The organism is Pseudomonas sp. PS01300, from assembly GCF_029960155.1.
Lineage (GTDB): Bacteria > Pseudomonadota > Gammaproteobacteria > Pseudomonadales > Pseudomonadaceae > Aquipseudomonas > Aquipseudomonas palmensis.
In genome coordinates this window covers 1-55,407 of the sequence record NZ_JASCPN010000034.1, presented here as the reverse complement: position 1 = coordinate 55,407, position 55,407 = coordinate 1, and the positions used below count along the sequence as shown (strand labels likewise).

At 64.8% G+C, this 55,407-nt stretch carries 43 protein-coding genes and 1 other RNA gene; 29 read left to right on the top strand and 15 right to left on the bottom strand.

Annotated elements, in window-relative coordinates:
• Positions 1-96: 96 nt before the first annotated feature.
• The 4 genes from QMX96_RS16865 (at position 97) to hemN (ending at position 4,919) form a co-directional block, all read left to right on the top strand.
• Positions 97-2,550, top strand: coding sequence for a heavy metal translocating P-type ATPase (locus tag QMX96_RS16865; protein ID WP_054915578.1), 2,454 nt, complete (start codon positions 97-99; stop codon positions 2,548-2,550).
• Positions 2,551-2,562: 12 nt separating this feature from the next.
• The gene (gene ccoS, locus QMX96_RS16860; protein WP_043862380.1) at positions 2,563-2,778 is read left to right on the top strand and encodes a cbb3-type cytochrome oxidase assembly protein CcoS; all 216 of its coding nucleotides are present in this window, start codon (positions 2,563-2,565) and stop codon (positions 2,776-2,778) included.
• Positions 2,771-3,454 carry a sulfite exporter TauE/SafE family protein gene (locus QMX96_RS16855; RefSeq protein WP_043862379.1) on the top strand — a complete coding sequence of 228 codons (684 nt, stop codon included), beginning with the start codon at positions 2,771-2,773 and terminating at the stop codon, positions 3,452-3,454. Before ccoS ends, QMX96_RS16855 begins: the two co-directional genes overlap by 8 nt.
• Before the next feature lie 82 nt (positions 3,455-3,536).
• Positions 3,537-4,919, top strand: a complete 1,383-nt coding sequence (gene hemN, locus QMX96_RS16850; protein ID WP_058542025.1) for an oxygen-independent coproporphyrinogen III oxidase — start codon at positions 3,537-3,539, stop codon at positions 4,917-4,919.
• A gap of 1 nt (position 4,920) precedes the next feature.
• On the opposite strand, the gene QMX96_RS16845 is transcribed toward hemN, so the two are convergent.
• Positions 4,921-5,385, bottom strand: a complete 465-nt coding sequence (locus QMX96_RS16845; RefSeq protein WP_043862377.1) for a hypothetical protein — start codon at positions 5,383-5,385, stop codon at positions 4,921-4,923.
• A gap of 159 nt (positions 5,386-5,544) precedes the next feature.
• Between QMX96_RS16845 and fnrA the strand changes: the two genes are divergently transcribed.
• Positions 5,545-6,279 carry a Crp/Fnr family transcriptional regulator FnrA gene (fnrA, locus tag QMX96_RS16840; RefSeq protein WP_043862376.1) on the top strand — a complete coding sequence of 245 codons (735 nt, stop codon included), beginning with the start codon at positions 5,545-5,547 and terminating at the stop codon, positions 6,277-6,279.
• A 54-nt stretch (positions 6,280-6,333) separates the two neighbouring features.
• Positions 6,334-6,882 carry an adenine phosphoribosyltransferase gene (locus QMX96_RS16835; RefSeq protein WP_054915581.1) on the top strand — a complete coding sequence of 183 codons (549 nt, stop codon included), beginning with the start codon at positions 6,334-6,336 and terminating at the stop codon, positions 6,880-6,882.
• Positions 6,883-6,980: 98 nt separating this feature from the next.
• On the opposite strand, the gene recR is transcribed toward QMX96_RS16835, so the two are convergent.
• The 3 genes from recR to dnaX all read right to left on the bottom strand — a co-directional run bounded on the left by recR (position 6,981) and on the right by dnaX (position 10,137).
• A complete protein-coding gene (gene recR / locus QMX96_RS16830; RefSeq protein ID WP_043862374.1) occupies positions 6,981-7,583 on the bottom strand; it encodes a recombination mediator RecR in 603 nt (200 codons plus the stop codon).
• Between the two features lie 98 nt (positions 7,584-7,681).
• The gene (locus QMX96_RS16825; protein WP_010226011.1) at positions 7,682-8,008 is read right to left on the bottom strand and encodes a YbaB/EbfC family nucleoid-associated protein; all 327 of its coding nucleotides are present in this window, start codon (positions 8,006-8,008) and stop codon (positions 7,682-7,684) included.
• Between the two features lie 65 nt (positions 8,009-8,073).
• Positions 8,074-10,137, bottom strand: coding sequence for a DNA polymerase III subunit gamma/tau (gene dnaX / locus QMX96_RS16820; protein ID WP_196932912.1), 2,064 nt, complete (start codon positions 10,135-10,137; stop codon positions 8,074-8,076).
• A gap of 493 nt (positions 10,138-10,630) precedes the next feature.
• On the opposite strand from dnaX, the gene bcsQ reads away from it, so the two are divergent.
• Genes bcsQ through QMX96_RS16775 form a run of 9 tightly spaced genes read left to right on the top strand, consistent with a single transcriptional unit; the run spans position 10,631 to position 25,545 of the window.
• Entirely contained in the window at positions 10,631-11,845 is a 1,215-nt protein-coding gene (bcsQ, locus tag QMX96_RS16815; RefSeq protein ID WP_196932913.1) for a cellulose biosynthesis protein BcsQ, read from the top strand.
• On the top strand, positions 11,842-14,070 hold the full coding sequence (gene bcsA / locus QMX96_RS16810; protein WP_043862371.1) for a UDP-forming cellulose synthase catalytic subunit: 2,229 nt from the start codon (positions 11,842-11,844) through the stop codon (positions 14,068-14,070). Before bcsQ ends, bcsA begins: the two co-directional genes overlap by 4 nt.
• Positions 14,067-16,400, top strand: coding sequence for a cellulose biosynthesis cyclic di-GMP-binding regulatory protein BcsB (gene bcsB, locus QMX96_RS16805; RefSeq protein WP_282362068.1), 2,334 nt, complete (start codon positions 14,067-14,069; stop codon positions 16,398-16,400). The genes bcsA and bcsB overlap by 4 nt, the downstream gene beginning before the upstream one ends.
• 4 nt (positions 16,401-16,404) lie before the next feature.
• Complete coding sequence (gene bcsZ / locus QMX96_RS16800) at positions 16,405-17,643, top strand: cellulose synthase complex periplasmic endoglucanase BcsZ (RefSeq protein ID WP_282362067.1); 1,239 nt, start codon at positions 16,405-16,407, stop codon at positions 17,641-17,643.
• Entirely contained in the window at positions 17,619-21,602 is a 3,984-nt protein-coding gene (locus QMX96_RS16795; protein ID WP_282362066.1) for a cellulose biosynthesis protein BcsC, read from the top strand. The genes bcsZ and QMX96_RS16795 overlap by 25 nt, the downstream gene beginning before the upstream one ends.
• A gap of 18 nt (positions 21,603-21,620) precedes the next feature.
• Complete coding sequence (locus QMX96_RS16790; RefSeq protein ID WP_043862368.1) at positions 21,621-22,280, top strand: SGNH/GDSL hydrolase family protein; 660 nt, start codon at positions 21,621-21,623, stop codon at positions 22,278-22,280.
• Positions 22,277-22,948 (top strand): alginate O-acetyltransferase AlgF, encoded by a 672-nt coding sequence (locus QMX96_RS16785; protein WP_054915585.1) that lies wholly within the window; start codon positions 22,277-22,279, stop codon positions 22,946-22,948. The genes QMX96_RS16790 and QMX96_RS16785 overlap by 4 nt, the downstream gene beginning before the upstream one ends.
• An 18-nt stretch (positions 22,949-22,966) precedes the next feature.
• Entirely contained in the window at positions 22,967-24,382 is a 1,416-nt protein-coding gene (locus tag QMX96_RS16780) for an MBOAT family O-acyltransferase (protein WP_043862367.1), read from the top strand.
• Positions 24,382-25,545: a cell division protein FtsQ gene (locus QMX96_RS16775; RefSeq protein ID WP_213607230.1), complete on the top strand. Its 1,164-nt coding sequence runs from the start codon at positions 24,382-24,384 to the stop codon at positions 25,543-25,545. The genes QMX96_RS16780 and QMX96_RS16775 overlap by 1 nt, the downstream gene beginning before the upstream one ends.
• A 53-nt stretch (positions 25,546-25,598) precedes the next feature.
• Here QMX96_RS16775 and QMX96_RS16770 read toward each other — a convergent pair whose 3' ends face one another.
• Positions 25,599-25,931, bottom strand: coding sequence for a hypothetical protein (locus QMX96_RS16770; protein ID WP_043862365.1), 333 nt, complete (start codon positions 25,929-25,931; stop codon positions 25,599-25,601).
• Positions 25,932-26,293: 362 nt separating this feature from the next.
• Between QMX96_RS16770 and QMX96_RS16765 the strand changes: the two genes are divergently transcribed.
• Positions 26,294-26,620: a hypothetical protein gene (locus tag QMX96_RS16765; protein WP_043862364.1), complete on the top strand. Its 327-nt coding sequence runs from the start codon at positions 26,294-26,296 to the stop codon at positions 26,618-26,620.
• Positions 26,621-26,776: 156 nt separating this feature from the next.
• Here QMX96_RS16765 and ffs read toward each other — a convergent pair.
• The 6 genes from ffs to QMX96_RS16735 all read right to left on the bottom strand — a co-directional run bounded on the left by ffs (position 26,777) and on the right by QMX96_RS16735 (position 35,986).
• Positions 26,777-26,873, bottom strand: an RNA gene (gene ffs / locus QMX96_RS16760) — signal recognition particle sRNA small type.
• Positions 26,874-26,970: 97 nt separating this feature from the next.
• Positions 26,971-28,128, bottom strand: a complete 1,158-nt coding sequence (locus tag QMX96_RS16755) for a putative zinc-binding metallopeptidase (protein ID WP_100634374.1) — start codon at positions 28,126-28,128, stop codon at positions 26,971-26,973.
• A 159-nt stretch (positions 28,129-28,287) separates the two neighbouring features.
• Entirely contained in the window at positions 28,288-30,642 is a 2,355-nt protein-coding gene (gene ligA / locus QMX96_RS16750; protein WP_282362064.1) for an NAD-dependent DNA ligase LigA, read from the bottom strand.
• Positions 30,643-30,762: 120 nt separating this feature from the next.
• Complete coding sequence (gene zipA / locus QMX96_RS16745) at positions 30,763-31,632, bottom strand: cell division protein ZipA (protein WP_043862361.1); 870 nt, start codon at positions 31,630-31,632, stop codon at positions 30,763-30,765.
• Positions 31,633-31,835: 203 nt separating this feature from the next.
• Positions 31,836-35,324 carry a chromosome segregation protein SMC gene (gene smc / locus QMX96_RS16740; protein ID WP_058542036.1) on the bottom strand — a complete coding sequence of 1,163 codons (3,489 nt, stop codon included), beginning with the start codon at positions 35,322-35,324 and terminating at the stop codon, positions 31,836-31,838.
• Positions 35,325-35,326: 2 nt separating this feature from the next.
• Entirely contained in the window at positions 35,327-35,986 is a 660-nt protein-coding gene (locus tag QMX96_RS16735) for a GntR family transcriptional regulator (RefSeq protein WP_043862359.1), read from the bottom strand.
• 279 nt (positions 35,987-36,265) lie between these two features.
• Here QMX96_RS16735 and xdhA point away from each other — a divergent pair, with 279 nt between their 5' ends.
• From xdhA to guaD, 4 genes are all read left to right on the top strand, one after another.
• Positions 36,266-37,720, top strand: coding sequence for a xanthine dehydrogenase small subunit (gene xdhA, locus QMX96_RS16730; protein ID WP_282362063.1), 1,455 nt, complete (start codon positions 36,266-36,268; stop codon positions 37,718-37,720).
• A complete protein-coding gene (xdhB, locus tag QMX96_RS16725) occupies positions 37,713-40,112 on the top strand; it encodes a xanthine dehydrogenase molybdopterin binding subunit (protein ID WP_282362062.1) in 2,400 nt (799 codons plus the stop codon). Before xdhA ends, xdhB begins: the two co-directional genes overlap by 8 nt.
• A 103-nt stretch (positions 40,113-40,215) precedes the next feature.
• Positions 40,216-41,061 (top strand): xanthine dehydrogenase accessory protein XdhC, encoded by an 846-nt coding sequence (gene xdhC / locus QMX96_RS16720; protein ID WP_116053269.1) that lies wholly within the window; start codon positions 40,216-40,218, stop codon positions 41,059-41,061.
• A gap of 10 nt (positions 41,062-41,071) precedes the next feature.
• Complete coding sequence (gene guaD / locus QMX96_RS16715) at positions 41,072-42,376, top strand: guanine deaminase (protein WP_058542039.1); 1,305 nt, start codon at positions 41,072-41,074, stop codon at positions 42,374-42,376.
• On the opposite strand, the gene aqpZ is transcribed toward guaD, so the two are convergent.
• Positions 42,373-43,071 (bottom strand): aquaporin Z, encoded by a 699-nt coding sequence (gene aqpZ, locus QMX96_RS16710; protein ID WP_054915596.1) that lies wholly within the window; start codon positions 43,069-43,071, stop codon positions 42,373-42,375. The genes guaD and aqpZ overlap by 4 nt on opposite strands.
• Before the next feature lie 204 nt (positions 43,072-43,275).
• Positions 43,276-44,043, bottom strand: coding sequence for a GntR family transcriptional regulator (locus QMX96_RS16705; RefSeq protein ID WP_054915597.1), 768 nt, complete (start codon positions 44,041-44,043; stop codon positions 43,276-43,278).
• Between the two features lie 383 nt (positions 44,044-44,426).
• On the opposite strand from QMX96_RS16705, the gene QMX96_RS16700 reads away from it, so the two are divergent.
• Positions 44,427-45,746 carry an NCS2 family permease gene (locus tag QMX96_RS16700; protein ID WP_213085891.1) on the top strand — a complete coding sequence of 440 codons (1,320 nt, stop codon included), beginning with the start codon at positions 44,427-44,429 and terminating at the stop codon, positions 45,744-45,746.
• A 162-nt stretch (positions 45,747-45,908) separates the two neighbouring features.
• Here QMX96_RS16700 and uraH read toward each other — a convergent pair whose 3' ends face one another.
• Entirely contained in the window at positions 45,909-46,262 is a 354-nt protein-coding gene (uraH, locus tag QMX96_RS16695; RefSeq protein ID WP_043862351.1) for a hydroxyisourate hydrolase, read from the bottom strand.
• Between the two features lie 383 nt (positions 46,263-46,645).
• Between uraH and puuE the strand changes: the two genes are divergently transcribed.
• The 7 genes from puuE (at position 46,646) to QMX96_RS16660 (ending at position 53,573) form a co-directional block, all read left to right on the top strand.
• Complete coding sequence (gene puuE, locus QMX96_RS16690) at positions 46,646-47,575, top strand: allantoinase PuuE (RefSeq protein WP_043862350.1); 930 nt, start codon at positions 46,646-46,648, stop codon at positions 47,573-47,575.
• Positions 47,572-48,087: a 2-oxo-4-hydroxy-4-carboxy-5-ureidoimidazoline decarboxylase gene (gene uraD / locus QMX96_RS16685; RefSeq protein ID WP_043862349.1), complete on the top strand. Its 516-nt coding sequence runs from the start codon at positions 47,572-47,574 to the stop codon at positions 48,085-48,087. The genes puuE and uraD overlap by 4 nt, the downstream gene beginning before the upstream one ends.
• 75 nt (positions 48,088-48,162) lie before the next feature.
• The gene (locus QMX96_RS16680) at positions 48,163-48,666 is read left to right on the top strand and encodes an ureidoglycolate lyase (protein WP_043862348.1); all 504 of its coding nucleotides are present in this window, start codon (positions 48,163-48,165) and stop codon (positions 48,664-48,666) included.
• Positions 48,667-48,713: 47 nt separating this feature from the next.
• Positions 48,714-50,039: a urate hydroxylase PuuD gene (locus tag QMX96_RS16675; protein WP_043862347.1), complete on the top strand. Its 1,326-nt coding sequence runs from the start codon at positions 48,714-48,716 to the stop codon at positions 50,037-50,039.
• A 117-nt stretch (positions 50,040-50,156) separates the two neighbouring features.
• Positions 50,157-51,512 carry a nucleobase:cation symporter-2 family protein gene (locus QMX96_RS16670; RefSeq protein WP_043862346.1) on the top strand — a complete coding sequence of 452 codons (1,356 nt, stop codon included), beginning with the start codon at positions 50,157-50,159 and terminating at the stop codon, positions 51,510-51,512.
• A gap of 136 nt (positions 51,513-51,648) precedes the next feature.
• Positions 51,649-52,434 (top strand): outer membrane protein OmpK, encoded by a 786-nt coding sequence (locus QMX96_RS16665; protein ID WP_043862345.1) that lies wholly within the window; start codon positions 51,649-51,651, stop codon positions 52,432-52,434.
• 353 nt (positions 52,435-52,787) lie between these two features.
• Positions 52,788-53,573 (top strand): outer membrane protein OmpK, encoded by a 786-nt coding sequence (locus QMX96_RS16660; RefSeq protein ID WP_088515618.1) that lies wholly within the window; start codon positions 52,788-52,790, stop codon positions 53,571-53,573.
• 83 nt (positions 53,574-53,656) lie between these two features.
• Here QMX96_RS16660 and QMX96_RS16655 read toward each other — a convergent pair whose 3' ends face one another.
• A complete protein-coding gene (locus QMX96_RS16655; protein WP_116053264.1) occupies positions 53,657-54,565 on the bottom strand; it encodes a DUF808 domain-containing protein in 909 nt (302 codons plus the stop codon).
• A gap of 155 nt (positions 54,566-54,720) precedes the next feature.
• Here QMX96_RS16655 and QMX96_RS16650 point away from each other — a divergent pair, with 155 nt between their 5' ends.
• Complete coding sequence (locus QMX96_RS16650; RefSeq protein WP_043862341.1) at positions 54,721-55,329, top strand: TetR/AcrR family transcriptional regulator; 609 nt, start codon at positions 54,721-54,723, stop codon at positions 55,327-55,329.
• Positions 55,330-55,407: the final 78 nt, after the last annotated feature.

Genomic DNA, 55,407 nt, shown 5'->3' with positions numbered 1-55,407 from the left:
GGTCAAGCCCGCTCCCACAGGTTTTCGGTGCTCAGACACCCTGTGGGAGCGGGCTTGACCCGCGACAAGGTCACCACCCATCTGCGATAGATAACAATGACCAGCCCCACGCCTTGCTACCACTGCGCCCTGCCCGTCCCGGCCGGCAGCCACTTCACCGCCGTGGTACTCGGCGAACCCCGTGCATTCTGCTGCCCCGGCTGCCAGGCCGTGGCCGAAGCCATCGTCGCCGGCAACCTGGAAAGCTACTACCAGCACCGCAGCGAAGCCAGCGCCAACCCCGACGCGCTGCCCGTGCAACTGGTCGACGAACTGGCCCTGTACGATCGCAGCGACGTGCAGAAGCCTTTTGTGCGCCACACCGGCGAACTCGCTGAAACCACCCTGATGATCGAAGGCATCAGCTGCGCCGCCTGCGGCTGGCTGATCGAAAAGCACCTGCGCAACCTGCCGGCGGTGGCCGAGGCGCGACTGAACCTGTCCAACCATCGCCTGCAGGTACAATGGGCCGACAGCCAGCTGCCGCTCTCGCAACTGTTGGGTGAACTGCGCCATATCGGCTACGCCGCCCACCCCTACCAGGCCGACCGCGCCGCCGAGCAGCTGGCCAGCGAGAACCGCACCGCCCTGCGCCAGCTCGGTGTGGCCGGCCTGCTGTGGTTCCAGGCCATGATGGCAACCATGGCCACCTGGCCCGAGTTCAACATCGACCTGAGCCCGGAGCTGCACACCATCCTTCGCTGGGTGGCACTGTTTCTCACCACGCCCATCGTGTTCTACAGCTGCGCGCCGTTCTTCAAGGGCGCCGCCCGCGACCTGCGCACCCGCCACCTGACCATGGACGTCTCGGTGTCGCTGGCCATCGGCCTGGCCTACTTCGCCGGGATCTGGACCGCCATCACCGGCAGCGGCGAGCTGTATTTCGATGCGGTGGGCATGTTCGCGCTGTTCCTGCTGGCCGGGCGCTACCTGGAACGCCGTGCCCGCGAGCGCACCGCCGCAGCCACCGCGCAACTGGTCAACCTGCTGCCGGCCTCGTGCCTGCGCCTGGATGCCGACGGCAACAGCCAGCGCATCCTGCTGCGCGAGCTGCAGACCGGTGACCGGGTCCTGGTACACCCGGGCGCGGTGCTGCCCGCCGACGGGCGCATCATCGACGGCCAGTCGAGCGTCGACGAATCGCTGCTGACCGGCGAGTACCTGCCGCAACCGCGCCAGCGCGGCGATGCGGTGACGGCCGGCACGCTGAACATCGAGAGCGTACTGACCGTGCAGGTGCAGGCCCTGGGCCAGGACACCCGACTCTCGGCCATCGTGCGCCTGCTCGAACGCGCCCAGTCGGAAAAACCTCGCCTGGCCGAGATCGCCGACCGTGCCTCGCAGTGGTTCCTGCTCTTCTCGCTGGTGGCCGCCGCGGCCATCGGCCTGCTGTGGTGGGAACTGGACCCCTCGCGGGCGTTCTGGATCGTGCTGGCCATGCTGGTCGCCACCTGCCCCTGCGCACTCTCGCTGGCCACCCCCACCGCGCTCACCGCGGCCACCGGCACGCTGCACAAGCTCGGCCTGCTGCTCACCCGCGGCCATGTGCTGGAGGGCCTGAACCAGATCGACACGGTGATTTTCGACAAGACCGGCACCCTCACCGAGGGGCGCCTGACATTGCGCGCCATCCGCCCGCTGGGGACGCTGGACGCCGACCAGTGCCTGACCCTCGCCGCCGCCCTCGAAAGCCGCTCCGAGCACCCGATCGCCCGCGCCTTCGGGCGCACCATCACGGTCGCCGACGACGTGCAGAGCACGCCGGGGCTGGGCCTTGAGGGGCAGGTGGAGAACCGCCGCCTGCGCATCGGCCAGGCCGACTTCGTGTGCGCCCTGAGCCACAGCGCAGTGCCGGCGATGCCCGACGAACCCGGGCAGTGGCTGCTGCTGGGCGACAGCCACGGGCCGCTGGCCTGGTTCGTGCTCGACGACCGCCTGCGCCATGACGCCGCCGACCTGCTGGCAGCCTGCCGTGCCCGCGGCTGGCAGACCCTGCTGCTGTCGGGCGACAGCTCGCCGATGGTGGCCAGCGTCGCCGCCGAGCTGCGCATCGACCAGGCCGTCGGCGGCCTGCGCCCGGACGACAAGCTGCAGCGGCTCAAGGCCCTGCAGGCCAAGGGACACAAGGTGCTGATGCTGGGTGACGGGGTCAACGACGTGCCGGTGCTGGCCGCGGCCGACATCAGCATTGCCATGGGCTCGGCCACCGACCTGGCCAAGACCAGCGCCGATGCGGTGCTGTTGTCCAACCGCCTGGAGGCGCTGGTGCAGGCTTTCGGCCTGGCGCGCCGCACGCGCCGGATAATCATCGAGAACCTGCTGTGGGCTGGCCTGTACAATGGCCTCATGCTGCCGTTCGCCGCACTGGGCTGGATCACTCCGATCTGGGCGGCGGTCGGCATGTCGGTCAGTTCGCTGATCGTGGTGCTCAACGCCCTGCGTCTTACGCGCATCCGCGAGCTGCCTGCCACCGCCCCTATCGTCGACGCCGCACACCCCGCGACGGCCTGACCCGGAGACCCCATGCCCGCGCTCTACGTCATGATTCCCGCCGCGCTGCTGATCGTCGCGATTGCCGTGTACATCTTCTTCTGGGCCGTGGACAGCGGCCAGTACGACGACCTCGAAGGCCCGGCCCACAGCATCCTGTTCGACGACCAGGACCCCAAGCACCAGGCCGCCCTGGACCAGGCCGAGCCGCGCAAGCCCGACGACAGCGACGCCCCGCCCCATGCTTGACCTGTTGCCGCTGCTGAGTTCGGCGCTGATCCTCGGCCTGCTGGGGGGCGGCCACTGCCTGGGAATGTGCGGCGGCCTGATGGGCGCACTCACCCTGGCCATTCCCAAGGCGCAGCGCAGCCGGCGCTTTCAGCTGCTGCTGGCGTACAACCTGGGGCGCATCCTCAGCTATGCCGCTGCCGGCCTGCTGCTGGGCCTGGCCGGCTGGGCGGTGGCGGGCGGCCCGCTGGCCACCGGCATGCGCGTGCTCGCGGCGCTGCTGCTGATCAGCATGGGCCTGTACCTGGCCGGCTGGTGGAGCGGCCTGACCCGTATCGAAAGCCTGGGGCGCGGCCTGTGGCGGCACATACAGCCAGTGGCCAATCGCCTGCTGCCGGTGTCTAGCCTGCCGCGCGCGCTGCTGCTGGGCGCGCTGTGGGGCTGGTTGCCGTGCGGGCTGGTCTACAGCACCCTGCTGTGGGCCGCCAGCCAGGGCAACGCCACCCACAGCGCCCTGCTGATGCTGGCCTTCGGCCTGGGCACCTGGCCGGTGCTGCTGGCCACGGGGCTGGCTGCCGAGCGCACCAGCGCCCTGCTGCGCAAGCGCGGGGTTCGCGTGACGGGGGGCCTGCTGGTGATCCTGTTCGGCCTGTGGACCCTGCCGGGGCCGCACCAGCACTGGCTCATGGGGCACTGAACACCCGTTGATACAAATCAACACGCCCTGACACAACGCTCCCTAGACTCCGGACACTGCCGCCATTCCAGGGACTGCCACCATGCTCGACGCCCTCCACTGGGACCCCGACCTTATTCGCCGTTACGATCTGGCGGGCCCGCGCTACACCTCCTACCCGACCGCCGTGCAACTGCACAGCCAGGTCGGCTCGTTCGACCTGTTGCACGCCCTGCGTGATAGCCGCCGCGCCGCGCGCCCGCTGTCGCTGTACGTGCACGTGCCGTTCTGCGCCAACATCTGCTACTACTGCGCCTGCAACAAGGTGATCACCAAGGACCGCGGTCGCGCCCAGCCCTACCTGCAGCGCCTGGAGCAGGAAATCCAGCTGATCGCCTGCCACCTGGACCCGCGCCAGACCGTGGAGCAACTGCACCTGGGCGGCGGTACACCGACTTTTCTCAGCCACGCCGAACTGCGCCAGCTGATGACGCACCTGCGTCAGCACTTCAACCTGCTGGATGATGATTCGGGCGACTACGGCATCGAGATCGACCCGCGCGAGGCCGACTGGTCGACCATGGGGCTGCTGCGCGAACTGGGCTTCAACCGTGTCAGCCTGGGCGTGCAAGACCTCGACCCGGTGGTGCAACGGGCCATCAACCGCCCGCAAAGCCTGGAGCAGACCCGCGCGATCATCGAGGCGGCGCGCACCCTGCAGTTTCGCTCGATCAACCTCGACCTGATCTACGGCCTGCCCAAGCAGAGTACCGAAGGCTTTGCACGCACCGTCGAGGAAGTGATCAAGCTGCAGCCCGACCGCCTCTCGGTGTTCAACTATGCGCACCTGCCCGAGCGTTTCATGCCCCAGCGGCGCATCGACAGCAGCGACCTGCCGGCGCCTGCGCTGAAACTGGAAATGCTGCACAACACCATCGAGCAGCTGACCGAGGCAGGCTATCGCTACATCGGTATGGACCATTTCGCCCTGCCCGACGACGAACTGGCCATTGCCCAGGAAGAGTCGACCCTGCAGCGCAACTTCCAGGGCTACACCACCCACGGCCACTGCGACCTGATCGGCCTTGGCGTGTCGGCCATCAGCCAGATCGGCGACCTGTACTGCCAGAACAGCAGTGATCTGAACGAATACCAGAACACCCTCGGCGCCTCGCAGTTGCCCACCAGTCGCGGCCTGATCTGCAACGAGGACGACCGCATCCGCCGCGCGGTGATCCAGCAGCTGATCTGCCATTTCGAACTGGAGTTCGAGACCATCGAGCGCGCCTTCACCCTCGATTTTCGCGGTTACTTCAACGCGCAGTGGCCTGCCCTGCTGGGCATGGCCAAGGACGGCCTGATCAGCCTGGATGCCAACGGGATCAAGGTGTTGCCGGCGGGGCGCCTGCTGGTACGCTCGGTATGCATGGTGTTCGATGCCTACCTGGACCTGCACAACCGCCAGCGGTTTTCGCGGGTGATTTGAATCAGCCCATCAACTCGAACACCTTCGCGACCTGATCAAGGCTCAGGTTCTCCTGCTTCATGGCCTTGTTCAGGTTGGCGGTGGCGGTGGTGATTGCCCCCGTCAGCGTGGCGATCTCACCCTGCAGCGATGAGACCTTTTGCCGCATCTGCTCGGGGGTCAGGGAGTTGTCTCGCATGACGGCCTGCATCTGCTGCATCTTTTCAGCCAGTTGCTGCTGCAGCTTGCGGATGGTCTTGAGGGTCTGCTGGATGGTCTGGGGCAGACCGCTTTCCTCGATGTCCTTGTTGCCGCCGCTGCTTTTGGACGCCTGCAGGCCCGCCAGGGACAGGTTGACCCTGACCCCCTCCTTGGCAGGAGCCTCGGCCGGTTGGGCGCTCTGGGCACCGTCGACATTGGTCTTGGCGACAGGGGGTTTGAGTTGGGTTGCAGCGCTATTCAGAGGATTTGAATCGATAGAGAGCATGGACAGTCTTTCCTGTTAAGGACACTATTCCAGGTCATCGGCCAAACATCGCCGATCTTGAGCCCAGCACGCACCAAAAGCGCGCACGCTGGCCTGAACCCGGCCGTCTGAGTTACCCTTACGGCTTATGTGTGCTTTCCCCAGAAGGATCGAATGAAAATGTCCGAGCCAGTTAAACTGCGCCCTCACAACCAGGCCCATTGCAAGGATTGCAGCCTGGCGCCCTTGTGCCTGCCTCTTTCGCTGAATCTGGAAGACATGGACGCACTGGACGAAATCGTCAAGCGCGGGCGTCCGTTGAAAAAAGGCGAGTTTCTGTTCCGCCAGGGCGACAACTTCGGCTCGGTTTACGCCGTGCGCTCCGGCGCCCTGAAGACCTTCAGCCTGAGCGACGCGGGCGAGGAGCAGATCACCGGCTTCCACCTGCCCAGCGAGCTGGTCGGGCTGTCGGGCATGGACACCGAGGCCTACCCGGTATCGGCGCAGGCCCAGGAAACCACTTCGGTGTGCGAGATCCCCTTCGAGCGCCTGGACGAGCTGTCGGTGCAACTGCCGCAGCTGCGTCGCCAACTGATGCGGGTGATGAGCCGCGAGATTCGCGACGACCAGCAGATGATGCTGCTGCTGTCCAAGAAGACTGCGGACGAGCGCATCGCCACCTTCCTGGTCAACCTGTCGGCGCGCTTTCGCGCACGCGGCTACTCGGCCAACCAGTTCCGCCTGAGCATGTCGCGCAACGAAATCGGCAACTACCTGGGCCTGGCGGTGGAAACCGTGTCACGGGTGTTCACGCGCTTCCAGCAGAACGGCCTGATCGAAGCCGAAGGCAAGGAAGTACGCATCATCGACCCGATCCAGCTGTGCGCCCTGGCCGGCGGCTCGCTGGACAGCTGACACCTGGCGCAGCAGGTATACTGGCTGGCGTTTGCCCTTCAGGATACCTGCCCCATGCCGACCGATGCGTTCGACCTCAAATCCCTGATCCGCCCGGTAACGGACTTTCCCAAGCCGGGGGTGATCTTTCGCGACATTACCCCGCTGTTCCAGTCCCCTCGGGGCCTGCGCCACGTTGCCGACCAATTCATCGAACGCTATGTCGAGGCTGACTTCAGCCATGTCGGGGCGCTGGATGCGCGCGGCTTCCTGATCGGCTCGATCATTGCCCACCAGCTCAACAAGCCGCTGATCCTGTTTCGCAAGCAGGGCAAGCTGCCGGCCGATGTGCTGGCCGAGGGTTACCAGACCGAATATGGCGAGGCGTTTCTGGAAGTGCATGCCGACAGCCTGTGCGAGGGCGATGCGGTGCTGATCATGGATGACCTGATCGCCACCGGCGGCACCCTGCTGGCAGCGGCCAGCCTGATACGGCGCATGGGGGCGGCCGTGTTCGAGGCGGCGGCGATCATCGACCTGCCGGAGCTGGGCGGCTCGCAGAAGCTGCAGGCGGCAGGGGTGCAGACGTTCTGCCTGACCGAGTTTTCGCTTAGCGAATATTGATGGGGCCGCTGTGCAGCCAATCGCGGGTCAAGCCCGCTCCCACAAGGTGTTACGCAACCCCTGTAGGAGCGGGCTTGACCCGCGATTGGCCGGCACGGTCACAGCGTGATCGGCTTGCGCCCCGCGAACGAATGCGCCAGCGTTCCGCCATCCACCAGTTCCAGCTCCCCGCCCAGCGGCACACCATGGGCGATGCGTGAAGCCACCAGCCCCTTGTCCGCCAGCAGCTGCGCGATGTAATGCGCCGTGGCCTCCCCTTCCACCGTGGGGTTGGTGGCCAGGATCACCTCGGTGAAGCTGCCCTGCTCCGCAATACGCGCCAGCAACTGCGGAATCCCGATGGCCTCCGGCCCCAGGCCGTCCAGTGGCGACAGATGCCCCTTGAGCACGAAGTAGCGGCCGCGATAACCGGTCTGCTCCACCGCGTACACGTCCATCGGCCCCTCCACCACGCACAGCAGGGTGTCGTCACGCCGTGGGTCGGCGCACTGCGGGCACAGCTCCTGCTCGGTCAGGGTGCGGCACTGACGGCAATGCCCCACCCCCTCCATGGCCTGGCTCAACGCCTGGGCCAGGCGCACGCCGCCGCTGCGGTCACGCTCCAGCAGTTGCAGGGCCATGCGCTGGGCGGTTTTCTGACCCACACCCGGCAGCGTGCGCAAGGCGTCGATCAGTTGGCGAATCAAGGGGCTGAAGCTCATGGTAAAAGGCCTGGCAGATCATCGGTTGAACGGAAAAACGACGATGGGAGCGACAACCGACTGGCTGTGCTCCCACCGAGGGTCACGCAGGCAATGCCTCAGAACGGCATCTTGAAGCCCGGCGGCAGTTGCATGCCGGCGGTCATGCCGCCCATCTTTTCCTGGCTGTTGGCCTCGACCTTGCGCACCGCATCGTTCACGGCCGCAGCGATCAGGTCTTCCAGCACTTCCTTGTCTTCCTGCATCAGGCTGTCGTCCAGGCTGATGCGCTTGACGTCATGGCGACCGGTCATCACCACGCTGACCAGGCCGGCGCCCGATTGGCCGGTCACTTCGGCGTTGGCCAGCTCTTCCTGCATCTTGGCCATTTTTTCCTGCATCTGCTGTGCCTGCTTCATCAGGCCGGCCATGCCACCTTTCATCATGGGAATCACCTCGGTATCAAGTTACTTGGCACACCGCGGCAGACCGCGGTGCTGGGGTAAACGGATTAGTCGCCCTGGGCCACCAGGGCGTCGACAGGTTCAATAGTATCGTGACGCACGGTGGCGCCGAACTGCTGGATCATCTGCTGGATGAACGGATCGTTCTCGATCGACGCCTCGGCCTCGCGCTGACGGTCGGCACGCTTGCGCGACGCGGCCTGGGCCGGGGTTTCCTGCTCGGGGCGGATCAGTTCGATGCTCAGGTTCAGGGTACGCCCAAGGTGCTGGTTGAGCGCATCGTTCAGGCGCCGCTGCTGGGTGGCGTTGAACAGGGCGCTGTGCGCCGGGTCCAGGTGCAGCAGCCAGTTGTCGCCGTCCATCGCGATCAGCGTGCAGTTGGCGGCGATGCTGGCGGTCATGCCCGAAATCGGCAGCAGCGGGAACATCTCCAGCCATTGCAACGCCAGGCCGGTGGCCGGTTGCGCGGCAGGCTCTGGCTCGGGCTCCGGTGCAGGCTCCGGCGCGGTCTCGCTGGCCAGCTCGTCCAGGTAGCTGTAGCCCACCGGGTCGATCTCGGCGTCGTAGTAATCTTCGTCCAGCGGTGGCTCGTCGTCGCGCTCCATGCCCGCCGGGCTATAGCTGGCGTGGTCGGCGATCGGTGGCTCGTCGTGATGCGCGATGGCCGGCGCGGGCGCGGCTGGCACGGGCGCAGCAATCGCCTCGGGTTCAGGTTCGGGCTGCGGCTCGGGTTCCGGCTCGGGTTCCGGCGCCGCAGCGAGCTCGGGCGCAGGCGCGGCCGGCTCGTTCCAGGGCAGGTCGACCTCGGGCACGGGCGGCTCGGCAACCTGCGCTTGCAGTACTGGCGCAGCCTGCACCGGCGGCTCGGGTTCGAGCTGCGGGCGGGCAACAGGTTCGGCAACGGGCGTGGGCACGACCGGTGCAGCCACCACCGGCGCGGCGACCGCTGCCACCGCGGGTGGGGAGTCAGCTGTGGCCTGGCTGATCCCCGTCGACTTTAGCGTCGGTGTCGGCGCATCGACGGTGTCGGCCGGGCGGAACGCCAACATGCGCAACAGCACCATCTCGAAGCCGCCACGCGGGTCGGGGGCCAGCGGCAGATCGCGCCGGCCGATCAGGCCCATCTGGTAATAGAACTGCACATCTTCGGCCGGCAGAGCGCCGGCCAGCGCCAGCACGCGGTCACGATCACCCTGGCCGTTGTCCACCGCCTCGGGCAGCGCCTGGGCCACCGCCACGCGGTGCAGCACATTGAGCATTTCAGACAGCACGCCGTTCCAGTCCGGCCCTTGCTCGGCCAGGTGCCGCACGGCTTCGAGCAGGGCCCGTGCGTCCCCTTCGAGCAGGGCCTGGAGCACGCCATAGACCTGGCCGTGATCGAGGGTGCCGAGCATGGCGCGCACATCCGCCGCCAGCACCTTGCCTTCGCCAAAGGCGATGGCCTGGTCGGTGAGGCTCATGGCATCGCGCATCGAACCGTCGGCGGCGCGGCCCAGCAACCACAGGGCGTCGTCTTCGAACGGCACGTTCTCGACCCCGAGCACATGGCTCAGGTGCTCGACCACCCGCTCGGGGGTCATGTTCTTGAGCGAGAACTGCAGGCAGCGCGACAGGATGGTGGCGGGCAGCTTCTGCGGGTCGGTGGTGGCAAGAATGAACTTGACGTAGGGCGGCGGCTCTTCAAGCGTCTTGAGCAAGGCGTTGAACGAGTGGCTGGAGAGCATGTGCACTTCGTCGATCAGGTAGACCTTGAAGCGCCCGCGGCTTGGCGCGTACTGCACGTTGTCGAGCAGCTCGCGGGTATCCTCGACCTTGGTGCGGCTGGCGGCGTCGATCTCGATCAGGTCGACGAAGCGCCCCTCGTCGATCTCGCGGCACACCGAACAGGTGCCGCACGGTGTCGAGGTAATGCCGGTTTCACAGTTGACGCATTTGGCGATGATGCGCGCGATGGTGGTCTTGCCCACCCCGCGGGTGCCGGTGAACAGGTAGGCGTGGTGCAGCCGCTGGTTGTCCAGCGCGTTGATCAGGGCCTTGAGCACATGGGTCTGGCCGACCATTTCGCGGAACGAGCGCGGACGCCATTTACGTGCAAGAACCTGATAACTCATCGAAAACCGTCGGATAGATAGACCAAAGACCGCTAATCCTAGCGGAGCAGGGGCAAAAATGCATCCGCCGTGCATGGGCACGCCGGCCAGTCACCGTTGATCGGACAACGGCCCGGGCTGGCCGGTTGCCTGTCCTCTGGCTGAACACGCGCCAGGCAAAGCTTGGTAACCTATGTGCCAATCGTGAAACAAACTGATATATGTCAGCACGACTTATCAGTCATTTCCTACAAGCTAGGCTAAGCTTTATGCCGTTCGTGCCAACCTTGTTCAAGAACGGCATCCATCGTGCAGATGCGCTGCACAGGCAGCGACAAAACAGTCAAACTTATGGCGGTATTTTTTTAACTCGGCGAAAATGCGAAAAACCAGCCCAGAAGTGAACAAAATATTGACACTATCAGTTTGATATCACACATTAGCATCCTAGCAGTGTGACAGACCTTATCTGCCCCAGCAGTTGATCAGATAGCCGTAGGCCGGGATTACACATATGAGTCATGCAGACGACATTGGAAATCTGTTCACCAGGTTTGGGGCAAGTGCGGACAGCTATAAAGAAATCGACACCGAGTTCGAATACCTCGAACCCGCGCTGACGGTGGCTGAACCGATCACACCTGCTGCCGCGCCCGAGCCGGTTGCCCCGGTGGCCGCGACCCTGGCGGCCCTGAAGCTGCCGCCGACCCTGGCATCGGTGCCTGCGCCGGTACAGGCACCAGCTCCTGCGCCGGCAGTCGTTGCGGTGCCCGCGCCCGTGAAGCGTATATCGCCCGCTCCCGAACCGGCTGCACAGCCCGCCGGCGCCCCCCTGTCGCTGCGTGAACAACTCGAAGCGGCGGCTCGCCTGCGCCATGCCACGGCCCAGGGGCTGAATCAGGGTGCACTGGAGCATGCCATGCACAAACCGGCACCGACACGCCCCCAGGCCAGCATCATCGCTGTGGTTTCGGCCAAGGGTGGTGTGGGCAAGACCACCTTTGCCGCCGCGCTGGCCAAGCTGCTGGAGCGCCCGCACGGTCGCGTGGTGGCACTGGACCTGGACCCGCAGAACAGCCTCGCCAGCCAACTGATGCTGCCGCGTACCGCCCCCGGTCTGAGCCAGGCCACCGACAGCGACGAACCCTGGAGCATCCACTGCCACCCAGTGCCCGACTCGACCGCCGAATGCCTGCCATTCGGGCACGCCGACGCCACCCAGTTGCGCAGCCTGGAGCAGCGCCTGGCCAACCAGCCTGGCTGGCTGCTGCAGCAATTGGCAACGCTGGCACTGACACCCGCTGACGTACTGATCATCGACCTGCCCACCGGCGCCACCCCATGGCTTGCGCCAGTGCTGGAGATGGCCGACCAGGTGGTGGCCCTGACCCTGCCGACTCCAGCCGCCTACCGCGTGCTGGATGAACTGCAGGCCTGGCTTGCGCCCCTGCACCAGCGCAGCCCCGCGCCGCGCTGCGGCTACCTGATCAACAAGGTCGACCCCACCCGCGCGCTGGACCTGGACATGTGCCAGGTACTGCGCCAGCGCATCGGTCGCGAGCTGCTGGGCATGGTCCGTCTCGACCACAGCCTGGACGAAGCCCAGGCCTTCGAATTCGATCCGTTCGTCAAGGTGCCCGACAGCCCTGCCTGCCAGGACCTGCGCGACGTGGCGCATGCCCTTGGCGCCCACCTCGCCCATCACCACCAACAGTCCGGTACCCCATGACCGCCCCCTTAGACCAGGCGTCTGCAGTGCAGGCGCCCAACACGGTTGCGCGCTTGAATGTCTGGCTCGAACGCTTCGGGCAATGGCCCGCCCCGGTGCTGCGCGCGCTGAAGATCGGTGCCGGCCTGATCGGCGCCCTGCTGCTGGTGGCCGTGGTCACCGCCCCCCTGGAGCTGGAGCGCCAGTTCGCCTTCGCCGCCCTGTGCTTCGCCGGCCTGCTGATACTGCGCAAGCTGCCCGGGCGCCTGCCGGTGCTGGCCATGGTGGTGTTGTCGCTGGTGGCCACCCTGCGTTATGTGTACTGGCGCGTCACCGACACGCTGGGCTTCGACAGCTGGCTGGACATCGTGTTCGGCTACGGCCTGGTGGCAGCAGAGTTCTATGCCCTGGTGGTGCTGGCGTTCGGCTACATGCAGACCGCCTGGCCCTTGCAGCGCAAGCCCAAGATTCTTACCCAGGACCCCAAGGACTGGCCCACGGTGGATGTGTTCATCCCCACCTACAACGAAGCGCTGAGCATCGTGAAGCTGACGATCTTCGCCGCCCAGGCCATCGACTGGCCGCGCGACAAGCTGCGCGTGCACGTGTTGGATGATGGCCGCCGCGACGATTTTCGCGAGTTCTGCCGGCAGATCGGGGTCAACTACATCGTGCGCGCCGACAACGTCCACGCCAAGGCCGGCAACCTCAACGAGGCCCTGAAAGTCACCGACGGCGAGTACATCGCCATTTTCGACGCTGACCACGTGCCCACGCGCTCCTTCCTGCAGGTGGCGATGGGCTGGTTCCTCAAGGACCCGAAACTGGCCCTGCTGCAGACCCCGCACTTCTTCTTTTCGCCCGACCCGTTCGAGAAGAACCTCGACACGTTCCGCTCGGTGCCCAACGAGGGCGAGCTGTTCTACGGCCTGGTGCAGGACGGCAACGACCTGTGGAACGCCACCTTCTTCTGCGGCTCGTGTGCAGTGATCCGCCGCAGCCACCTGCTGGAAGTGGGCGGCGTGGCCATCGAGACGGTGACCGAAGATGCGCACACCGCGCTCAAGCTCAACCGCAAGGGCTACAACACCGCGTACCTGGCGATCCCCCAGGCTGCGGGCCTGGCCACCGAGAGCCTGTCGCGGCACATCAGCCAGCGCATCCGCTGGGCACGCGGCATGGCGCAGATCTTCCGTACCGACAACCCGTTCATCGGCAAGGGCCTGAGCTTCGGCCAACGCGTGTGCTACGTGAACGCCATGCTGCACTTCTTCTACGGCCTGCCGCGCCTGGTCTTCCTGACCGCGCCGCTGGCGTACCTGATCTTCGGCGCGCAGATCTTCCACGCCTCGGCGCTGATGATCACCGCCTACGTACTGCCGCACATCTTCCACGCCAGCCTGACCAACTCGCGTATCCAGGGGCGCTTTCGCCATTCGTTCTGGAACGAGGTCTACGAGTCGGTGCTGGCCTGGTACATCATGCGCCCGGTACTGGTGGCGCTGATCAACCCCAAGCTTGGCGGCTTCAACGTGACCGACAAGGGCGGCATCATCGACAAGGAATACTTCGACTGGGAGCTGGCGCGCCCCTACATCATCCTGCTGACCCTGAACCTGATCGGCATGGTGTTCGGTGTGGTGCAACTGATCTGGGGCGACCCGGCCGCAGCCATCACCATCATCATCAACCTGGCCTGGACGATCTACAACGTGATCATCACCAGCGCTGCCGTTGCGGTTGCCAGTGAAACCCGCCAGGTGCGTTCCGAGCCGCGCGTGCGCGCTGAGCTGCCGATTCAGGTGCAGACCGCCGACGGCACCACCATCGACTGCACCACCGTGGACTTCTCGCAAAAGGGCGTGGGCTTCAAGCTTCCCGAGGGCCAGAGCCTGCACAAGGGCCAGGACATCCAGGTGATCCTGATGCGCAAGCAGCAGGCCTGCGTACTGCCGGCCACCGTGGTGTTCAGCCGTGGCGCCATGGTCGGGGTGCAGTTCAAGCCGCTGACCTTGCGCCAGCAGAGCGACTTCGTGCGCCTGACCTTCTCGCGGGCCGACACCTGGGCCGCAACCTGGGGTGGCAGCAAGCCCGACACCCCGTTGAGCGCCCTGCACGATGTGAGCCGCATCGGCGTGCGCGGCATCATGGACCTGGCCCAGGCGACCCTCAGCGCCTTGCGCCATCGTCGCTACAAGCGCAAGCAAGCCCCCACCCACCTCGAACCTTCGTTGGACTCGCAATGACCGTCATGCTTCATACCGACCAACAAGTGAACCTGTCGCGCCGTTCTCGCCGTCTGCTCGCCGGCTCGCTGCTGTGCCTGGGCAGCCTGCTGCAACCTGCCCAGGCCGATGAGGTCGCGGCCAGCGCAGCGGCGCCCGCCACGGAGCCCGCCGCCAGCGAAACGGCGCCGGCGGCACCGGATGCGGCTGGCGAAAAGTACCAGCTCAGCCTCAAGCAGCTGGGCAAGAACTACACCATGAGCCTGCGTGGCGTGGAGTCGACCGACACGGTCAACTTCGACGTGCGGGCCGACGAGGTGGTGACCGGCGCGCAACTGACCCTGCAATACACCTATTCGCCAGCGCTGCTCAGCGACCTCTCGCAGATCAACATCATGGTCAACGACGAAGTGGCCGCCAGCCTGCCGTTGCCCAAGGAAAACGCCGGCGTCCTGCAAAAGCAGGTGATCGACATTCCGCCGTACCTGATCACCGAGTTCAACCGGCTCGGCGTGCAGTTGATCGGCCACTACACCATGCAGTGCGAAGACCCGCTGCATTCGAGCCTGTGGGCCAAGATCAGCAACGAAAGCCAGTTGAGCCTGCAGGTCAAGCCGGTGGTGCTGCCCAACGACCTGGCCCTGCTGCCGCTGCCGCTGTTCGATCGTCGCGACCCACGCGCCCTGAGCCTGCCGTTCGTGTTTGCCGTGGCCCCCGACAACACCACCCTCGAAGCGGCGGGCGCGGTGTCGTCGTGGATCGGTGCACTGGCCAGCTACCGTGGCGCAAACTTCCCCACCAACCTGCACAGCCTGCCCGCCAGCGGCAACGCGGTGGTGCTGGTCAACACCGCCGAGGCCAACCAGGTCGAGGGCCTGACGCTGCCCGACCTCAAGGGCCCGACCCTGTCGCTGGTGAGCAACCCCAACGACCCGCACGGCAAGCTGCTGGTCATCGCCGGACGCGACAGCGCCGAACTCAAGCGCGCCGCCACCGCCCTGGTGATCGGCTACCGCAGCTTCTCCGGCCCCAGCGTGCAGATCGACACCGTCAATGCGCTGCAGCCACGCCAGCCGTATGACGCGCCCAACTGGCTGCCGACCGATCGCCCGGTGCGCCTTGGCGAGCTGATCGACCCGCGTCAGCTCAATGTGTCGGGCTACAACCCCGGCATGATCACCGTGCCGGTGCGCCTGCCACCCGACCTGTTCAACTGGCGCGAACAGGGCGCCCGGCTGGACCTCAAGTACCGCTACACCCCACAGCAGACCTCGTCCAACTCTTCGCTGCTGGTGAGCTTCAACGACACTTTCATCAAGTCGATGAACCTGCCCTCGATCGAGCGCCTGGGCGGCGGCGACAGCCTGCTGGCAGCCCTGAAGAAAGACGACAGCATCGCCCGCGAGGCGAGCATGCTGCTGCCGCTGGACTCGGTCGCCCTGCAGTCGCGCCTGCAGTTCCGCTTCATGTACGACTACATCAAGCAGGGTGAATGCCGCGACATCATCATCGACAACATGCGCGGCGCCATCGACCCGGACTCCACCCTGGACCTGAACGGCTACGACCACTTCATCGCCATGCCCAACCTGGGCGTGTTCAAGGACAGCGGCTTCCCGTTCACGCGCCTGGCCGACCTGTCCGACTCGGCGGTGATCCTGCCGGACAACGCCGGCAGCGCCGACTGGAGCGCCTACCTCACCGTACTCGGACGCTTTGGCGACTCCACCGGCTACCCGGCCACCGCCGTCACCGTGGCCCAGGCCGGCCAGGTCGATGCCCTGGCCGACAAGGACCTGCTGGTGCTGGCTTCCGGCGACAACCAGCCACTGCTCAAGACCTGGGCCGACTACCTGCCCAGCAGGACCCAGGACGCCAGGCATTACGTGGAGTTCTCCGACCTGCCGATGCGCCTGCGCGAATGGATCAGCCCCGATCCCAAGGCCAACCTGCGCGCCGCGCGCGGTGCGCTCACCTTCACCGGCGAGAACCGCAGCTCGTACGTCACCGGGTTCGAGTCGCCGCTCAAGAGCGGGCGCAGCGTGGTGGTGCTGTCCAGCCCGCAGCCGCAGAACCTGGTGGAGGTCACCGACGCCCTGATCGGCGGCGAACAGTACACCCAGGCACTGCAAGGCAGCCTTGTGGTGATCAACGGCAGGAATGTCGAATCGCTGGTGGCCGAGCAGGCTTACTACGTGGGGCACCTGGGGCCGTTCCGTTACATCCAGTGGCTGCTGTCCCAGCATGTACCGGCGCTGCTGCTGTTGACCCTGCTGGGGGTTGCCCTGGTCAGCCTGGTGGCGTTCTTCTCGCTGCGCGCCCAGGCCAAACGTCGCCTCAACATCGAGTAATCGCATGCCTCTGCCAACCGGACACACCGCACCGTTGCCCGCCAGGCGTTCGCGCTCGCTGCTGCGCCGCCTGCTGGGCGCCAGCGCCCTTACCCTGCTGCTGCCCGGCGTGAGCCAGGCCAACAGCTGCCAGGCCGACCCCTGGCCGTTGTGGCAGGTGTTTCGCCAGCACTTCGTGCAACCCGACGGGCGCGTGCTCGATGCCAGCACGCCGCAGCAGCACAGCTCCTCCGAAGGCCAGTCCTACGCGATGTTCTTTGCCCTGGTGGCCAACGACCAGGCCAGCTTCGACAAGCTCTGGCTGTGGGCCAGCAACAACCTTGCCGGTGGCGACATCAAGCAGAACCTGCCGGGGTGGATCTGGGGCCTGGACGACAAGGGCCAGTGGCGCCTGCTGGACCACAACTCGGCCTCGGACGCCGACCTGTGGTTCGCCTACGCGCTGAGCGAGGCCGCGCGGCTGTGGAACACCCCGGCCTACAACGCCCAGGCTGCCCAGCTGCTGGCCAATATCAAGGCCCGCGAAGTGGCCGAGCTGCCGGGCCTGGGCATGATGCTGCTGCCCGGCGGGGAGGGCTTTGCCAAGCCCGATCACTTCTGGCAGCTCAACCCCAGCTACCTGCCGGTGCCGGTGCTGCGACGCCTGGCGGTGGTCGACCCCAAGGGGCCGTGGAGCCAGATCGCCCGCAGCACCGCCAGCCTGATCAAGGGCGTGAGCCACAACGGCTATGTGGCCGACTGGGTGGGCTACCGTGGCACCGGCCCGGACAAGGGCCTGTTCGTGATCGACCCGGTCAAGGGCGAAACCGGCAGCTACGACGCCATCCGCACCTACCTGTGGGCCGGCATGACCCCGGCCAAGGACCCACTGGCCAAGCCGATCCTCGACAGCCTCGACGGCATGGCGCGCAGTGTCGCGACCCACGGCGTACCGCCAGAGAAAGTGCAGGTGCAGGCCAACACCAGCAGCGGCGATGGCCCGTTCGGCTTTTCTGCCGCCCTGCTGCCGTATTTCAAGGCGCGCCAGCAACCCTGGCTGCAGGAACAGCAGCGTGCCCGTGTCGACCAGCTGATGAGCAAAAGCCTGAGCCCCGAAGCGCTGCAGGCCAGACAACCCCCTTACTACGACTTCGTGCTGAGCCTGTTCGCCCTCGGCTTCATGGATGATCGTTACCACTTCCTCGACGACGGGAAGCTGCAACCACTCTGGGAGACTTCATGCCCTCGCGCCGCCAAACCCTAGCCATTGGGGTGCTTGCCGCCCTGATCCACAACAGCAGCTTTGCCGAGCTCAGCGAGAACGGCAAGGTCCTGCTGGAACAGGGTCAATACTGGCAGGCCCGCAAAGACATCACCCGCGCCACCGAGGCATGGCGCAAGCTGCTGCTGATCGATCCGCAGCAGGCCGACGCGTTGTACGGCCTTGGCCTGCTGGAGCTTGATGGCAATCGCCCGCAGGGCGCCAAGCGCTACCTCGACCAGCTCAGGCAGGCGCACCCCGGCGAGCGTCAGACCCTGTTGCTGCAACAGGAGATCGCCCTGCACAGCGCCGATAACACCGCGCAACTGGAGCAGGCCCGCCAACTCGCCGAATCGGGCGAGCTGGATCAGGCTGTGGCGGCATACCGCACGCTGTTCAGTGGCAGTGCACCCCAGGGCGAACTGGGCCTGGAGTTCTACAGCTACCTGGGCTACACCGCCACCGGCTGGCAGGAAGCGCGCCAGGGCCTGGAGCGCCTGCAGGGCCAGTCGCCGGACAACCCCAAGATCAAGCTCAACCTGGCCAAGCTGCTGCTGCGCAACGAAAGCACGCGGGTGGAGGGCATTCGCCGGCTGGCGTCCTATGCCAACGACCCGGTGATCGGCAGTGAATCGATCGAGGGCTGGCGCCAGGGCCTGTCCTGGCTGGGTGCGCCGCGCCCGGCCGAGGTGCCGTTGTTCGATGCCTACCTCAAGGCCTATCCGGACGACGAAGAGATCCGCAACCAGCTCAAGAGCGGTGCCCGTGCCAGCCAGGCCAGCGCCGTCCAACGCCAGAACAGCCACCTGGTGCGCGGCTTCAAGGCGCTGGACGCCAACGACCTGCCCCAGGCCGAGCAGTCGTTCCAGGCCCGTTTGCGCGAGCAGGCGCAGGATGCCGACGCCCTCGGCGGGCTGGGCATCGTGCGCCAGCGCCAGGGCCGCCTGGGCGACGCCGATGCACTGTTCAAGCAGGCCATCAGCCGTGGCAACAGCAGCCGCTGGCAAAGCGCCCTGCAAGGCAACCGCTACTGGGTGCTGCTGGACCAGGCCAATGCCGCCCGCGACGCCGGCAATCCGCAAGACGCCCGCGAGCTGCTGCAACGCGCCATCGCGATGAACCCGCGCCAGGTGCAGGGGCCTGTCAGCCTGGCCGACCTGCAGGCCGCCCAGGGTCAGTTCGACAGCGCCGAAACCACCTATCGCCAGGCCCTGAGCCTGGATGCCGGCAACCCCGATGCGCTGCGCGGGCTGGTCAGCGTGCTGGCGCAGAACGGCAAGCTGGGCGAAAGCCAGCGCCTGATCGACGGGCTCAGCGATGCCCAGCGCGAACGCCTGGGCGACCTGCGCGTGCTGCGCGCGGCCATCGCCGTAGGCCAGGCCCGCGACGCCGAGCGCAGTGGCGACCTGGCCGGCGCTCGCAAGGCGCTGGAAGAGGCCGTGCGCAACGACCCGCAGAACGTGTGGGCGCGTTACGACCTGGCGCAGGTCTACCTCAAGAGCGATGCCTCCGGCAAGGCGCGCCAGACCATCGACGAGATGCTCAAGGCCAACCCGCAGCGGGCCGAGGCGCTGTATGCCAGCGCGCTGTTCTCCAGCCGCCTGGGCGAGTGGCAGTCGGCCCAGCGCAGCCTGGCGCAGGTGCCCGCGGCCCAGCGCAGCGCCGCCATGCACACCCTGGCCGAAGAGATCGAACTGCACCTGCTGACCCGCCAGGCGGCAGACCTGGCCAAACAGGGCCAGCGCCAACAGGCCATGAAGCTGCTGCAACGCGCCGAACCGGCAGCGGCCAACAACCCCGGCATGCTCTCGGCGCTGGCCGCGACCTATATCGATATCGGCCAGACCGAACATGCGCTGGGCATGCTGCGCACCGCCATTGCCCAGAGCAGCACGCCCTCCCCGTCCCTGCGCCTGGCCTATGCCGGCGCACTGCTCAAGGCCGGCGACGACGTGCAGGTGAACCAGATTCTGCGCGAGCTGCGCAGCCAGCCACTGCAGGCCGGCGACCAGCGCAGCTACGACGACCTGGTGTTCCAGTACACCGTGCGCCAGGCCGACCTGCTGCGTGAAAAGGGCGACCTGGTGGCCGCCTACGACACCCTCGCCCCGGCCCTGGCGCAACGCCCGCAAGACCCGCAGGCAGTGTCGTCGCTGGCGCGCATGTACCTGGACAACCGCAACCCGGCCAAGGCGGTGGAGCTGTTCACCCCGCTGCTGCGCCAGTACCCGGACAATGCCGACGTGCAGATGGGCGCCGCCCAGGCCTTCGTACAGGCCGGCGATGCCGACAAGGCCGAGCGCGCCGTTGAAAAGGCCCTGCAACTGGCCCCGCAGAACCCGCAGATTCTCACCAGTGCTGCCGGCTATTACCGTGGCCGCGGCAAGCTGGCCAAGGCCGAGCAGCTGTACGCCCAGGCCCTGGCCTTGCAGGCGCCGCCGGAGCAGAACGTGCTCAACCCCTTCGGCCAGGCGATTGCCGTCAACCCCTTCGTCGGCCAACCGGGCCAGCGCAAGCAGTCGCGCCTGAGCGAAACGGTGCTGGCCGAGATTCCCGAGCCGGCACAGACCCAGGTCAGCAGCCGCGCCAACGAGGCGTTCGACGCACCGGTGCTGCTGGCCAGTCGCGACAGCGAACCTGGCCTGCGCACGGCCAGCCAGGCCACGCCGCAGCTCGCCACGCCGGCACCGGTCGACCCGCGCGCCGCGCTGCAGACCGAGCTGGATACGATTCGCGAGGCGCGCAGCCCGCAAATCAAGCAGGGCGTCACTTTCCGCGGTAACGACAGCGAATCGGGGCTGGGCAAGATTACCGATGTGGAGGCGCCGCTGGAGATCAGTTTCCCCGTCGGCGACGATCGCATGGCCTTGCGCGTTACCCCGGTATCGCTCAACGCCGGAGGCGTGAGCAGCGACCCGGCGAATCGCTTCCGCTTTGGCGGCTTTACCGCCGAGCAAATTGCCAACCTGGCCAATGCTGGCACCGAAGCACAGATCGAGCAGGCAGCCTCCGACCTGTTCTTCGGCAGCACCGGCAAACAGAAGGATTCGGGCGTCGGCTTCGCGGTAGCCTATGAGAACCCGTCGCTAGGGCTCAAGAGCGACCTTGGCGTAAGCCCGGTCGGGTTCCTCTACAACACCGTTGTCGGCGGCATCAATCTGGATCGCCCGTTCAGCGAAGGCAGTAACTGGCGTTACGGGCTCAACCTGTCAAGGCGTTCCGTGACCGACAGCCTGACATCCTTTGCCGGTGCCCGCGACGCGCGCAGTGGTCTGGAATGGGGTGGTGTGACTGCCAACGGGGGTCGCCTGCAAGTGGGCTACGACAATCAGCGCTACGGCGTCTACGGCTACGGATCCTGGCACAAGCTGATCGGTCATAACGTCGACGACAATACCCGCACCGAACTGGGCAGCGGTATCTACTGGTACCTGCTGAACAACCAGGACCAGCGCCTGACTGCGGGCTTGAGCGTTTCGGGTACCCACTACGCCGAGAACCAGAGCTTCTTCACCTATGGTCACGGCGGCTACTTCAGCCCACAGAACTTCTTTTCCATCGCCATTCCGGTGAACTGGGCCCATCGCGGGCCGGACTGGAGCTACCAGGTCAACGGCTCAGTCGGCATGCAACATATCGAGCAGGACGGCGCACCTTACTTCCCGCGAGACCCGCGTCTGCAATCGGCGTTCGATCAGGCGTCGCAGCTTCTGGCTGAAAACGACGTCGACTTTCGCACCCGTTACTCATCTCAAAGCAAGACCGGCATCGGCTACTCGCTGGGCGCCAGTGGCGAATACCGGCTGGGCGATGGGTTCTTCTTCGGCGGCACCCTGGGTGTGGACAACGCCCGCGACTACCAGCAATGGACCGGTGGCCTGTACCTGCGCTACCTGTTCGACGACGGCCGCGGCGCCATGCCGTTGCCCGTCAACCCGTACCGTTCCCCTTATTCGAATTGATTTGCAGGAGTATCAACCATGGCTAGTTCACTTCTCGCAGGCCTGACCATTCTGATGATCGGCGACAGCCACCTGGCGACCCCCGATTACCTGATCAAGAGCCTGCACGACAACCTCGTGCAGCAAGGTGCCCAGGTGCACTCGCTGGGTATCTGCGGCGCCAATGCCGGCGACTGGCTCAAAGCCACCCCTGGCACCTGCGGCGGTGCCGAGCGCCGTGGCACCGAAAAGCCCGTGGTACTGGGCAGCAAGGCGGCCACCCGGCCGATCGGCGACCTGATCAAGGCCGACAAGCCGGACCTGGTGGTCGTGGTGATGGGCGACACCATGGCCAGCTACACCAAACCGGCCTTCCCCAAGGCCTGGCTGTGGCAGCAGACCACCAGCTTTGCCAAGGAAATCGCCAACACCGGGGCCAAGTGCGTATGGGTCGGCCCCAACTGGGGAACCGAAGGCGGCAAGTACGGCAAGACCTACGCCCGCGTCGAACTGACCTCCAAGTTCCTCGCCGCCAACGTGGCGCCGTGCGACTACGTCGACTCGCTCAAATTCTCCAAGCAAGGCGAGTGGGCCACGGTCGACGGTCAGCATTTGACCGCCCCGGGCTACCTGGCCTGGAGCAAGAAGATCAGCGAAGAGATCGTCAAGGCGCCGGTCGTGACGAGCATCAAGAAATGAAGCGCGCCCTGCACGCTGTACTGCTGGCCCTGCCCGCCGCCCTCGGCGCGGGCCTGGCCCAGGCCGAGATCGCGCTGTACCCCACCGGCCCCAGCGAAGACTCGGCGTTCTTGCGCTTCGTCAACGCGGCCCCCGGCACCCTGCAACTGGTGGCGGACGGCTCCAGGGCCAGCCTGCAGCTGGACGCGGCCAAACCGGTGTCGGCGTACCTGCCGGTACCGGCCAACAAGGCCATCAAGGGCACCCTGAGCCGTGACGGCCAGCGCTCGGCCCTGCAGCTGAGCGTTGCTCCTGGCGAATTCGCCACGGTAGTCGCCCTGCAGGACGCCAGCGGCATCCGGCAACGCGTGGTACGCGAGCAACCCGACGACTTCAATGCGCTGAAGGCTTCGCTGGCCTTCGTCAACCTCGACCCTTCCTGCCAGGGCGCAAGCCTGCGCCCTGCCGGGCGCACGGCGGACCTGTTCAAGGACGCGCCAGAGGCCAGCGTGCAGCGTAGATCGATCAACCCGGTGAAGCTGTCGGTGCAACTGGTGTGCGCCAATGCCAACGTCGGCGGCCCGGTGGACCTGGGCGAACTCAAGGCCGGCGAGCGCTACAGCGTATTGCTGCTGCCCACGGCGAGCGGCCCGCAGCTTGTGCCCGTCACGGACACGCTCTCCAACTGATCGGACGTCTTCACCACCATGGTATTCGCCTCACTCGAGTTCCTGACGCTGTTTTTGCCGATCTTCATGCTGGTGTACGCGCTGAGCCGTCCGGCCTGGCGCAACGGCGTACTGCTGATCGGCAGCTGGCTGTTCTATGGCTGGCTGAGCCCGCTGTTCCTGCTGCTGCACATGGCGCTGACCGTGGTCGCGTGGGTTGGCGGGCTGCTGGTGAACCGCAGCCATGAAGACTCGCGCGGGCGCATACGCCTGCTGGCCGCGCTGATCGTGTTCAATACGCTGGTGCTGTGCTGGTACAAGTACGCCAACATCCTGGCCGCCAACTACAACGAGCTGATCACCTATTACGGTGCATTGCCGATGGAGTGGCAGCGGGTGGCGTTGCCGGCGGGGCTGTCGTTCATCGTGCTGCAGGCGATTTCCTACCTGGTGGATGTGCACCGCCATACCGTGCCGGTAGAGCGCAGTTTCGTGAACTTCGCCACCTACATCTCGATGTTCGGCCACTCGATCGCCGGCCCGATCATCCGCTACGACTGGGTACGCCGCGAGCTCAACCAGCGCTACTTCAACTGGCAGAACTTCTCGCTGGGCGCGCGCCGTTTCATGATCGGCATGTGCATGAAGGTGCTGGTGGCCGATACCCTGTCGCCGCTGGTGGACGTGGCCTTCCACCTGGACAACCCGTCGTTCCTGGACGCGTGGCTGGGCTGCCTGGCGTATTCGCTGCAACTGTTCTTCGACTTTGCCGGCTACAGCTGCATGGCCATCGGCCTGGGCCTGATGCTGGGCTTCCACTTCCCCGAGAACTTCAACCGCCCGTACCTGGCCAGCAGCATCCAGGACTTCTGGCGGCGCTGGCACCTGTCGCTGTCGAGCTGGCTGCGCGACTACCTGTACATCGCCCTGGGCGGCAACCGCCACGGCACCTGGAACACCTACCGCAACCTGTTCCTGACCATGGCCATTGCCGGCCTGTGGCATGGCGGGGACAGCTGGAACTACCTGCTGTGGGGCTCGGCCCACGGTATCGCGCTGTGCGTCGACCGGGCCTGGAGCCGTTCCAGCCTGCCGGCGATCCCCAAGGTGCTGTCGCACACCCTGACGCTGCTGTTCGTGTGCCTGGCCTGGACGCTGTTCCGCGCCCCGGACTTTCATACGGCGCTGTCGATGTACGCCGGCCAGTTCGGCCTGCACGGCTTTGCCCTGGGCGAGGCACTGGCAGCCACCGTACGCCCGGTGCACGGCCTGGCGGCGTTGCTGGGCGTGGCGTGCATCATCCTGCCGATCTGGCAGGCACGCGCCGAGCACCGCTTCGCCAGCCGCGCGTGGTTCGTGCATGCCGCTGCCCTGTGGCCCGTGGCCGGCTTCGTGCTGTCGTTCGCGTTGATCGCCAGCCGTGATTCGGTCCCCTTCCTGTACTTCCAGTTCTGATGACGATGAAGACACCTCCTCCCAGTACAGCGCCCACGCCCCCCAGTGCACTGGCCCTGCGCACCAGCCCGATCGCCGGCGTCACCCTGGCGCTGTTCCTGGGTGCCGGCCTGCTGTCGTGTGGCTGGCTGGTGGCCAGCGGCAAGCTCGAGCTGATGCCCGACAAGCACCTGTCCAATGGCCAGGTGCTGCACGGCGAAATCACCCACCGCATTGCCAAGGAGCTGGCCAAGGCGCCGCTGCCGAGCGAGGCCGCCGACCTGGAACGGGCCAGCAGTTGGCTGTTGCTGGGCGACACCGGGCCGCGGGTGCGGCCGGGCTGCACGCAGTGGCTGTTTCTGAGCGATGAACTCAAGCTCGACCGGCACGCGGCCGACAACGCCCAGGCCAAGGCCGATGCGGTGATCGCCCTGCAACGCAGCTTGCAGCAACGGGGTATCCGTCTGCTGGTGAGCGTGGTGCCGGACAAGAGCCGTATCGCCGCCAGCGAGCTGTGCGGGTTGACTCGCCCCACGGCCTCGCAGGCGCGCATCCAGCAGTGGGTGCAGAAACTCCAGGCGGCCGGCGTGGCCACCCTGGACCTGACTGCCAGCCTGCAGCCGCTGGGCGCCAGTGCATTTCTGCGTACCGATACCCACTGGAGCGAAGCCGGCGCCCAGGCCGCTGCCCAGGCCATTGCCGAGCAGGTCAAGGGCATGGGCTTGAGCGCCACCCCCAGCAAGACCTTCGACACCCGCCAGGAGCCTCTGGCACCGCGCCCCGGGGACCTGGTGCGGCTGGCCGGCATCGATTGGCTGCCAGTGGCCTTGCAGCCGCCGCAGGAACAGGTGGCGCCAACGGTCATCACCGAGCGGGCCGAGGCCGTCAGCGATGCGGGCGACAATCTCGATGACCTGTTCGGCGACGACAACCTGCCGAATGTCGCGCTGATCGGCACCTCGTTTTCGCGCAACTCGAGCTTTGTCGGCTTTCTGCAACGTGCGCTGTCGGCGCCTGTGGGCAACTTCGCCAAGGACGGCGGCGAATTCTCCGGAGCCGCCAAGGCCTACTTCGACAGCCCGGCGTTCAGGCAGACGCCGCCACAGCTGGTGATCTGGGAGATACCCGAGCGCGACCTGCAGACGCCCTATGCGGGTGACGTGCAGCTGCCCCCCAGGCCATGACGCACCACGCCCGTTGCGCGCGTTGACACGGCGCAGCGGGCGCTGACGACTGCTCAGGCAAGTTTTTTCAGATCTGCCGCTGAATCGAACGTGGTGAAGTGGTAGATGCCGTGGATCTTCTCCAGCTGGCAACACCAGCCCTCCTGCTCGCCGGCTTGCACCACGAACCTCAGTTCTTCGATACCCGCCATATTGGCGGCAGCTTCGAGCAGGGTCTTGACGCGCTTTTCGACAAGGGCGTCGTAGGCCAGTTCGTATGACTTCTCCCAGGTGGCGTCGGCATTGCGAAATCGCTTCCAGTTATCGTCCTTGAGCACCTTGCAAAAGGCCACGCGCTGAACTTCGCCGGTATTGGACAGGTCGAGGGACAACAGGCAGAGGGTCATGGTGGGCTCCCATAAGCAGTGAAATTCCCTTGCAACCTAGTCACTCGCTTTTCATCCATCAATGCTAAATGGCCATCACCTGAGAGTTAAAATAATTCAAGAATTTACCAAAAAACAGCAACTAAACAACTTAACCAAGACCATGTAGGAAAGTTACTACGCAAAGAAACACGAGCTATAAAGTTCTTTTATGGAACAAAGGGCTTTCAGGCACTTTAAAATAAACAGAAACATTCAAAGGCGTGCCGTTTCGGCGCAGTTACAGCGTCTTGAAGCGAGCGCCGCGCGTCTGCAATCATGCCCGCCGGGCGCTGCCAGCGGGCAGCGTCGTCCCTTAGCGCACCGCACAAAGGAATGACTCAATGATCAGGGTATTGCTTTCGCTGGACCTCACCAACAAGGAATCGGAACGAGACAACTTCAACAACTTCCTGGCAGAACAACAATGGAAGAAGTTGGCTGGTGTGAATACCGTCTGGGCCATCGAGTATGATGATTTCAGCCAGACCAACGAGCAACATGTGACAAACGTCAAAAGAGACCTGTCCAAAGTGCTGCTCACCGCGGCACGGGAATTCAAACCGGACCGTATTACCTACGTTGCACAGATAGCCAACATTGAATGTATCGGGCGCTATATCTACCGGGAGGGTGGCGATTACAAGGCGTTCATTTACGAGCCCTGCTGATAGCGCTGAAGAGAGTGAGGTGTCTGCGACAGTGATCCGGTCGCAGGCATTTTTCGTGCGCGCGAAGGGAAAGCAGTGCACTGCATGCGTATTCGGGGGAAAGGGAACTGGATAGAGGCGGCCCCTGGCAGACAAGGGCTTGCGTTATGGAGGCAACCCCACCAGCCACACCCCGGCACACGATGTTCCCGCTGTGGCTGCTCCCTTCCGGGCCTGACCAGGTTTACGGGTAATCGTTGCGGGGGGACCGATGGGGTCACCATAACGATGCTCGCCTGGCAGCGAGCGGGGCCATTGTACCGGTCTGACGCGAAGTTACAACCTCTGTACCGTGAAAAAACCACTCTGGCTCAAGGACTTGTGACTGCCGCCGGGGCATCGCCCTGGATCACGCAGTGAATGAAGTGCAGCTTGGCCACCACCGGCGCACTCAGCACGAACGGGTAGAAGTCGGTCTGGCCCATGCTGCGTGACAGCTCGTTGAGCATCGCCGACAGCTCCACCCAGGCATTGATGAACGCCAGGAACGCAGGCGCCCCAGGGTGCTCGGGCTGGTACAAGCTGCGGGCATCGAACGGCGGATAGTCCAGGTCCATCACCGAGGCGTCCATGCCAAGCGCAAGGGCGGTGTCCACCGCATCGGTCATGTGCAGGTAGTGCGCCCAGGTTTCGGCCCAGTCCTCCCAGGGGTGCATGGTGGCATAGGCGCTGACGTGGGCGACGGCCCAGTCCAGCGGAGCACCTTGCTGGTAGTGGCGCTCCATGGCCTGGGCGTAGCTGGCGCGCTCGTCGCCGAACAGGCGGCGGAAGTCCTGCAGCCAAGCGCTGCTGGCCACCAGACGGTCCCAGTAGTAATGTCCGATCTCGTGGCGCAGGTGGCCCAGCACGGTCCGGTAGGGCTCCTGAAGCTGCACGCGCACCTGCTCGCGCCAGTCGTCGTCGGCTTCGCGGATATCCAGGGTGATCAGGCCGCCAGCGTGGCCGGTGGTGGGGGGATTGCCGGCAATGTCGATGCCGATGAAGTCGAAGGCGATGCCCTCGCCGGCTGCGCCTTGCTTGGGCGTGACCGGCAACCCCAGGTGCAGCAGTTGCGCAATCAGGCGGCGCTTGGCGGTTTCCAGCTTGCGCCAGCGCAGGTGGTTTTCGGTGAACGACAGGTCGGGGATGGTGCGGTTGAGGCGACAGGCCAGGCAGAACGCTTCGGGGTCGTCGACAGCGAGCAGCCAGTTGCAGCAAGCCGGGGTGTCGAGGTTGGCGCAACGCTTGAGCGGGCCGAGTTCTGGCTGGCCGTCCAGGTACCATTGGCCGTCCACAGCGGCCGGCAGCAAGGTACCGACATGGTGGGTATCGGGCCAGTAGCCCAGCGACGCCTGGCAGGCCAGGCATTGGCTGTTGCGAAAGAACACGGACTGTCCGCACTCGCATTGCCACACGCGCGTGCTGCGGCGTGCCTGGCTGACGAAGGGTGCGGCGATACGGGCGACGAGCTGTTCGAAGAATGGGTACATGGGGCCACCTCCTGGCTGGAGCCTAGCCTACACCATGTGCGTGACAGCGCTTGCGGTGTGCCTGACGCACCGTGCGCTCAGGTGTTGCGAGCGCTTCGCGCTCGATCGCGGGTCAAGCCCGCTCCCACGCCCTTCGGGCAGAAGCGGGCCGCGTGACCGCTACACCGCTATGCCCTGCTCCGACAGAAACGCCACGAACGCATCCTCATCCAACACCTTGAGCCCCAGCTCAGTGGCCTTGGCCAACTTGGAGCCTGCCCCCGGGCCCGCCACCACGCAGTGGGTCTTGGCCGAAACAGACCCCGCCACCTTGGCCCCCAGGCTCTCCAGCTTGTCCTTGGCGACATCCCGGCTCATGCGCTCCAGCGAACCGGTCAGCACCCAGGTCTGCCCCGCCAGCGGCAAGCCCTGGGCAACCTTCTTCTCGCTCTCCCAGTGCATGCCGAACTCGCGCAGTTGCGCCTCGACGCTGCGCGCCAGCGCCTGGTTGGCCTCGACCAGGAAGAACTCGCGCACCGCATCAGCCTGCTTGGCTGCCAGCGCCTGACGCAGGTCGATGCCGTCGGCGGCAATGATGCGCTCAAGGCTTTGCAGCTTGGCCACCAGCTTCTCGGCACCCGTCGGGCCGACAGAAGGGATGTCGAGCTTGGCGATCAACCCGGCCAGGGTCGTACTGGCCGCGAACTCGGCGGCCAGCTCGCCCTCCTCCTGCAACTGCAGGCCGTTCTCGAGCAGTTGCGCGATGACGCTGCGGTTATGTTCGTCCTCGAAGAAGTTGTGGATCTCGTGCGCCACTTCCAGGCCGATATCCGGCAGGTAGGTCAGCACCTGCGGCAGCGCCACCATCACGCGCTGCAACGAGCCCAGCGAGCGCGCCAGCACCTTGGCGGTCTCCTCGCCCACATCCGGGATGCCAAGGGCGTAGATGAAGCGTGCCAGGCTCGGGCGCTTGCTGTCGGCAATGGCAGCCAGCAGCTTGTTGCTGGACACCTCGGCAAAGCCTTCGAGGTCGACGATGTCTTCGAATTTCAAGCGGTACAGGTCTGCCGGCGAGGCAATCAGCCCTTCATCCACCAACTGCTCGACGCTCTTCTCACCCAGGCCCTCGATGTCCATGGCGCGGCGCGACACGTAGTGGATGATCGCCTGCTTGAGCTGCGCGCGGCAGGCCAGGCGGCCGACGCAGCGGTACACCGCGCCTTCGCTGACGGTTTCCTTGCCCTTGCTGCGCTTGACCAGCTGGGTGCGCTCGACCTGCGAGCCACACACCGGGCACTGGGTAGGGATGTGCACCGCACGCGCATCGGCCGGGCGACGCTCGGTGACCACCTGCATCACCTGCGGGATCACATCACCGGCACGGCGGATGATCACCGTATCGCCGATCATCACCCCCAGGCGCGCCACTTCGTCCATGTTGTGCAAGGTGGCATTGGCCACGGTCACACCGGCCACCTTGACCGGCTTGAGCCGTGCGACGGGCGTTACCGCACCGGTGCGACCAACCTGGAACTCGACGTCGAGCACCTCGGTCAGCTCTTCCATGGCCGGGAACTTGTGCGCTATCGCCCAGCGCGGCTCACGGGCACGAAAGCCCAGTTCACGTTGCGAGGCCAGGCTGTTGACCTTGAACACCACCCCGTCGATCTCGTAGGGCAGCGCGTTGCGCCGCTCGCCGATGTCACGGTAGTAGTCCAGGCATTCCTTGATGCCGGCGGCATGCCGCAGTTCGCGGCTGATGGGCATGCCCCAGCCCTTGAGCTTTTCGAGGGTGCCGATGTGGGTGTCGGCGATGGCCTCGGACACCTGGCCCACGCCATAGCAGCAGAACTCCAGGGGGCGGCTGGCGGTGATCTTCGAATCGAGCTGGCGCAGGCTGCCGGCGGCGGCGTTGCGCGGGTTGGCGAAGGTCTTGCCGCCGATCTCGGCCTGGGCTGCGTTCAGCCGTTCGAAGCCCTCCTTGCTCATGAACACTTCGCCGCGCACCTCCAGCACCGCCGGCCAGCCCTTGCCCTGCAGCTTGAGCGGCACGTTGCGGATGGTGCGCACGTTGACGCTGATGTCTTCGCCGGTGGTGCCGTCGCCACGGGTGGCGCCCTGCACCAGCAGGCCGTCACGGTACAACAGGCTGACCGCCAGGCCGTCGAGCTTGGGTTCGCAGCTGTAGTCCACCGCCGCCCCTGCGCCGAACAGGTCGCCGGTCGGCAGGTCGAGGCCTTCGACCACGCGCCGGTCGAACTCGCGCAGGTCATTTTCCTCGAAGGCGTTGCCCAGGCTCAGCATCGGCACCTCGTGACGCACCTGGGTGAAGGCCGAGAGCGCCGCGCCGCCCACCCGCTGGGTGGGGGAATCGGGGGTGACCAGCTCGGGGTGTTCGGCCTCCAGGGCCTGCAGCTCGCGGAACAGGCGATCGTATTCGGCGTCCGGGACGCTTGGCTCGTCGAGCACGTAGTAGCGGTAGTTGTGCTGGTCGAGTTCGGCGCGCAGTTCGAGGATGCGGGTTTGGGCGGTCATGTGTGTCGTCTCTTGCAAAGCAAAAGAGCAGCTCGGGGCTGCTCTTGGCGTTCAAATCGGTGGATCGGCGGGGCAGCTTTCGCCGGCAAGGCCAGCTCCTGCAGGGAGCGGCCATACCTGTCAGCGTTTCTGGGTCAGGGCGCGGCGCTCGAATTCGACGATGCGCTGGCGGTAGTGTTCGATGGTCTGCGCGGTCATCACGCTGCGCTGGTCATCCTTGAGCTCGCCGTTCAGTTCATGGGCCAGCTTGCGCGCCGCCGCCACCATCACGTCGAACGCCTGCTTGGGATGGCGCGGGCCCGGCAGGCCAAGGAAGAAGCTGACCGCACGGGTGCTGAAATGGTCGATGTCGTCCAGATCGAACACCCCAGGCTTGACCGCGTTGGCCATGGAGAACAGCACTTCGCCATTGCCGGCCATGCTTTCGTGACGGTGGAAGATGTCCATCTCGCCAAAGCGCAGGCCGCTTTCCAGGATGTTCTGCAGCAGTGCAGGGCCCTTGAAGCCGCTCTCGTCGCGGGCAATCACGCTGATCACCAGCACTTCCTCGACCGGCGGCAGGTCCTTGCCTTCGCTGGCACCGAAGCCGGTGCTCTTGGGGCTTTCGTCCGGGAAGTCGTCGTCGGCATTGCCGAACAGGTCAGGCTCGCGTGGCTCGGCCGCCAGGTTCAGGTCGCCCTGCTGCGGCTCGCTGGTACGTTTGGCGCGCTTGGACCCCTTGCCCACCTTCGGCTCGCGCTGCTCGCGCGCAGCCGTCATCGACGGCAGGTCGTGCTCGTCGAGCTGGGGCTCCTTGTGGTCGTCAAGCACCCGCGGCGGGCCCAGCACTTCGGCGCTGGTCTCTTCGTCCGGCAGGTTGGAGAAGCTGCGGTCCAGACGGAATTTCAACTTGCCCTTGCCGCCGCGCATGCGACGCCAGCCGTCAAAAAGAATACCGGCAATGACTATGATGCCGATGACGATCAGCCACTCGCGCAGACCGATTTCCATGTAATCCCGTGCCTCTGTGAAAAATGCTGAAAAATAAAGGGTTTAAACCCCTTTAAAACGTGGCGCCAACTCTATGTTCTGACAGGCGTTTTACCCACGCATAGAAAAATTTACATTAAGCTAGCACGACCAAAGATAACTTTACACCGTCTGTCGCAACTGACAGGGGCATTTGCTGCAAGTTCGTGCGTTATATCCGTTTTTCAGGCGTCGACCATGGCCATCGCCTCCTCCACGTCCACCGCCACCAGCCGTGAGCAACCGGGCTCGTGCATGGTCACCCCCATCAGTTGATCGGCCATTTCCATGGCGATCTTGTTGTGGGTGATATAGATGAACTGCACGGTCTGGCTCATCTCCTTGACCAGGCGCGCATAGCGTCCGACGTTGGCATCGTCCAGCGGCGCGTCGACCTCGTCGAGCATGCAGAACGGTGCCGGGTTCAACTTGAAGATGGCAAACACCAGGGCCAGGGCCGTCAGCGCCTTCTCGCCGCCCGAGAGCAGATGGATGGTGCTGTTCTTCTTGCCCGGCGGGCGCGCCATGATCGTTACCCCTGTATCGAGTAGATCTTCGCCCGTCAGTTCCAGATAAGCGCTGCCACCACCGAAAACTTTTGGGAAAAGTGCCTGTAATCCGGCATTTATCTGATCAAAGGTATCCTTGAAGCGGTTGCGCGTTTCCTTGTCGATCTTGCGAATCACGTTTTCCAGGGTATCGAGGGCCTCGACCAGGTCGGCATCCTGGGCGTCGAGGTAGCGCTTGCGCTCGGACTGCTGCTGGTACTCGTCGATGGCCGCCAGGTTGATCGCGCCCAGGCGCTGGATGCGCGCATCGATGCGCTCCAGCTCAAGTTCAGCCTCCTGCTCGCTGGCCTCGGCCAGCAAGGTCGCCAACACGCCTTCCAGATCATAGCCGTCAGCCTGCAACTGTTCCTGCAGGGCCTTGCGCCGCACACTCAGCCCCTGCCATTCCATGCGGTGCTGTTCGAGCTGACCGCGCAGCAGCTGGGATTGCTGTTCGGCCTGGGTACGACGCTTTTCGGCCTCGCGCAGTTCGCGGTCGGCCTCGTCCATGTGCAGGCGCGCCTGACGCATTTCCTCGTCGACACTCATGCGCTTTTCCAGCAGCGCCTCAAGCATCATGCGCAGCTCTTCGAGGGGCGCCTCGCCCTCCTCCAGGTTCAGGCTCAGTTGTTCACGTTTTTCGTTCAGGCGCTCCGACTGCAGCTCCAGGCGCTCGAGGGCCTGGCGCGTGGAGTCGTGCTGGGCACGCAGCGAGCCCAGGCGCACCGCCAACTGATGGGCGTGGTCCTTGTGCTGGCGGGCTTCCTGGCGCACGCGGTCGAGGCGTTCGCGCAGGTTGTCGCGCTGGGCCAGCAAGGCCTCGCGCTGTTCGGTGTCGTGGGCCATCAGGTCGAGGGCTTCCTGCAGGTGCAGGCGCGACTCGCCCAGGCTTTCGTGTTCGATGGCGCGCTGTTCCAGCAGCTCGGCCAGCTCTTCTTCAAGGCGCCGGCGGCGCAATGTCAGCTGCTCGGCGCGGGCCTTGCCGGCCGACAGACGGGCCTTGAGCTCACCTTGCTGGCGGGCTTCTTCCTGGGTGCGACGACGCAGTTGTTCACGGCTGTCTTCCTGCACGCGCTGCTGTTCACGCAGGGCCAGCAACTGCGCTTCGAGCTGCTCCAGGGCAGCTTCCTGCTCCAGACGCTCCAGGCCCAGTTGCTCAAGCTCCTGCCCGCGGGCCAGCACGCCGCCCTGGGCATCGTTGCCTCGGCTGACCCGCAGAAAGTGGCGCCCCACCCAGTAGCCGTCGCGGCTGATCAGGCTTTGGCCGTCGGCCAGTTGGCCGCGCAGGCTCAATGCCTGTTCGAGGCTCTCGACCGGCTTGACCTGGCCCAGCCAGGGGGCCAGGTCAACGCCGCCCTGTACTTTGTCCAGCAGGCTGCCGGCAAGGCGCTTGCCGGTGCCGGCGGCCTCCAGCAGACGCAACTCGCCCTGCTCGAAGCCCGTCAGGTCGAGCCCGGCCAGGTCGTCCACCAGTACCGCGTGCAGGTCGGCGCCCAGCACGGTTTCCACCGCCAGCTCCCAACCCGGCTCCACGCGCAAGCCTTCAGCCAGGCGTGGGCGTTGCTCCAGGCCCTGCGCGCGCAACCAGTCGAGGGTACCGCTGCCTGGGTCCAGCGCGGCCTGCTGCAAGGCTTCGAGCGATGCCAGCCGGCCACCCAGGCGCTGCAGTTCACCCTGGGCCTGCTGCTGCGCCTGGGCGGCCTGCTGCAATTGCTCGCGCAGCGCGTCGAGGCGCTCGATCACCTGCTGTTCTTCCAGGTGCAGGTCTTCGAGCAGCAATTCGCTGCTGGCCAGTTGTTCGTTCAGTTCCAGGATGGCCGCATCTTCAGGGTCGGCGCTCAACTGGTCGCGTTCTTCGCCCAGCTTGCGCTGGCGCTCCGAGACGCGCTCCAGGCTCTGCTCCAGCTGCTGGATGCGCGACTGCTGCACCTCGGCCTGGCGGCGCGGCTCGGCGGAGCGGGTGTTGAAGCTGTCCCACTGCTCCTGCCAGCCATGCATGGTGGTCTCGGCTTCCTCAAGGGTCGCGGCGGCCTCCTCGGCTGCCGCCAGCGACAGTTCCTGCTCGGGCTCGATCATCTCCAGCTCTTCGCCCAGAGTCGCCAGCAAGGTGCGGTCGTGGCCCAGGTGCGATTCGGTTTCCAGACGCGCGCGTTCGGCTTCCTTGAAGTCATCCTGCAACTGGCGCAGGCGCTGCTGGCCGTGCTGGATGTTCTGCTCGACCCGGGCGATGTCGCCGCCTACCGAGTAGAAGCGCCCCTGGACCAGGTTGAAACGCTCCGACAGGTCGTGGTGACCGTCGCGCAGGCGCTCGATGCTCGCATCGGCATTGCGCTGCTCGGCCACCAGGGCCTCGAAGGCCACTTCCTGGTCGCCGATGATCGCCTCGCGCTGGCCCACCTGATCGTTCAGCGCACGCCAACGCAGGGCCGCCAGCTGGGCCTTGAGCTGACGCTCCTCGGCCTTGTATTCCTTGTACTTCTCCGCTGCCTGGGCCTGGCGGTGCAGGCGTTCGAGCTGACGTTCCAGCTCTTCGCGCAGGTCGGTCAGGCGCTCCAGGTTCTCGTGGGTGCGGCGGATGCGGTTTTCGGTTTCGCGGCGGCGCTCCTTGTACTTGGAGATGCCGGCGGCCTCTTCGATGAAGTTGCGCAACTCTTCGGGCTTGGCCTCGATCAGCTTGGAGATCATGCCCTGCTCGATGATCGAGTAGCTGCGCGGGCCCAGCCCGGTACCCAGGAAGATATCGGTGATGTCGCGCCGACGGCACTTGGTGCCGTTGAGGTAATAGGTGTTCTGCGCGTCGCGGGTCACCTTGCGCCGGATCGAGATCTCGGCATAGGCGGCATACTCGCCCACCAAGGTGTTGTCACTGTTGTCGAACACCAGTTCGATACTGGCCTGGCTGACCGGCTTGCGGCTGGTGGAGCCGTTGAAGATGACGTCGGTCATCGACTCGCCACGCAGGTTTTTCGCCGAGCTTTCGCCCATCACCCAGCGCACCGCATCGATGATGTTGGACTTGCCGCAGCCATTGGGGCCGACCACGGCCGCCATGTTGCTGGGGAAGTTGACGGTAGTCGGGTCGACGAACGACTTGAACCCCGCCAGGCGAATGCACTTGAGGCGCATGCTCAGCCAGCAACCAGCGAGGACAGCACCAGCGTGCAACTGCGCTCGCAGTACTGCGTCAGCACCTCGCGGATACGCGGCAGGTCGCCACCCACCACCGCTTCGAGCAGTTGGGCGAACAGCACCAGGAAGTCGTTCATGTTGGCCTTGCGCTGGTCCAGCGCCAGGTAATAGGTGCGGCTCATGGCCGGCTGCAGGTTCTCGACGGTTTCTTGCAGGTAGGGGTTGTTGGCGAACGGATACGCGGCGCGCATCACCGCGAAGCTCTCTTCGACGAAGGCCTTGATGTCCTGGCGCGCACTGGCGGCGTGCAGACGCTGCTGGATGACCAGAAACGGTGCAAGTTCGGCTTCGCTGCGCGGCGCACTGGCCACGGCATTGCCCAGCAGGATGTACAGCTCGCTCATCAGGGTGCAGAGGCTGCGCACGTTGTGCTCGTTGAGCGCCGTAACCTGCGCGCCACGGCGCGGCAGGATGGTCACCAGGTGCCGGCGCTCGAGTATCAGCAGTGCCTCGCGCACCGAGCCACGGCTGACATTGAGCGCCTGGGTGACCTTCTGTTCCTGGATGCGCTCGGCAGGTTTGAGCTCACCGCGGATGATCCGCTCGGCCAGGTAATGGGCAATTTGCTCGGAGAGGCTGTCCGGCGCCTTGAACGTCATGGTTTTCCTTCAAAATCATTGAACTGTGCACAAGCGCCGATTGTAGCGCACTTGCCTGCACCTCGCGCAGCGGCACAGGCACGCAGTTGGCACGATTGAAGCAAAACAATCGTCAACCCGGCCCCGGTTCTATGCTGAATACAGAGGCTATCGAGGATGACAGGATCAGCACGCACAAAAAGCTGACCTTGAAGTCAGAAAGCAGTTGACCGGCAAGTCAAGTCTGCCTACAGTCGACCCCGTCCACTCAACAACAATAATTCGCTTGTGAGGCCTTCCGTGATCCAGTTTCTACTCAACCAGGAGCTGCGCAGTGAGCATGCCCTGGACCCCAACCTGACGGTGCTCGAGTACCTGCGCGAGCACCTGGGCAAACCCGGTACCAAGGAAGGCTGCGCGAGCGGCGATTGCGGCGCCTGCACCGTCGTGGTCGGTGAACTGGCTGCAGATGAACACGGCCGGCAGCACCTGCGCTATCGCAGCCTCAATTCGTGCCTGACGTTCGTCTCGTCCCTGCATGGCAAGCAGCTGATCAGCGTCGAAGGGCTCAAGCACCAGGGCAAGCTGCACAGCGTGCAGCAGGCCATGGTCGACTGCCATGGCTCGCAATGCGGCTTCTGTACCCCGGGCTTCGTGATGTCGCTGTTCGCCCTGCAGAAGAACAGCGACGCCCCCGACCTGCACCGCGCCCAGGAGGCCCTGGCCGGCAACCTGTGCCGCTGCACCGGCTACCGGCCGATCCTGGCAGCCGCCGAGCAGGCCTGCTGCCAGGCCGCCCCCGACCAGTTCGACAGCGCCAAGGCACAGACCATCGCCCGGCTCCAGGCGATTGCGCCCAAGGAAACCGGCGAACTCAACAGCGGCGACAAGCGCTGCCTGGTGCCGCTGACCGTGGCCGACCTGGCCGAGCTGTACGGCTCGCACCCCGAAGCCCGCCTGCTGGCCGGCGGCACCGACCTGGCGCTGGAGGTCACGCAGTTCCACAAGACCCTGCCGGTGATGATCTACGTGGGCAACGTCGCCGAGATGAAGCGGGTCGAGGCCTTTGACGATCGCCTGGAAATCGGCGCCGCCACGCCACTCACCGACTGCTATGACGCGCTGAGCCGTGAATACCCCGACTTCGGCGAACTGCTGCACCGCTTCGCTTCGCTGCAGATCCGCAATCAGGGCACCCTGGGCGGCAACATCGGCAACGCCTCGCCGATCGGCGATTCGCCGCCCCTGCTGATCGCCCTGGGTGCGCAGATCGTGCTGCGCCGGGGTCAGGACACACGCACCCTGGCGCTGGAAGACTATTTCATCGACTACCGCATCACCGCACGCCAGGAAAGCGAGTTCATCGAGAAGATCATCGTGCCGCGGGCCAAGCTGGCCTGGGCGTTCCGGGCCTACAAGGTGTCCAAGCGACTGGACGACGACATTTCGGCGGTGTGCGCCGCCTTCAACCTGCGCATCGACAACGGCGTGGTGGCCGAGGCACGTATCGCCTTCGGCGGCATGGCCGCCATCCCCAAGCGCGCCCGCGCCTGTGAAGCCGCCCTGCTCGGCAAGCCGTTCAACCAGGCCGGTATCGAGCGCGCCTGCCAGGCGCTGGGCGAAGACTTCACCCCGCTGTCGGACTTCAGGGCCAGCAAGGAATACCGCCTGCTCGGCGCGCAGAACCTGCTGCGCAAGTACTTCATCGAACTGCACACGCCGCACATCGAAACCCGGGTGACCGCCTATGTCTAACCATCCTCACGTGGCCAGGAGCCAGGCCGAACTGGCCGAGCTGTTCGCCCAGGGCCTGACCAGTGGCGTCGGGCGCAGCATCAAGCACGACAGCGCCGACAAGCATGTGTCCGGCGAGGCGGTGTATATCGATGACCGCCTCGAATTCCCCAACCAGTTGCATGTGTACGCTCGCTTGTCGGACCGCGCCCATGCACGGGTGCTGAGCATCGACACCCGCCCGTGCTACGCCATCGAGGGCGTGCGTATCGCCATCACCCACGAAGACATCCCGGGCCTGAAGGACATCGGCCCGCTGCTGCCGGGCGACCCGCTGCTGGCCATCGACACCGTCGAGTTCGTCGGCCAGCCGGTGCTGGCCGTGGCCGCCTGCGACCTGGACACCGCCCGCCGCGCAGCGATGGCCGCAATCATCGAATACGAAGACCTGGAGCCGGTGCTGGATGTGGTTCAGGCCCTGCGCAAGAAGCATTTCGTGCTCGACAGCCACACCCACCAGCGCGGCGATTCGGTCACCGCGCTGGCCAGCGCCCCGCATCGGGTGCAGGGCACCCTGCATATCGGCGGCCAGGAGCACTTCTACCTCGAAACCCAGATCTCCTCGGTGATGCCCACCGAGGATGGCGGCATGATCGTGTACTGCTCCACGCAGAACCCCACCGAGGTGCAGAAGCTGGTGGCCGAAGTGCTGGACGTGCCGATGAACAAGGTCGTGGTGGACATGCGCCGCATGGGCGGCGGCTTCGGCGGCAAGGAAACCCAGGCCGCCAGCCCCGCCTGCCTGTGCGCGGTGATCGCGCGCCTGACCGGGCAGCCGACCAAGATGCGTCTGCCACGGGTCGAGGACATGCTGATGACCGGCAAGCGCCACCCCTTCTATATCGAATACGACGTGGGGTTCGACGACAGCGGCCGCCTGCATGGCATCAACCTGGAACTGGCCGGCAACTGCGGCTGCTCGCCGGACCTGTCGGCCTCCATCGTCGACCGTGCGATGTTCCACTCCGACAACGCCTACTACCTGGGCGACGCCACCATCAACGGCCACCGCTGCAAGACCAACACCGCCTCCAATACCGCCTACCGCGGCTTTGGCGGCCCGCAGGGCATGGTTGCCATCGAAGAGGTGATGGACCGCATCGCCCGCCACCTGGCACTGGACCCGCTGGCGGTACGCAAGGCCAACTACTACGGCAAGACCGAGCGCAACGTCACCCACTACTACCAGACAGTCGAGCACAACATGCTCGAGGAGATCACCGCCGAGCTCGAAGCCAGCAGCGACTACCAGCAGCGCCGCGAGTCGATCCGCCGCTTCAACGCCAACAGCCCGGTGCTGAAAAAGGGCCTGGCGCTGACCCCGGTGAAGTTCGGCATCTCGTTCACCGCCAGCTTTCTCAACCAGGCCGGTGCGCTGGTGCACATCTACACCGATGGCAGCATCCACCTCAACCATGGCGGCACCGAGATGGGCCAGGGCCTGAACACCAAGGTGGCCCAGGTGGTGGCCGAAGTGTTCCAGGTGGACTTCAGCCGCATACAGATCACCGCCACCAACACCGACAAGGTGCCCAACACCTCGCCCACGGCGGCGTCCAGCGGCGCCGACCTGAACGGCAAGGCGGCGCAGAACGCAGCCGAAATCCTCAAGCAGCGCCTGGTGGCATTTGCCGCGCGCCAGTACAAGGTCAGTGAAGAAGACGTCGAGTTTCGCAACGGGCACGTGCGCGTGCGCGATGAAATCCTCACCTTCGAGAGCCTGGTACAGCAGGCCTACTTTGCCCAGGTGTCGCTGTCGAGCACCGGCTTCTACAAGACCCCGAAGATCTACTACGACCGCAGCCAGGCGCGCGGGCGCCCGTTCTACTACTTCGCCTTCGGCGCGGCGTGCGCCGAGGTGATCGTCGACACCCTGACCGGCGAGTACAAGATGCTGCGCACCGACATCCTGCATGACGTGGGCGCCTCGCTGAACCCGGCCATCGACATTGGCCAGGTGGAGGGCGGGTTCATCCAGGGCATGGGGTGGCTGACCACCGAGGAACTGGTGTGGAACGCCAAGGGCAAGCTGATGACCAGCGGCCCGGCCAGCTACAAGATCCCGGCGGTGGCGGACATGCCGGTGGACCTGCGGGTGAAGCTGGTGGAGAACCGCAAGAACCCCGAGGACACGGTGTTCCATTCCAAGGCGGTGGGCGAGCCGCCGTTCATGCTGGGGATCGCGCCGTGGTGCGCGATCAAGGATGCAGTGGCCAGCCTGGCGGATTATCACGAGCAACCGCAGATCGATGCCCCGGCCACCCCCGAGCGGGTGCTGTGGGGCTGCGAACAGATGCGCAAGGTGGTGGCGGGCCGGCAGGCGGCTGCCGAGGTGGAAACCGTTACACCGTAGTGCGCCCTTCGCCGGCAAGGGCGGCTCCTACAGGGCGCGATTGCTGTAGGAGCCGGCCTTGCCGGTGAAGAGGCCCGATCAGGCACTGAAGAGGCAACCGACTATGCACACCTGGATCAACGCCCTGTCCGACCTGCACACCCGGGGCGAACCCTGCGTGCTGGTGACCATCATCGAAGAGCTGGGCTCCACCCCACGCAATGCCGGCTCGAAGATGGTCGTCAGCGCGACCCAGCTGTTCGACACCATCGGCGGCGGGCACCTGGAATACAAGGCCATGCACATCGCCCGGCAGATGCTTGCCGAAGGCCGCGAAACCACCCACCTGGAGCGCTTCAGCCTCGGCGCCAGCCTTGGCCAGTGCTGCGGCGGCGCCACCGTGCTGCTGTTCGAGCCCATGGGCGGCGTGCAGGCGCAGATCGCGGTATTCGGCGCAGGCCATGTCGGCCGCGCTCTGGTACCCTTGCTCGCCGCGCTGCCCTGCCGGGTACGCTGGATCGATTCGCGCGAGCAGGAATTCCCCGACATCATCCCCACGGGGGTGAGCAAGGTCGTCAGCGAGGAACCGGTCGACGAGGTCGATGAACTGCCCGCCGGCAGCTATTGCATCGTCATGACCCACAACCATCAACTGGACCTGGAACTGACCGCCGCGATCCTCAAGCGCAACGATTTCACCTGGTTCGGCCTGATCGGCTCCAGGACCAAGCGCGTGAAGTTCGAGCACCGCCTGCGCGAGCGCGGCTTTGCCGCCGACAGCCTGGCACGCATGCGCTGCCCGATGGGCCTGGCCGAGGTCAAGGGCAAGCTGCCGATCGAGATCGCCGTGTCCATCGCCGCCGAAATCATCGCTACCTACAACGCGAACTTCGGCCAGCATACCGGCTCGGACACCACCCAACCCATTGCCAAACTGCTGCCGCCGTCACGGCGCAGCCAAGCCATTTGACGAGAGCCACATGAGCGCAACCCGCAAAGCCTACCGTGCCGCCCTGCTGCACAGCCTCGCCGACCCTGCCGAGGTGGGCGTCGAAGCATCGTATGAATATTTCGAAGACGGCCTGCTGGTCATCGACCAGGGCAAGATCAGCGCCATCGGCCACGCCAGCGAACTGCTGCCAGGCCTGGACGCCGACATCGAAGTGGTGCACTACCAGGACGCCTTGATCACCCCGGGGTTCATCGATACCCATATCCACTTCCCGCAGACCGGCATGATCGGCTCCTACGGCGAGCAGTTGCTGGACTGGCTGAACACCTACACCTTCCCGTGCGAGCGCCAGTTCGAAGACAAGGCTCACGCCGACAAGGTGGCCAAGCTGTTTCTCAAGGAGCTGCTGCGCAACGGCACCACCTCGGCGCTGGTGTTCGGCAGCGTGCACCCTGCCTCGGTCAACGCCCTGTTCGAGGAAGCCGAGCGCCTGGACCTGCGCCTGATCGCCGGCAAGGTGATGATGGACCGCAACGCCCCCGACTACCTGACCGACACCGCCGAGTCGGGCTACGCCGACAGCAAGGCGCTGATCCAGCGCTGGCACGGCAAGGGCCGCCTGCACTATGCGGTGACCCCGCGCTTTGCGCCCACCAGCACCCCGCAACAGCTGGCCCTGGCCGGCCAGTTGCTCAAGGAGTTCCCGGACCTGTACCTGCACACCCACCTGAGCGAAAACCTCAAGGAGATCGAGTGGGTCAAGGCGCTGTTCCCCGAGCGCAGCGGCTACCTGGATGTGTACGACCATTTCGAACTGCTGGGCGAGCGCTCGGTGTTCGCCCACGCCGTTCACCTGTGCGATGCCGAATGCCAGCGCCTGGCCGAGACCGGTTCGGCCGTGGCGTTCTGCCCGACCTCCAACCTGTTCCTGGGCAGCGGCCTGTTCAACCTGCCCCAGGCCGAGCAGCACAAGGTCAAGGTCGGCCTGGGTACCGACGTGGGCGCCGGCACCAGCTTCTCGCTGCTGTACACCCTGAACGAAGCCTACAAGGTCATGCAGTTGCAGGGCGCACGCCTGAGCCCGTTCAAGTCGCTGTACCTGGCCACCCTGGGCGGTGCGCGGGCATTGAACCTGGAGGAGCGCATCGGCACCCTGCAACCGGGCAGCGACGCCGACTTCATCGTGCTCGATTACAAGGCCACCCCGCTGCTGGACTACCGTCTCCAGCAGTCCGGCAGCATCGAGGAGACCCTGTTCGTGCTGACCACCCTGGGCGACGACCGTACCATTCGCGAAACCTTTGCCGCCGGGCGCAGCGTGCACCAGCGCTAAGGCGTTCGAAACAGGCCGCGGTACAACGCGCCGCCGATCACCGCCCCGATCAGCGGCGCCACCCAGAACAGCCACAGCTGATGCAGCGCCCAGCCACCGACGAACAGCGCCGGCCCGGTGCTGCGTGCCGGGTTCACCGATGTGTTGGTAACCGGTATCGACACCAGGTGGATCAGCGTCAGCGCCAGCCCGATGGCGATCGGCGCAAAGCCGGCCGGCGCCCGCGAATCGGTGGCGCCCATGATGATCAGAATGAACATCGCGGTCATCACCACCTCGCTGACAAAACCTGCCCCCAGCGAGTACTGCCCCGGCGAATGCTCGCCATAGCCGTTCGAGGCAAGCCCGTTCGACAGCTCGAAGCCGGCCTTGCCGCTGGCGATGAGGTAGATCACACCGGCAGCCAGGATGGCGCCCACCACCTGGGCGATCACGTACGGCACCAGGTCCTTGAGCGGAAACCGCCCGCCCACGACCAGGCCCAGCGATACCGCAGGGTTGAGGTGACAACCGGAGATATGACCGATGGCGAATGCCATGGTCAGCACAGTCAGCCCGAAGGCCATGGAGACACCGACCAGGCCAATGCCGATCGGAAAAGACGCAGCCAGTACCGCGCTGCCACAACCCCCCAACACCAACCAGAACGTCCCTATCAATTCAGCTCCCATGCGTTTGCTCATGGGCATCGACATCAGTCAGTCCTCAAGAAGTGGTACGCCTGAAGCGCAAGCCCAACTGCTTGATGAAGGTTTGCGGGAGTGCAACAGATAGAAATCTAGCAGAGGTTGGCTCAAGTGCCAGCAGCCCTGAAAGCATCGCGGGTCAAGCCCGCTCCCACAAGGACCGAGACAATCCTGTGGGAGCGGGCTCGACCCGCGATTGCAGGCGACGCAGTATCAGCCCTTTGCCGGCACCGAGCTGCCGCGCTTCTTGGTTTGCAGCAGGTGCGAGAACACCGCGTGCAGGTCATCCGACGCACTCTCCTCGTCGAGGTTGAGCTTGCTGTCGATGTGGTCCATGTGGTGCATCATCAGGCTCACCGCCTGGGCCGCATCACGCGCCTCGATAGCGTCGATCAGTTGCATGTGCTCGTCATACGAGCAGTGCGAGCGGTTGCCGCTTTCGTACTGGGCAATGATCAGCGAAGTCTGCGATACCAGGCTGCGCTGGAAGCTGATCAGCGGTGCATTGCCCGCCGCTTCCGCCAGCTTGAGGTGAAACTCGCCAGACAGGCGAATGCCGGCACCCCGGTCGCCGCGCGAGAAGCTGTCGCGCTCCTCGCGCACCATCTGGCGCAGTTCGTTCAACTGCTCGGCGGTGGCGTGCTCCACTGCAAGTTCGGTGATGGCACGCTCGACCATGCGCCGCGAAAAGAACACCTGACGCGCCTCTTCGACGGTCGGGCTGGCCACTACCGCACCGCGATTGGGGCGCAGCAGCACCACGCTTTCGTGGGCCAGGCGCGACAGCGCACGCCGGATGATGGTGCGGCTGACGCCGAAGATCTCGCCCAGGGCTTCCTCACTCAACTTGGTACCCGGCGCCAGGCGTTGTTCGAGGATTGCCTCGAATATGTGCGCGTAAACGATATCGTCCTGGGTGCCGCTACGACCGGCCTTGCCGGTGCGCGTGGGTTTCTTGAGGGGTTGCAGCTGTTCGTTCATGGGCGCTCGAGCACGGAGATCCACCTATCGGACCCTGACTGTAATACCAGCCAGTAGGGCGATGGCAAGTCCTGGATAGAAAATTAGACGTTCATGGTATTGACGCATTGTACACAGGCTTGGCGATTTCTGCAGAGTGCCATCACGTTATAGCCGTGGCGACAATTTACCTGCACACACCGACAAAAACATTATTTGCATTATTTGTATACAAACGCATAATCCAGCCGTGCAACTTCCTGACCCGCAGGTCAACAACAGGTCCGGTCGCCATGCCCTCCCCCTCGCAGAGCCCCCAGTCAACGCGCAGGACAAGCTCTGAACAACAAGAAAAGACGTGAGGAGTACACGCTGTGGAAAGCCGCAAACCCCAAGCCCCTACGCTGGATCTTGCCCCACCGCTCGAAACGAGCTGGCTGGAGCGGATTTTCAAACTCAAGCTGCACGGCACCACTGTCAGGACCGAACTGATCGCGGGTGTAACCACCTTCATCACCATGGCCTACATCATTTTCGTCAACCCCAACATCATGGCCGACGCCGGCATCGACCACGGTGCCGCGTTCGTGGCCACCTGCATCGCGGCGGCACTCGGCTGCCTGCTGATGGGCCTGTATGCCAACTGGCCGGTGGGCCTGGCACCCGGCATGGGGCTGAACGCCTTTTTCACCTACACGGTGGTCGGCACCATGGGCTACACCTGGGAGGCCGCGCTGGGTGCGGTGTTCGTATCGGGTGTGCTGTTCATGCTGCTGACGCTGTCGCGGGTGCGCGAATGGCTGCTCAACAGCATCCCGCTGAGCCTGCGCCACGCCATGGGCGCGGGTGTGGGGCTGTTTCTCGGGGTGATCGGGCTGAAGACGGCCGGCATCATCGTCGCCAGCCCAGCCACCCTGATCAAGCTCGGCTCGCTGCACGAGCCTGGCCCGCTGCTGGCGGCGGCGTGCTTCCTGATGATTGCCGTGCTCAGCTATCGCCGGGTGTTCGGCGCGATCCTGATCAGCATCATCGCCGTGACACTGGCCGGCTGGGCCCTGGGCCTGGTGGAATATGGCGGCGTGTTCTCGCTGCCGCCGAGCCTGGCGCCCACCTGGATGGCCATGGACGTGGCGGGCGTGTTCAACGTCAGCATGATCAGCGTGGTACTGGCGTTTCTGTTCGTGCACATGTTCGACACCGCCGGCACGCTGATGGGCGTGGCCCAGCGCGCCAACCTGGTGAACGCCGAGGGGCGCATCGAAAACCTGTCGCGGGCGCTCAAGGCCGACAGTGCATCGAGCGTGTTCGGTGCAGTGGTGGGTGTGCCGCCGGTAACCAGCTACGTGGAAAGTGCTGCAGGTGTGGCGGCCGGCGGGCGCACTGGGCTCACGGCTGTGGTGGTCGGCCTGCTGTTCGTCGCGGCGATGTTCTTTGCGCCGCTGGCGGGGATGATCCCGGCGTATGCCACCGCCGGCGCACTGATCTATGTGGCGATGCTGATGATGGGCAGCATGGCGCACATCAACTGGGATGAAGCCACCGACAGCATTCCGGCGATCGTCACGGCGATCATGATGCCGCTGACATTCTCGGTGGCGGACGGCATTGCGCTGGGCTTCATCACCTATGTGGTGCTCAAGGCCGGCACCGGGCGCTACAGGGAGATCTCGGCGAGCCTGTGGGTGCTGTGTGCGATCTTTGTGGCCAAGTTCGTGTTCCTGTAAGCACTGCGTCGGTTCAAGGAGCCTCGCCTTCGGGCGGGGCTTTTTGTTGCCTGTGCCGCTCTGCCAGCGAACAGCCCTGCAGGCACGCCCTCGAATCCGAGGCAAAAAAAAGCCCGCCAGTGAGAGCGGGCAAGGACCTACGAAGATTCATCTAGCGACCAACTAGCTTCCGCGATAGGTCGAGTAACTGTACGGCGAGATCAGCAACGGCACGTGGTAGTGATCCTGCTCGGCGCTGATGCCGAAACGCAGCACCACCACATCCAGGAACGCCGGCTCCGGCAACTGCACACCACGGGCACGATAATAGTCACCGGCACTGAACTGCAGCTGGTACACACCGCTGCGGTAATCCTCACCCTGCAGCAGTGGCGCATCGCAACGGCCATCGCTGTTGGTCAGCGCCGTGTTCACCAGCTCAAGCTGCTGGCCTTCGACCCGGTACAGCTCGACCTTGATCGAGCTGCCAGGGCAGCCATGTGCGGCATCCAGTACATGCGTGGTCAAACGTCCCATTGCGTGCGCCTCGTTTCAATCTATGGGCAAAAAATACCCGCACGGCACCGGGATGAAGCAGGGCAGCGTGCGGCTGTCGGATTATTAAGACATTTTCAGCTAAAATTGTACACAATAAATTCGACGATTTTGTTAGCCTGCCGAGCGTGCCCTGTAAATACGCCATCAGTCGCAAAGCCGCGCGCCTGGCGGACGCTATCGTCATTTACTGACCAATCAGGCAGGTTTCTTGCAACCTTTTTCAAGGGCGAATGGCGGAAGAAATGAGAAAAAACAGGCTTACAAATCGTCAATAAAGTTGTATACAATCACTCCATCGTTGTGGCCGATGACCTGACTCAGACACCACACCCCCGTTTTCACGTACAAGAAGGAAGGCTGCAGTGAGCGCTGATTATCCTCGCGACCTGATCGGTTACGGCAACAACCCACCCCATCCGCGCTGGCCGGGGAATGCCCGCATCGCTTTGTCTTTCGTGCTCAACTATGAAGAAGGTGGCGAACGCAACATTCTTCACGGGGACAAGGAATCCGAAGCCTTCCTTTCCGAGATGGTCTCGGCGCAGCCCCTGCAGGGCGCCCGCAACATGAGCATGGAATCGCTTTACGAGTATGGCAGCCGCGCCGGTGTATGGCGCCTGCTCAAGCTGTTCGAAGACACCGGCGTGCCGCTCACCGTGTTTGCCGTGGCCATGGCCGCCCAGCGCCACCCCGACGTGATCCGCGCCATGGTCGCCGCCGGCCATGAGATCTGCAGCCACGGCTACCGCTGGATCGACTACCAGTACATGGACGAGAACCAGGAGCGCGAGCACATGCTCGAGGCCATCCGCATTCTCACCGACCTCACCGGCGAGCGCCCGCTGGGCTGGTACACCGGCCGTACCGGGCCCAACACCCGCCGGCTGGTGATGGAGGAAGGCGGCTTCCTCTACGACAGCGACACCTACGACGACGACCTGCCCTACTGGGAACCCAACAACCCCACCGGCAAGCCGCACCTGGTGATCCCCTACACCCTGGACACCAACGACATGCGCTTCACCCAGGTGCAGGGCTTCAATTGTGGCGAGCAGTTCTTCCAGTACCTCAAGGACGCCTTCGACGTGCTCTACGCCGAAGGTGCCGAGGCGCCGAAGATGCTCTCGATCGGCCTGCACTGCCGCCTGATCGGCCGCCCGGCACGCATCGCCGCGCTCAAGCGCTTCGTGGAGTACGCCAAGAGCCATGAGCAGGTGTGGTTCGCCCGGCGCGTGGACATCGCCCGCCACTGGCATGCCACCCACCCTTTCCAAGCCGAGAGCGCCAAATGACCGACTTCAAGACCCTCAAGCCTTCGACCCTGGACCGTGCCGCGTTCGTCGCCGCCTTCGCCGACATCTACGAGCACTCGCCGTGGGTCGCCGAAAAAGCCTACGACCTGGGCCAACTGCACGAGCTGGACCAGATCGAAGCCCTGCACCAGCGCATGAGCGACATCCTGCTCAGCGCCGATCACGCCAGCCAGCTGGCCCTGATCAATGCTCACCCGGACCTGGCCGGCAAAGCCGCCGTCCAGGGCGAACTGACCGAATCGAGCACCAACGAACAGGCTGGCGCCGGCATCCACCAGTGCACCGCCGAAGAGTTCGCCCGTTTCACCGAACTCAACGACGCCTACAAGGCCAGGTTCCAGTTCCCGTTCATCATGGCGGTAAAAGGCAGCAACCGGCACCAGATCCTCGCCTCGTTCGAGAAACGCATCCACAACTCGGTCGAGGCCGAGTTCAAGGAAGCCCTGGCGCAGATCAACCTGATCGCCCTGTTCCGCCTGCAGCAGCTGTAACCGGCGCGCCTTGGCAGGCACTGGCCTGCCGGCAATCGCCAAAGCCCCGACAACACATAATTAGAGAACACCCGCATGCGCACTTTAGTGATTGAGCCCCTGACCAAAGAAGCCTTCGCCCCTTTCGGTGACGTGATCGAAACCGACGGCAGCGACCACTTCATGATCAACAACGGTTCGACCATGCGCTTCCACAAGCTGGCCACGGTAGAAACCGCCCAGCCCGAGGACTCCGCCATCATCAGCATCTTCCGCGCCGACGCGCAGGACATGCCGCTGACCGTGCGCATGCTGGAGCGCCATCCGCTGGGCAGCCAGGCCTTCATCCCGCTGCTCGGCAATCCCTTTCTGATCGTGGTCGCGCCCGTTGGCGATGTACCTGTATCGGGTCTTGTCCGCGCCTTTGTCAGTAATGGCAGGCAGGGCATCAATTACCATCGCGGCGTCTGGCACCACCCGGTGCTGACGATCGAAAAGCGGGATGACTTCCTGGTGGTTGATCGCAGCGGTTCCGGCAACAACTGCGACGAACATTTCTTCAATGAGGATGAGCAACTGATCCTCGCACCCCACCAATAAGAGAAGGTCGGTCACTGGCCTGCGGTGACCGGCAAGAGGTAAAGACTGTGGAAGCACATCTGTTGGAATGGCTGAACCTGAGCGTGCGCTGGGTTCACATGATCACTGGCGTGGCCTGGATCGGCGCGTCGTTCTATTTCGTATGGCTGGAGAACAACCTCAACCGGGCCAACCCGCGCGACGGTCTGTCGGGCGACCTCTGGGCGATTCACGGTGGCGGTATCTACCACCTGGAAAAGTACAAGCTGGCCCCGCCGAAAATGCCGGAGAACCTGCACTGGTTCAAATGGGAAGCCTACTTCACCTGGATGTCGGGTATTGCCCTGCTGTGCCTGGTGTTCTACTGGAACCCCAGCGTCTACCTGCTGGCCCCCGGCAGCACCCTGAGCGGTGGTGAAGGCATCGCCATCGGCGTCGGTTCGCTGATCGCCGGCTGGTTCATCTACGACGTGCTGTGCGACTCGCCCCTGGGCAAGCGCCCCGGCCTGCTCGGCCTGGTGCTGTTCGTGCTGATCATTGCGGCCTGCTACGGCTTCAGCCAGGTGTTCAGCGGCCGTGGTGCGTACCTGCACACCGGCGCGATCATCGGCACCATCATGGTCGGCAACGTCTTCCGCATCATCATGCCGGCCCAGCGTGCACTGGTCGCCGCCATCGAGAAGAACGAAACCCCCGACCCGACCCTGCCGGCCAAGGGCCTGCTGCGTTCGCGCCACAACAACTACTTCACCCTGCCGGTGCTGTTCATCATGATCAGCAACCACTTCCCGAGCACCTACGGCAGCCAGTACAACTGGCTGATCCTGGCCGGGATCGCGATTGCAGCGGTGCTGGTGCGTCACTACTTCAACACCCGCCACGACAGCGCCAAGTACGCCTGGACCCTGCCCGTCGGCGCCCTGGCGATGATCTGCCTGGCCTACGTCACCGGCCCCAAGCCGATGCCGACCGCGCCTGAGCAGGCCGCTGCCAAGGTCCAGTACCAGCCGCTGCCGGAAACCGCACTGGGTGGCAAGACCGCTGCCGAGAAAGCCGCCGAACAGGCTGCCAACCCGGCACCTGCCGCCACCCCGGCCGAAGCGCCCGCCACTGCCACCGCTGCGGCGGACAGCGGCAACTTCGACAAGATCCACAGCGTCATCCAGGAACGCTGCACCGTGTGCCATTCGGCCAAGCCGACCAGCCCGCTGTTCAGTGCCGCCCCGGCCGGCGTGATGCTCGATACCCCGCAACAGATCCAGCAACTGGCCCCACGCATCCAGGCACAGGCCGTCGCCAGCCAGATCATGCCCCTGGGCAACATCACCCAGATGACCCAGCAGGAACGTGAACTGATTGGTGCATGGATCGCCAAGGGTGCTCCAACCAACTGATACAAGCTTCAAGCGGCAAGCTACAAGCTGCAAGCCAGGCGCGGCCTCCTGCTTCTTCGCAAGCAGGGCGCCTGAGCCTGCAGCTACCCAGAATAAAAACAAAACCTGAGGTGCTGCATGTCCGAGTCACGCAAGGCGTACATCCCCGTTGCGCCGCCACGACAGCCACTGCCCCTGCTGCAACTGATCCTGGTGGGTTTGCAACATGTTCTGCTGATGTACGGAGGTGCCATTGCGGTGCCGCTGATCATCGGGCAGGCCGCCGGGCTCTCTCGTGAAGAAATCGCATTCCTGATCAATGCCGATCTGCTGGTCGCCGGTGTCGCCACCGTGGTCCAGTCGCTCGGCATTGGCGCACTGGGCATCCGCATGCCGGTGATGATGGGCGCCAGCTTCGCCGCCGTCGGCAGCATGGTGGCCATGGCCGGCATGCCCGGCGTGGGCCTGCAGGGGATTTTCGGCGCGACCATCGCCGCCGGCTTCTTCGGCATGCTGATCGCCCCGTTCATGTCCAAGGTGGTGAGGTTTTTCCCGCCACTGGTCACCGGCACGGTGATTACCTCCATCGGTCTGTCGCTGTTCCCGGTCGCCGTCAACTGGGCCGGCGGCGGCGCGGCGGCCGCGCCGTTCGGCTCGCCGATCTACCTGGCCGTGGCCGGCCTGGTGCTGACCACCATCCTGCTGATCAATCGCTTCATGCGTGGCTTCTGGGTGAACGTGTCGGTACTGATCGGCATGGGCCTGGGCTACATCATTGCCGGCGCCATCGGCATGGTCGACCTCAGCGGCCTGGCCCAGGCCCCCTGGGTACAGGTGGTCACCCCGCTGCACTTCGGCATGCCCACCTTCAGCCTGGCGCCGATCCTGTCGATGTGCCTGGTGGTGGTGATCATCTTCGTCGAGTCCACCGGCATGTTCCTCGCGCTGGGCAAGGTCACCGAGCGTGAAGTGACCCCCGGCATGCTGCGTCGCGGCCTGTTCTGGGACGCCGGCGCCTCGTTCGTGGCAGGCTTTTTCAACACCTTCACCCACTCCTCGTTCGCACAGAACATCGGCCTGGTCCAGATGACCGGCGTGCGCTGCCGCTACGTGACCGTGGTGGCCGGGCTGTTCCTGATCGTGCTCAGCCTGCTGCCCAAGGCGGCATTCCTGATTGCCTCGATCCCGCCGGCGGTACTGGGCGGCGCCTCCATCGCCATGTTCGGCATGGTCGCGGCCACCGGCATCAAGATCCTGCAGGAGGCCGACATCGGCGACCGACGCAACCAGTTGCTGGTGGCCGTCAGCGTCGGCATGGGCCTGATCCCGGTGGTACGTCCGGAGTTCTTCGCGCAGATGCCGCAATGGATGGAGCCGATCACCCACAGCGGCATCGCCATGGCCACCGTCAGTGCCCTGGTACTGAACCTGCTGTTCAACGTATTGGGCGGCGCCGAACGCGCCGCGCACAACGACGCCGTGCACCAGCACTGATACACGGGGCGGCGCCTGCCGCCCCGGTCAACCCGAGCACCACGCAGTACCGTCGGCCCCTGGGAGTGGGCCGCTCGGGGCGCGTTTGCGCCGAAAAAACCGCAATCCAACAATAACAATAGCCGGGAATAACCACATGAAACGCATCACCTCTTCCCTCTTGCTGGGCAGCAGCTTGCTGGCCACGCTTCCTGCGGTAGCGGAGGACCTGCTGCTCTGGCACACCAACAGCCTGACGTATCTGTACGGCAAGGACTTTCAGGTCAACCCGCGGATCCAGCAGACGGTGACTTTCGAGCACGCCAACAAATGGAAGTACGGCGACAACTTCCTGTTCGTCGACAAGATCTTCTACAACGGCGGCCAAGACCGTAACAAGGGCAAGAACACCTACTACAGCGAGATCAGCCCGCGCCTGTCGTTCGGCAAGATCTTCGACCAGAAGCTGGAGTTCGGCCCGATCAAGGACGTGCTGCTGGCCATGACCTACGAAACCGGTGAAGGCGACAACGAGGCCTACCTGATCGGCCCGGGCTTCGACCTGGCCATCCCCGGCTTCAACTACTTCACCCTCAACTTCTACCAGCGCAACACCGAAGGCAGCCGCCCGGGTGATCGCGTGTGGCAGATCACCCCGGCGTTCTCCTACACCATCCCCATGGGCAGGTCCGACCTGCTGATCGATGGCTACATGGACTGGGTGGTGGACAACGACGAAAGCCGTCGCGGCACCTACCACGCCAACCTGCACTTCAACCCGCAGGTCAAGTACGACCTGGGCAAGGCGCTGAACATCGGCGCCAAGCAGCTGTACGTGGGTATCGAATACAGCTACTGGAAGGACAAATACGGCATCGAGGACAGCGATCGCCTCAAGACCAACCAGAGCGTGACCAGTGCGCTGATCAAGGTTCACTTCTAAAACCTGATCGAACGCACAGTTTTTGTCGCGCACGCTCCATAACGGAGCACTTGAGGGACGGCGCGCAAGCCAGTAATCTGCGCGCCCCCTCGCTCAGGGTAGGACCCCTCCTACCTGCGTTTACTGACCGCTCAGTCAATGAATTCGGGCGGTTGGTAAGCGTATTGCCAGCCTCACGCCCCTTGTTCAACTGTTCAGAAAGACGTCGAGCAGGCCCGTTGCGCCAACCCGCCAAGGTTGGCTCAGCTCTTGCGAACGCGCTGTGGCCGATCGAAAAAAGCTGACCAAAAAGACAACACGTTGAACCAGAACGGCGCCGACACAGAGTGCCGAATCAATCAAGGGAGCACGCAATGCGCATTACCAACAGCCTGATGCTTGCAGGCGGCCTGCTGGCGGCAAGTACCGCCACCGCCGGTGACCTGCTGCAGTGGCAGAACAACAGCCTGACCTACCTCTACGGCAAGGACTTTGCGGTCAACCCGCAGATCCAGCAGACCTTCACTTTCGAGCACGCCGATGCCTGGAAGTACGGCGACAACTTCCTGTTCATCGACAAGATCTTCTACAACGGCAAGAAGGACGGCAACGTCGGTCCGAACACCTACTACGGCGAGTTCACCCCGCGCCTGTCGTTCGGCAAGATCTTCGACCAGAAACTGGAGTTCGGCCCGGTCAAGGATGTGCTGCTGGCCATGACCTACGAGTTCGGCGAGGGAGACAACGAGTCGTACCTGATCGGCCCAGGCTTCGACCTGGCCATCCCCGGCTTCGACTACTTCCAGCTCAACTTCTACCAGCGCCACACCGAGGGCAGCCGCGCCGGTGACAACGTATGGCAGATCACCCCGGTGTGGTCGTACACCATTCCCGTGGGCAAGTCGGACATCCTGATCGACGGCTACATGGACTGGGTGGTGGACAACGACGAAACCCGGCGTCGCGGCACCTATCATTCCAACCTGCACTTCAACCCGCAGATCAAGTATGACCTGGGCAAGGCCCTGAACCTGGGCGAAAAACAGCTGTACGTCGGTTTCGAATACGACTACTGGAAAGACAAGTACGGCATCAAGGACAGCGACGCCTTCGATACCGACCAGAACACCGCGAGCCTGCTGGTGAAAGTGCACTTCTGACCGGGTTGCGTTCTTCGCCGGCAAGGCCGGCTCCTACAGACGGCTTACTCCTGTAGGAGCCGGCCTTGCCGGCGAAGAGGCCATCAGCCCCGGATGGCCTTCCAGAACTTGCCCACCACGGCAACCACCGCCAGCACCGCAGCCCCCGCCACTACGCCCACGCCGGCATTGAGCAAGGCCGTCGTCAGCGCCCCGCCACGCCCTTCGCCGAAGGCCTCGATGGCATGATGCAGCGGCGCGATGCCATGCACCAGAATCCCGCCACCTACCAGGAACATCGCCGCGGTGCCGATCACCGACAGGCTTTTCATCATGTAGGGCGCCGCACTCAAAATGCCGTTGCCGATGGCCTTGGCTGCACGCGAGGCTTTTTGCGTCAGCCACAGGCCCAGGTCATCCAGCTTGACGATCCCCGCCACCAGCCCGTACACGCCGATCGTCATCACGATCGCGATGCCCGACAGCACGATGATCTGCTGGGGCAGTGGCGCATCGGCCACGGTGCCCAGCGTGATGGCGATGATCTCGGCCGAGAGAATGAAGTCGGTACGCACCGCGCCCTTGATCTTGTCTTTCTCGAACGTCACCAGGTCGACCGCCGGGTTGGCCACTGCTTCGGTCAATGCCGCATGCCCGGCCTTGGCCTCCTCGGCGCTGTGCAGAAACCTGTGCGCGAGCTTTTCGAACCCCTCGAAGCACAGGTAGGCGCCGCCGAGCATCAGCAGCGGGGTTACCGCCCACGGGATGAATGCGCTGATCAGCAACGCAGCCGGCACCAGGATCAGCTTGTTCAGGAACGAGCCCTTGGCCACCGCCCACACCACCGGCAGTTCCCGCTCGGCGCGCACACCCGTGACCTGCTGGGCATTGAGGGCCAGATCATCACCCAGTACGCCGGCGGTCTTCTTGGCCGCGACCTTGGTCATGACCGAGACATCGTCGAGTACCGTGGCGATATCGTCGATCAGTACCAGCAAACTGCTTGCAGCCATGATTCATGTTCCATTGAGGTGAGATGGCGCCAAGCTTAGCCTGTCGATGGGCAAAAGGGGCGACCTTGAGCGCTTCGCGAACGCGGTGCTACCATGCGCAACCGCCTGCCCAGGCCTGTTGCCGCACGCGGCCAGATACAAGGAACAGCGCCACCATGAGCACCATTCGCGAGCGCAACAAAGAACTGATCCTGCGGGCCGCCAGCGAGGAGTTCGCCGACAAGGGCTTCGCTGCCACCAAGACCAGCGACATCGCGGCCAAGGCCGGCCTGCCCAAGCCCAACGTCTACTACTACTTCAAATCCAAGGAAAACCTCTACCGCGAGGTGCTCGAAAGCATCATCGAGCCGATCATGCAGGCCTCCACCCCGTTCAATGCCGACGGTGAGCCGCAAGAGGTGCTCAGTGCCTACATCCGCTCCAAGGTGCGCATCTCCCGCGACCTGCCCTTCGCGTCCAAGGTGTTCGCCAGCGAGATCATGCACGGCGCGCCGCACCTGAGCGCCAGCCAGGTCGAGCAGCTCAACGTGCAGGCACGGCACAACATCGAATGCATCCAGGGCTGGATCGAACGCGGCCTGATCGCGCCGGTCGACCCGCACCACCTGATGTTCAGCATCTGGGCTGCAACCCAGACCTATGCCGATTTCGACTGGCAGATCTCGGTGGTCACCGGCAAGGCCAAGCTCGAGGACAGCGACTACGAGGCGGCGGCGCAGACCATCATCCGGCTGGTGCTCAAGGGCTGTGCGCCGGACGCCTGACAGATAGCGGCGACTGCATCGCGGGTCAAGCCCGCTCCCACAAAAACACCAGTGATCTTTGTGGGAGCGGGCTTGACC

What these genes read in the sequence shown, in the direction of transcription:
- bcsZ (WP_282362067.1), top strand. Translation starts at nt 16,405, where the DNA reads ATGCCTCTGCCAACCGGACACACCGCACCGTTGCCCGCCAGGCGTTCG.
- QMX96_RS16705 (WP_054915597.1), bottom strand. Translation starts at nt 44,043, where the DNA reads ATGAACGAACAGCTGCAACCCCTCAAGAAACCCACGCGCACCGGCAAG.
- QMX96_RS16780 (WP_043862367.1), top strand. Translation starts at nt 22,967, where the DNA reads ATGGTATTCGCCTCACTCGAGTTCCTGACGCTGTTTTTGCCGATCTTC.
- QMX96_RS16665 (WP_043862345.1), top strand. Translation starts at nt 51,649, where the DNA reads ATGAAACGCATCACCTCTTCCCTCTTGCTGGGCAGCAGCTTGCTGGCC.
- QMX96_RS16790 (WP_043862368.1), top strand. Translation starts at nt 21,621, where the DNA reads ATGGCTAGTTCACTTCTCGCAGGCCTGACCATTCTGATGATCGGCGAC.
- dnaX (WP_196932912.1), bottom strand. Translation starts at nt 10,137, where the DNA reads ATGAGTTATCAGGTTCTTGCACGTAAATGGCGTCCGCGCTCGTTCCGC.
- QMX96_RS16835 (WP_054915581.1), top strand. Translation starts at nt 6,334, where the DNA reads ATGCCGACCGATGCGTTCGACCTCAAATCCCTGATCCGCCCGGTAACG.
- smc (WP_058542036.1), bottom strand. Translation starts at nt 35,324, where the DNA reads ATGCGCCTCAAGTGCATTCGCCTGGCGGGGTTCAAGTCGTTCGTCGAC.
- QMX96_RS16775 (WP_213607230.1), top strand. Translation starts at nt 24,382, where the DNA reads ATGACGATGAAGACACCTCCTCCCAGTACAGCGCCCACGCCCCCCAGT.
- xdhC (WP_116053269.1), top strand. Translation starts at nt 40,216, where the DNA reads ATGCACACCTGGATCAACGCCCTGTCCGACCTGCACACCCGGGGCGAA.
- QMX96_RS16655 (WP_116053264.1), bottom strand. Translation starts at nt 54,565, where the DNA reads ATGGCTGCAAGCAGTTTGCTGGTACTGATCGACGATATCGCCACGGTA.
- zipA (WP_043862361.1), bottom strand. Translation starts at nt 31,632, where the DNA reads ATGGAAATCGGTCTGCGCGAGTGGCTGATCGTCATCGGCATCATAGTC.
- ccoS (WP_043862380.1), top strand. Translation starts at nt 2,563, where the DNA reads ATGCCCGCGCTCTACGTCATGATTCCCGCCGCGCTGCTGATCGTCGCG.
- QMX96_RS16670 (WP_043862346.1), top strand. Translation starts at nt 50,157, where the DNA reads ATGTCCGAGTCACGCAAGGCGTACATCCCCGTTGCGCCGCCACGACAG.
- QMX96_RS16650 (WP_043862341.1), top strand. Translation starts at nt 54,721, where the DNA reads ATGAGCACCATTCGCGAGCGCAACAAAGAACTGATCCTGCGGGCCGCC.
- recR (WP_043862374.1), bottom strand. Translation starts at nt 7,583, where the DNA reads ATGAGCTTCAGCCCCTTGATTCGCCAACTGATCGACGCCTTGCGCACG.
- QMX96_RS16825 (WP_010226011.1), bottom strand. Translation starts at nt 8,008, where the DNA reads ATGATGAAAGGTGGCATGGCCGGCCTGATGAAGCAGGCACAGCAGATG.
- QMX96_RS16680 (WP_043862348.1), top strand. Translation starts at nt 48,163, where the DNA reads ATGCGCACTTTAGTGATTGAGCCCCTGACCAAAGAAGCCTTCGCCCCT.
- QMX96_RS16795 (WP_282362066.1), top strand. Translation starts at nt 17,619, where the DNA reads ATGCCCTCGCGCCGCCAAACCCTAGCCATTGGGGTGCTTGCCGCCCTG.
- QMX96_RS16660 (WP_088515618.1), top strand. Translation starts at nt 52,788, where the DNA reads ATGCGCATTACCAACAGCCTGATGCTTGCAGGCGGCCTGCTGGCGGCA.
- QMX96_RS16735 (WP_043862359.1), bottom strand. Translation starts at nt 35,986, where the DNA reads ATGACGTTCAAGGCGCCGGACAGCCTCTCCGAGCAAATTGCCCATTAC.
- xdhB (WP_282362062.1), top strand. Translation starts at nt 37,713, where the DNA reads ATGTCTAACCATCCTCACGTGGCCAGGAGCCAGGCCGAACTGGCCGAG.
- bcsQ (WP_196932913.1), top strand. Translation starts at nt 10,631, where the DNA reads ATGAGTCATGCAGACGACATTGGAAATCTGTTCACCAGGTTTGGGGCA.
- QMX96_RS16785 (WP_054915585.1), top strand. Translation starts at nt 22,277, where the DNA reads ATGAAGCGCGCCCTGCACGCTGTACTGCTGGCCCTGCCCGCCGCCCTC.
- uraD (WP_043862349.1), top strand. Translation starts at nt 47,572, where the DNA reads ATGACCGACTTCAAGACCCTCAAGCCTTCGACCCTGGACCGTGCCGCG.
- bcsB (WP_282362068.1), top strand. Translation starts at nt 14,067, where the DNA reads ATGACCGTCATGCTTCATACCGACCAACAAGTGAACCTGTCGCGCCGT.
- guaD (WP_058542039.1), top strand. Translation starts at nt 41,072, where the DNA reads ATGAGCGCAACCCGCAAAGCCTACCGTGCCGCCCTGCTGCACAGCCTC.
- hemN (WP_058542025.1), top strand. Translation starts at nt 3,537, where the DNA reads ATGCTCGACGCCCTCCACTGGGACCCCGACCTTATTCGCCGTTACGAT.
- ligA (WP_282362064.1), bottom strand. Translation starts at nt 30,642, where the DNA reads ATGACCGCCCAAACCCGCATCCTCGAACTGCGCGCCGAACTCGACCAG.
- QMX96_RS16765 (WP_043862364.1), top strand. Translation starts at nt 26,294, where the DNA reads ATGATCAGGGTATTGCTTTCGCTGGACCTCACCAACAAGGAATCGGAA.
- QMX96_RS16755 (WP_100634374.1), bottom strand. Translation starts at nt 28,128, where the DNA reads ATGTACCCATTCTTCGAACAGCTCGTCGCCCGTATCGCCGCACCCTTC.
- uraH (WP_043862351.1), bottom strand. Translation starts at nt 46,262, where the DNA reads ATGGGACGTTTGACCACGCATGTACTGGATGCCGCACATGGCTGCCCT.
- QMX96_RS16845 (WP_043862377.1), bottom strand. Translation starts at nt 5,385, where the DNA reads ATGCTCTCTATCGATTCAAATCCTCTGAATAGCGCTGCAACCCAACTC.
- aqpZ (WP_054915596.1), bottom strand. Translation starts at nt 43,071, where the DNA reads ATGTCGATGCCCATGAGCAAACGCATGGGAGCTGAATTGATAGGGACG.
- fnrA (WP_043862376.1), top strand. Translation starts at nt 5,545, where the DNA reads ATGTCCGAGCCAGTTAAACTGCGCCCTCACAACCAGGCCCATTGCAAG.
- bcsA (WP_043862371.1), top strand. Translation starts at nt 11,842, where the DNA reads ATGACCGCCCCCTTAGACCAGGCGTCTGCAGTGCAGGCGCCCAACACG.
- QMX96_RS16865 (WP_054915578.1), top strand. Translation starts at nt 97, where the DNA reads ATGACCAGCCCCACGCCTTGCTACCACTGCGCCCTGCCCGTCCCGGCC.
- QMX96_RS16770 (WP_043862365.1), bottom strand. Translation starts at nt 25,931, where the DNA reads ATGACCCTCTGCCTGTTGTCCCTCGACCTGTCCAATACCGGCGAAGTT.
- QMX96_RS16855 (WP_043862379.1), top strand. Translation starts at nt 2,771, where the DNA reads ATGCTTGACCTGTTGCCGCTGCTGAGTTCGGCGCTGATCCTCGGCCTG.